The organism is Chloroflexota bacterium (assembly GCA_011322445.1).
GTDB lineage: Bacteria > Chloroflexota > Anaerolineae > Anaerolineales > DRMV01 > DRMV01.
Window position 1 is genome coordinate 1 of sequence record DRMV01000011.1, and the last position, 57,056, is coordinate 57,056.

General features: G+C 63.4%; 51 protein-coding genes and 1 tRNA gene (1 of these 52 running past the window's edge). 33 read left to right on the forward strand and 19 right to left on the reverse strand.

Going from position 1 to position 57,056, the window contains the following annotated elements; all coding sequences use genetic code 11:
• Positions 1-325: 325 nt before the first annotated feature.
• The 5 genes from ENJ54_01845 to ENJ54_01865 are packed head-to-tail and all read left to right on the forward strand — an operon-like array spanning position 326 to position 5,184.
• Positions 326-1,732, forward strand: coding sequence for an NADP-dependent isocitrate dehydrogenase (locus ENJ54_01845; GenBank protein HFC08587.1), 1,407 nt, complete (start codon positions 326-328; stop codon positions 1,730-1,732).
• A 37-nt stretch (positions 1,733-1,769) separates the two neighbouring features.
• Complete coding sequence (gene sdhC / locus ENJ54_01850; GenBank protein ID HFC08588.1) at positions 1,770-2,213, forward strand: succinate dehydrogenase, cytochrome b556 subunit; 444 nt, start codon at positions 1,770-1,772, stop codon at positions 2,211-2,213.
• Between the two features lie 31 nt (positions 2,214-2,244).
• Positions 2,245-2,625: a succinate dehydrogenase gene (locus ENJ54_01855; GenBank protein HFC08589.1), complete on the forward strand. Its 381-nt coding sequence runs from the start codon at positions 2,245-2,247 to the stop codon at positions 2,623-2,625.
• Between the two features lie 33 nt (positions 2,626-2,658).
• Entirely contained in the window at positions 2,659-4,458 is a 1,800-nt protein-coding gene (locus tag ENJ54_01860; GenBank protein ID HFC08590.1) for an FAD-dependent oxidoreductase, read from the forward strand.
• 12 nt (positions 4,459-4,470) lie between these two features.
• Positions 4,471-5,184, forward strand: a complete 714-nt coding sequence (locus ENJ54_01865) for a succinate dehydrogenase iron-sulfur subunit (GenBank protein HFC08591.1) — start codon at positions 4,471-4,473, stop codon at positions 5,182-5,184.
• Positions 5,185-5,284: 100 nt separating this feature from the next.
• On the opposite strand, the gene ENJ54_01870 is transcribed toward ENJ54_01865, so the two are convergent.
• Entirely contained in the window at positions 5,285-7,576 is a 2,292-nt protein-coding gene (locus ENJ54_01870; protein HFC08592.1) for a DNA translocase FtsK, read from the reverse strand.
• Positions 7,577-7,647: 71 nt separating this feature from the next.
• Positions 7,648-8,631, reverse strand: a complete 984-nt coding sequence (locus tag ENJ54_01875; GenBank protein ID HFC08593.1) for a hypothetical protein — start codon at positions 8,629-8,631, stop codon at positions 7,648-7,650.
• Positions 8,632-8,886: 255 nt separating this feature from the next.
• Here ENJ54_01875 and ENJ54_01880 point away from each other — a divergent pair, with 255 nt between their 5' ends.
• The 6 genes from ENJ54_01880 (at position 8,887) to ENJ54_01905 (ending at position 15,402) form a co-directional block, all read left to right on the forward strand.
• Positions 8,887-9,786 (forward strand): SH3 domain-containing protein, encoded by a 900-nt coding sequence (locus ENJ54_01880; protein HFC08594.1) that lies wholly within the window; start codon positions 8,887-8,889, stop codon positions 9,784-9,786.
• A 35-nt stretch (positions 9,787-9,821) separates the two neighbouring features.
• The gene (locus ENJ54_01885) at positions 9,822-10,769 is read left to right on the forward strand and encodes an SH3 domain-containing protein (GenBank protein ID HFC08595.1); all 948 of its coding nucleotides are present in this window, start codon (positions 9,822-9,824) and stop codon (positions 10,767-10,769) included.
• A gap of 198 nt (positions 10,770-10,967) precedes the next feature.
• Complete coding sequence (locus ENJ54_01890) at positions 10,968-12,251, forward strand: hydroxymethylglutaryl-CoA reductase, degradative (protein HFC08596.1); 1,284 nt, start codon at positions 10,968-10,970, stop codon at positions 12,249-12,251.
• 102 nt (positions 12,252-12,353) lie between these two features.
• Positions 12,354-13,412, forward strand: a complete 1,059-nt coding sequence (locus ENJ54_01895) for a hydroxymethylglutaryl-CoA synthase (protein ID HFC08597.1) — start codon at positions 12,354-12,356, stop codon at positions 13,410-13,412.
• 78 nt (positions 13,413-13,490) lie between these two features.
• Positions 13,491-14,648: a thiolase domain-containing protein gene (locus ENJ54_01900; GenBank protein HFC08598.1), complete on the forward strand. Its 1,158-nt coding sequence runs from the start codon at positions 13,491-13,493 to the stop codon at positions 14,646-14,648.
• Positions 14,649-14,991: 343 nt separating this feature from the next.
• Complete coding sequence (locus ENJ54_01905; GenBank protein ID HFC08599.1) at positions 14,992-15,402, forward strand: Zn-ribbon domain-containing OB-fold protein; 411 nt, start codon at positions 14,992-14,994, stop codon at positions 15,400-15,402.
• Between the two features lie 174 nt (positions 15,403-15,576).
• On the opposite strand, the gene ENJ54_01910 is transcribed toward ENJ54_01905, so the two are convergent.
• Positions 15,577-18,237: a CBS domain-containing protein gene (locus tag ENJ54_01910; protein ID HFC08600.1), complete on the reverse strand. Its 2,661-nt coding sequence runs from the start codon at positions 18,235-18,237 to the stop codon at positions 15,577-15,579.
• Positions 18,238-18,413: 176 nt separating this feature from the next.
• Here ENJ54_01910 and ENJ54_01915 point away from each other — a divergent pair, with 176 nt between their 5' ends.
• On the forward strand, positions 18,414-18,677 hold the full coding sequence (locus tag ENJ54_01915; protein ID HFC08601.1) for a UPF0175 family protein: 264 nt from the start codon (positions 18,414-18,416) through the stop codon (positions 18,675-18,677).
• Positions 18,658-19,146, forward strand: coding sequence for a DUF3368 domain-containing protein (locus tag ENJ54_01920; protein HFC08602.1), 489 nt, complete (start codon positions 18,658-18,660; stop codon positions 19,144-19,146). The genes ENJ54_01915 and ENJ54_01920 overlap by 20 nt, the downstream gene beginning before the upstream one ends.
• Positions 19,147-19,151: 5 nt before the next feature.
• On the opposite strand, the gene rimO is transcribed toward ENJ54_01920, so the two are convergent.
• The 8 genes from rimO to ENJ54_01960 all read right to left on the reverse strand — a co-directional run bounded on the left by rimO (position 19,152) and on the right by ENJ54_01960 (position 29,262).
• Positions 19,152-20,489, reverse strand: coding sequence for a 30S ribosomal protein S12 methylthiotransferase RimO (gene rimO, locus ENJ54_01925; protein HFC08603.1), 1,338 nt, complete (start codon positions 20,487-20,489; stop codon positions 19,152-19,154).
• Positions 20,490-20,506: 17 nt separating this feature from the next.
• Entirely contained in the window at positions 20,507-21,769 is a 1,263-nt protein-coding gene (locus ENJ54_01930; protein HFC08604.1) for a DUF4115 domain-containing protein, read from the reverse strand.
• A 51-nt stretch (positions 21,770-21,820) separates the two neighbouring features.
• A complete protein-coding gene (locus tag ENJ54_01935) occupies positions 21,821-22,432 on the reverse strand; it encodes a 50S ribosomal protein L9 (GenBank protein ID HFC08605.1) in 612 nt (203 codons plus the stop codon).
• A gap of 162 nt (positions 22,433-22,594) precedes the next feature.
• Complete coding sequence (menC, locus tag ENJ54_01940) at positions 22,595-23,722, reverse strand: o-succinylbenzoate synthase (protein HFC08606.1); 1,128 nt, start codon at positions 23,720-23,722, stop codon at positions 22,595-22,597.
• 60 nt (positions 23,723-23,782) lie between these two features.
• Positions 23,783-26,341, reverse strand: coding sequence for an NACHT domain-containing protein (locus tag ENJ54_01945; GenBank protein HFC08607.1), 2,559 nt, complete (start codon positions 26,339-26,341; stop codon positions 23,783-23,785).
• Positions 26,338-27,036, reverse strand: a complete 699-nt coding sequence (locus tag ENJ54_01950) for a hypothetical protein (protein ID HFC08608.1) — start codon at positions 27,034-27,036, stop codon at positions 26,338-26,340. The genes ENJ54_01945 and ENJ54_01950 overlap by 4 nt, the downstream gene beginning before the upstream one ends.
• Before the next feature lie 146 nt (positions 27,037-27,182).
• Positions 27,183-28,124, reverse strand: a complete 942-nt coding sequence (locus tag ENJ54_01955; protein ID HFC08609.1) for a radical SAM protein — start codon at positions 28,122-28,124, stop codon at positions 27,183-27,185.
• A 253-nt stretch (positions 28,125-28,377) separates the two neighbouring features.
• Positions 28,378-29,262, reverse strand: a complete 885-nt coding sequence (locus ENJ54_01960; GenBank protein HFC08610.1) for a prenyltransferase — start codon at positions 29,260-29,262, stop codon at positions 28,378-28,380.
• Between the two features lie 176 nt (positions 29,263-29,438).
• On the opposite strand from ENJ54_01960, the gene ENJ54_01965 reads away from it, so the two are divergent.
• A complete protein-coding gene (locus ENJ54_01965; protein HFC08611.1) occupies positions 29,439-29,792 on the forward strand; it encodes a transposase in 354 nt (117 codons plus the stop codon).
• Between the two features lie 23 nt (positions 29,793-29,815).
• The gene (locus ENJ54_01970; protein HFC08612.1) at positions 29,816-30,163 is read left to right on the forward strand and encodes a transposase; all 348 of its coding nucleotides are present in this window, start codon (positions 29,816-29,818) and stop codon (positions 30,161-30,163) included.
• An 83-nt stretch (positions 30,164-30,246) separates the two neighbouring features.
• Here ENJ54_01970 and ENJ54_01975 read toward each other — a convergent pair whose 3' ends face one another.
• From ENJ54_01975 to ENJ54_01990, 4 genes are all read right to left on the reverse strand, one after another.
• The gene (locus tag ENJ54_01975; GenBank protein ID HFC08613.1) at positions 30,247-31,017 is read right to left on the reverse strand and encodes an SDR family oxidoreductase; all 771 of its coding nucleotides are present in this window, start codon (positions 31,015-31,017) and stop codon (positions 30,247-30,249) included.
• Positions 31,010-31,552 (reverse strand): isoprenylcysteine carboxylmethyltransferase family protein, encoded by a 543-nt coding sequence (locus tag ENJ54_01980; GenBank protein HFC08614.1) that lies wholly within the window; start codon positions 31,550-31,552, stop codon positions 31,010-31,012. Before ENJ54_01980 ends, ENJ54_01975 begins: the two co-directional genes overlap by 8 nt.
• A 121-nt stretch (positions 31,553-31,673) precedes the next feature.
• Positions 31,674-32,765, reverse strand: coding sequence for a dihydrofolate reductase (locus tag ENJ54_01985; protein ID HFC08615.1), 1,092 nt, complete (start codon positions 32,763-32,765; stop codon positions 31,674-31,676).
• 152 nt (positions 32,766-32,917) lie between these two features.
• Positions 32,918-33,592 (reverse strand): acylneuraminate cytidylyltransferase family protein, encoded by a 675-nt coding sequence (locus tag ENJ54_01990; GenBank protein HFC08616.1) that lies wholly within the window; start codon positions 33,590-33,592, stop codon positions 32,918-32,920.
• Positions 33,593-33,778: 186 nt separating this feature from the next.
• Between ENJ54_01990 and ENJ54_01995 the strand changes: the two genes are divergently transcribed.
• From ENJ54_01995 to ENJ54_02025, 7 genes are all read left to right on the forward strand, one after another.
• The gene (locus ENJ54_01995) at positions 33,779-34,654 is read left to right on the forward strand and encodes a fumarate hydratase (GenBank protein ID HFC08617.1); all 876 of its coding nucleotides are present in this window, start codon (positions 33,779-33,781) and stop codon (positions 34,652-34,654) included.
• A gap of 134 nt (positions 34,655-34,788) precedes the next feature.
• The gene (locus tag ENJ54_02000; GenBank protein HFC08618.1) at positions 34,789-35,409 is read left to right on the forward strand and encodes a fumarate hydrolyase; all 621 of its coding nucleotides are present in this window, start codon (positions 34,789-34,791) and stop codon (positions 35,407-35,409) included.
• 110 nt (positions 35,410-35,519) lie between these two features.
• Entirely contained in the window at positions 35,520-36,560 is a 1,041-nt protein-coding gene (locus ENJ54_02005) for an L-threonine 3-dehydrogenase (GenBank protein HFC08619.1), read from the forward strand.
• Positions 36,557-37,342, forward strand: a complete 786-nt coding sequence (locus ENJ54_02010) for a hypothetical protein (protein ID HFC08620.1) — start codon at positions 36,557-36,559, stop codon at positions 37,340-37,342. Before ENJ54_02005 ends, ENJ54_02010 begins: the two co-directional genes overlap by 4 nt.
• 19 nt (positions 37,343-37,361) lie before the next feature.
• Entirely contained in the window at positions 37,362-37,721 is a 360-nt protein-coding gene (locus ENJ54_02015) for a holo-ACP synthase (protein HFC08621.1), read from the forward strand.
• 70 nt (positions 37,722-37,791) lie between these two features.
• Positions 37,792-38,253: a hypothetical protein gene (locus ENJ54_02020; GenBank protein HFC08622.1), complete on the forward strand. Its 462-nt coding sequence runs from the start codon at positions 37,792-37,794 to the stop codon at positions 38,251-38,253.
• Positions 38,250-38,507: a hypothetical protein gene (locus ENJ54_02025; protein ID HFC08623.1), complete on the forward strand. Its 258-nt coding sequence runs from the start codon at positions 38,250-38,252 to the stop codon at positions 38,505-38,507. Before ENJ54_02020 ends, ENJ54_02025 begins: the two co-directional genes overlap by 4 nt.
• Positions 38,508-38,547: 40 nt before the next feature.
• On the opposite strand, the gene ENJ54_02030 is transcribed toward ENJ54_02025, so the two are convergent.
• Positions 38,548-39,531, reverse strand: a complete 984-nt coding sequence (locus tag ENJ54_02030) for a sortase (protein ID HFC08624.1) — start codon at positions 39,529-39,531, stop codon at positions 38,548-38,550.
• Positions 39,532-39,775: 244 nt separating this feature from the next.
• Here ENJ54_02030 and ENJ54_02035 point away from each other — a divergent pair.
• Positions 39,776-39,850, forward strand: a tRNA-Lys gene (locus ENJ54_02035).
• A gap of 43 nt (positions 39,851-39,893) precedes the next feature.
• On the opposite strand, the gene ENJ54_02040 is transcribed toward ENJ54_02035, so the two are convergent.
• The 3 genes from ENJ54_02040 to ENJ54_02050 form a co-directional block, all read right to left on the reverse strand.
• Positions 39,894-40,616 (reverse strand): DUF2726 domain-containing protein, encoded by a 723-nt coding sequence (locus ENJ54_02040; protein HFC08625.1) that lies wholly within the window; start codon positions 40,614-40,616, stop codon positions 39,894-39,896.
• A gap of 19 nt (positions 40,617-40,635) precedes the next feature.
• Positions 40,636-43,131, reverse strand: a complete 2,496-nt coding sequence (locus ENJ54_02045; protein HFC08626.1) for a DUF87 domain-containing protein — start codon at positions 43,129-43,131, stop codon at positions 40,636-40,638.
• Between the two features lie 78 nt (positions 43,132-43,209).
• Positions 43,210-44,454: a tetratricopeptide repeat protein gene (locus ENJ54_02050; GenBank protein HFC08627.1), complete on the reverse strand. Its 1,245-nt coding sequence runs from the start codon at positions 44,452-44,454 to the stop codon at positions 43,210-43,212.
• Between the two features lie 51 nt (positions 44,455-44,505).
• Between ENJ54_02050 and miaB the strand changes: the two genes are divergently transcribed.
• The 10 genes from miaB to ENJ54_02100 all read left to right on the forward strand — a co-directional run.
• A complete protein-coding gene (miaB, locus tag ENJ54_02055) occupies positions 44,506-45,861 on the forward strand; it encodes a tRNA (N6-isopentenyl adenosine(37)-C2)-methylthiotransferase MiaB (protein ID HFC08628.1) in 1,356 nt (451 codons plus the stop codon).
• 267 nt (positions 45,862-46,128) lie between these two features.
• Positions 46,129-47,265, forward strand: a complete 1,137-nt coding sequence (locus tag ENJ54_02060; protein HFC08629.1) for a hypothetical protein — start codon at positions 46,129-46,131, stop codon at positions 47,263-47,265.
• Between the two features lie 244 nt (positions 47,266-47,509).
• Entirely contained in the window at positions 47,510-48,196 is a 687-nt protein-coding gene (locus ENJ54_02065; GenBank protein ID HFC08630.1) for a creatininase family protein, read from the forward strand.
• Between the two features lie 30 nt (positions 48,197-48,226).
• Positions 48,227-51,622: a diguanylate cyclase gene (locus ENJ54_02070; protein ID HFC08631.1), complete on the forward strand. Its 3,396-nt coding sequence runs from the start codon at positions 48,227-48,229 to the stop codon at positions 51,620-51,622.
• Positions 51,619-52,005 (forward strand): RidA family protein, encoded by a 387-nt coding sequence (locus ENJ54_02075; protein ID HFC08632.1) that lies wholly within the window; start codon positions 51,619-51,621, stop codon positions 52,003-52,005. The genes ENJ54_02070 and ENJ54_02075 overlap by 4 nt, the downstream gene beginning before the upstream one ends.
• Before the next feature lie 67 nt (positions 52,006-52,072).
• Positions 52,073-52,702, forward strand: a complete 630-nt coding sequence (locus ENJ54_02080) for a response regulator transcription factor (GenBank protein HFC08633.1) — start codon at positions 52,073-52,075, stop codon at positions 52,700-52,702.
• Positions 52,703-54,070, forward strand: coding sequence for a HAMP domain-containing histidine kinase (locus ENJ54_02085; protein ID HFC08634.1), 1,368 nt, complete (start codon positions 52,703-52,705; stop codon positions 54,068-54,070).
• Positions 54,071-54,170: 100 nt separating this feature from the next.
• Positions 54,171-55,184, forward strand: coding sequence for a glycosyltransferase family 2 protein (locus ENJ54_02090; GenBank protein ID HFC08635.1), 1,014 nt, complete (start codon positions 54,171-54,173; stop codon positions 55,182-55,184).
• 66 nt (positions 55,185-55,250) lie between these two features.
• Positions 55,251-56,681, forward strand: a complete 1,431-nt coding sequence (locus ENJ54_02095) for a sugar transferase (protein ID HFC08636.1) — start codon at positions 55,251-55,253, stop codon at positions 56,679-56,681.
• A protein-coding gene (locus tag ENJ54_02100; protein HFC08637.1) for an SDR family oxidoreductase crosses the window boundary here: on the forward strand, positions 56,678-57,056 show its start. The gene runs 560 nt beyond the window's last position; 379 of the gene's 939 nt are visible here — the first part of the coding sequence; the start codon lies at positions 56,678-56,680; its stop codon lies off the right edge, out of view. Before ENJ54_02095 ends, ENJ54_02100 begins: the two co-directional genes overlap by 4 nt.

The following is a 57,056-nucleotide window of genomic DNA, read 5'->3' on the forward strand; positions in this document are numbered from 1 at the left end:
GAAGTTCAGCAACGATGAGGTCTTTGATTTGGGTGATGCGTTCTGTGGTAGACTTCATTTGGGAGTCCTTTGGTGAGAGATAGATGATGCGTTTATCTCTGTTATACCAGAGGACTCCTTTTCTACAACATTTGAGTGCTCCCCTGAAAGGCCAGCGCGGCGGGGGGGCACGCTTTGCTTCGCGTGGCTGCGCCTGCGCGCTGTGGCGCGCAAATCCGGTGACGATTGTCACTCTTTCTAATTAAAGCACGGTGATATAATGGAAACCGTGTGCCGATTCACACGTCCCGACGTGATTCCAAACCAACGCAAGGAGAGGCAAAAAATGGGTTACACGATTATCGAAGTGCCGGAAGGCGGTGCCAAAATCACCAAGCCGGGGGACAAGCTGATTGTTCCCGACAATCCCATCATTCCCTTCATCGAGGGCGACGGTACGGGGCGCGACATCTGGCGCGCCGCGTCGCGCGTGTTCGATGCCGCGGTCGAAAAGGCCTACAAGGGCAAGCGCAAGATCTACTGGATGGAAGTGTATGCCGGTGAAAAGGCGTACCACAAGTTTGGCGAATGGCTGCCGGAAGAGACGATTAAGGCCTTCCGGGAGTTCATCGTGGGCATCAAAGGCCCGTTGACCACGCCTATCGGCGGCGGTATCCGCTCGCTTAACGTTGCCTTGCGTAAGCACCTGGACCTGTATGTGTGCCAGCGTCCGGTGAAATACGTGGATGGTGTGCCTTCCCCGGTGAAGCACCCCGAGTATGTGGATATGGTGATCTTCCGCGAGAACACGGAAGACATTTACACCGGCATCGAGTTCCAGATGGGCACGCCGGAATGGGAAAAGTTCATGAGGATCTTCAAGGAGAACTTCCCTGAAGAGTATGCCAAGATGCGCTTCCCCAACACGGCGGGCATTGGCATCAAGCCGGTCTCCAAGGAAGGCACCGAGCGTCTGGTGCGTGCGGCGATCAAGTGGGCGTTGGCGAATGGCCGCAAGCGCCTCAGCCTGGTGCACAAGGGCAACATCATGAAGTACACGGAAGGCGCTTTCCGCAACTGGGGCTATGCCCTTGCCAAGCGCGAATTCCGCAACGAAATTGTGACCGAGCGCGAATCGTGGATTTTGGGCAACAAGGAAAAGAACCCCAACCTGAGCGACGAAGAAAACGCCCGCATGATTGAACCCGGCTTCGAGATGCTGGCCCCCGACAAGAAACAGGAAGTCATTCAGGAAGTGAAAGATGCCCTGAAACTGTGGCCGACCCACGGCGATGGCAAGTGGAAGAGCAAGCTGCTCATCAAAGACACGATTGCCGACATCGTCTTCCAGCAGACGATTACCCGCGCGCGCGAGTTTGACGTCCTGGCGACGATGAACCTGAACGGCGACTACCTCTCCGATGCCCTGGCTGCCCAAATCGGCGGGATGGGCATTGCGCCGGGCGCGAACATCAACTACGACACCGGCCACGCGATTTTCGAGGCCACCCACGGCACCGCGCCCAAGTATGCCGACCTGGACAAGGTCAACCCCGGCTCGGTCATCCTCTCCGGCGAAATGATGTTCCGCTACATGGGCTGGGACGAGGCCGCTGACCTGATCTGGAAGGGCATCACCGGCGCCGTCAAGGCCAAGACCGTGACCTACGATTTCCACCGCCTGATGGAAGGCGCGACCCTGCTGAAGTGCTCGGAATTTGGTGAAGCCATCGTCCAGCACATGGACGACTGATGCGCGTCGGGCATGGTCGCGAGAGCGGCCATGCCCGATGGATTTTGCCCGCACGATCCTTTTTGTGAGGAGGTCTCGTATGTCCTTCAAAACCACGCGTGAGGGCTACGTCAAGTACCAGGGGTTAGGCAATTGGGCCTTCGTGCTCCATCGTCTGACAGGCTTAGGCGTAATCCTCTTCCTCATTATCCACGTTTCCGATACAGCGTTGGTGTATTTCAAGCCCGAGTGGTATGTCCATGCGGTAGATCTCTACCGTCTGCCCATTTTTGGCCTGGGTGAGATTTTGTTGGTGCTCTCGGTCATCTATCATGGCTTGAATGGGCTGCGGGTGATCTATTTTGATATGGTGAACCCGGAGATGTGGAGCATTGAGGTCAACCGCAAATCGGTGATCTGGACGTGGATCATTACGATGGTGCTGTGGCTCCCGTCGGCCTGGATCATGGCCAGCCATATTCTGGAACACATGGGCGGCTGAGGGCCGTTGGTGTTTTGTGAGGAGGTTTGATATGACCACCCAATCGAAATCGTTAGACATTCCCCAGACCTGGGAATCCTTTTCCTGGAAATGGATGCGCTACTCTGGCATACTGATTTTCATCCTGGTGTGGATCCACGTGCTCATTCAGGATATTTTGGTGGGTGTTTACAAGATCAATATACCTTATGTGGCCGGGCGGTGGAACGGTGGCTTTTGGCGAGTGTACGATTTCCTGATGTTGTTTTTCGCGTTTGCCCACGGCATGAACGGGGTGCGGCAAGTGCTGTACGACTTTATTCATAGTGCCGGCGGCCGTCGAGCGTTGAATTGGATCCTCTTTATCACTTGGGCGGCAGTGACGATTTGGGGCACTATCGCGATTTTCGCATTCACCCCACCTGCCGGCTAAACCGTAGGCCAGCATCCCTTTGAAGGAGTTGGAATGATGAGCGTCAAAACCCATCAGTACGAAGTCGTGATTGTTGGTGCTGGTGGCGCAGGCTTGATGGCAGCCCTTTACGCTTCCCAAAAGGCCTCCACCGCCGTCATCAGCAAGCTCTATCCCACCCGCTCCCACACGGGCGCGGCCCAGGGCGGCATCAGCGCAGCCCTGGGGAACATTGAAGAGGACCGCCCCGAGTGGCACACTTACGATACCGTCAAGGGCAGTGACTACCTGGGCGACCAGGACGCAATCGAATTCATGTGCTTCAAGGCCCCGGAACTGGTCTATGAACTGGAACACATGGGCTTGCCTTTTGACCGCACGCCCGAGGGCCGCATTTTGCAGCGCCCCTTCGGCGGTCACACGAACAACGAAACCGGGAAACCGGTGCGCCGCGCCTGCCACGCCGCCGACCGCACCGGGCACATGATTCTGCAAACCCTTTACCAGCAGTGCATCAAAAACGATGTGACCTTCTTCGATGAGTTCCAGGTGCTGGATCTCATCATGGTCAACGGCAAAGCAGCCGGTGTGGTGGCAATTGAGTTGGCGACCGGCGACTTGCATGTCTTCCACGCCAAGGCCGTGATTATGGCAACTGGTGGTTGGGGCCGTGTGTGGGAAATCACCTCGAATGCTTACGCCTATACCGGCGACGGCGCGGCAATTGTGCTGCGCAAGGGCCTGCCGCTGGAAGACATGGAATTCTTCCAGTTCCACCCCACGGGCATCTACAAACTGGGCATTTTGATTACCGAAGGTGTGCGCGGTGAAGGCGGTGTGCTCATCAACGACAAGGGTGAGCGCTTTATGGAGAAGTACGCGCCCCACGTCAAGGACCTGGCTTCCCGCGATGTCGTCAGCCGCGCCATGTACATCGAAATGAAGGAAGGCCGCGGCATCAACGGCCAGCGCTACCTTTACCTGGATGTCCGCCCCGAGACTGTGAACAAATATGCCAAGATCGATGGGCGCACCAACCCCGATGGTACGCCTTACCAGGTGACGGCCGAGGAAATCCTCCACAAACTGCCCGACATCATCGACTTCTGCAAGACCTACCTGGGTGTAGACCCGGTGAAGGAGCCGATGCCGGTGCAGCCTACGGCGCACTACGCGATGGGCGGCATCCCCACCAACCTCAAGACCGAGGTGCTCGCGGACGAAAAAGGCGCTGTGGTGCCGGGCCTGTATGCGGCGGGCGAAAACGCGTGCGTTTCGGTGCACGGCGCCAACCGCCTGGGCACCAACTCGTTGCTCGACCTGGTGGTGTTTGGTAAGGAAGCCGGCGTCCACGCCGCCGAGTATGCGACCGGCGCCGAATTCGAGCCGTTGCCCGGCGACGCCGCCGACTTCGCTCGCTCTCAACTGGATGCCATCCTCAACAGCAAAGGCAACGAACGCGTCGCCGACATCGCCGCCGAAATGAAGCATGAGATGATGGACAAGGTCGGCGTCTTCCGTACCGAGGAAGGGATGCAGGAGGCGTTGAATAAAATCCGCGAACTCAAAGAGCGTTTTCAGCACATTCACATCGACGATCGCGGCAAGACTTTCAACACCGACCTGCTGACCGCCTGGGAAGTCGGCAACTTGTTGGATATCGCCGAAGTGACTGCGGCCTCGGCGTTGGCCCGCAAGGAAAGCCGCGGCGCACATTCTCGCGATGACTTCCCCAAGCGGGACGACCAAAACTGGCTGAAGCATACGATGGCCTGGCGGCGCGACGGCGAAATCGAACTGCGCTACAAGCCTGTTGTGCTCACCAAGTATGAGCCCAAGGAACGCGTGTACTAAGGAGGCGGCGCGATGCAAGTCACCTTGAAAATCTTACGCTATAACCCCGAAAAAGACGCCCAGCCGCATTACGAGCGCTATACTCTCGATGCGGAGCCGACCGACCGCATTCTGGACGTGCTGGAAAAGATCAAAGCGCACGAAGACGGCACGCTGACCTTCCGCCGCTCCTGCGCCCACGGTATCTGCGGTTCCTGCGCCATGCGCATCAACGGCCGTAACCGGCTGGCCTGCAAGACCTTGCTCCAGACCCTCGACACCAGCAAGGAAATCACCGTTGAGCCGATCCTGGGCCTGCCGCGGGTGAAAGACCTGGTGGTGGACATGACCACCTTCTTCGACAACTACCGCAAGGTCATGCCCTACTTCGTCAACGATGAACCGTTGCCGGAAGACGGTCGTGAGCGGTTGCAGTCGCCTGAGGAGCGGGAACGCTTCGACGACACCACCAAGTGCATCCTCTGCGGTGCCTGCACCACGGCCTGCCCCACTTTCTGGGCCGACAACAGTTACGTTGGGCCTTCGGCGATTGTCAATGCCCACCGCTTCATTTTCGACAGCCGCGACCGCGCGGCCGCCGAGCGGCTCAAGATTTTGGCGGGCGAGAGCGGCGTTTTCCGCTGCCGTACGGCCTTCAACTGCACCGAGGCCTGCCCGCGCGAAATTCAAATCACTAAGGCCATTGCCGAGGTCAAGCGCGCCATCATCACGGGGCGCCTGGACTAAAGGCGTTTCTCGCTAATCAAAACGCCCGCTGGCTTTGCAACCAGCGGGCGTTTTTTGTCGTGTTTTTCGCCGTAAGACCTGGAGGGTTTCTCAAAACCTGTCAGGTCTGATTGTCCGAAGCCTCGTCCTTCGGCGGCAAGATAGGCCGCACGCCGCTGCCGGGGTGGGGTGGCCCCACGATGCCCTCGTCTTCCATCGCATCGACCAGGCGGGCGGCGCGCGTGTAGCCAATGCGCAAGCGCCGTTGGAGCAGCGAGGCCGAGGCTTTGCCTTCCTTCCGCACCAGCGCCACGGCTTGTTCCCACAGGGGGTCTTTGGGCTTTTGAGGTTGTGGCTCCGCTTCCATTTCTTCCCAAATGGGCTTTTGCTTCAGGGGAATGCCCGCGGGCGGCGCGTCCACAATGCCGCCAATGCCCGGCACCCCGGCCGTGCCGAAGTTGCGCCAGTAGTTCACCACCCGCCGAATTTCGTGGTCGGCGACGAACACCCCCTGCAACCGTACTGGCTCGGGGGCGTCGGGGGCCATGAAGAGCATATCGCCCCGCCCTAACAGCCGCTCGGCGCCAGGTTGGTCAAGGATCACGCGGCTATCGACCGTGGAAGCCACGGCGAAGGCAATGCGCGCCGGGAAATTGGCTTTGATCAGCCCGGTGACCACATCCACCGATGGGCGCTGGGTGGCAATGATGACATGGATGCCGGTGGCGCGCGCCAGTTGCGCCAGGCGGGTGAGGGTGCGCTCGGTGGTGTCTGGGGCCAGCATCATCAAATCGGCCAGTTCGTCGATGATGATGACCAGGTAAGGCAGTTTCTCGCCGCCGCTGCGCTCGACTTCCTGATTGTAATCGGCAATATGGCGCTTGCCCGCTTTGGCAAAGAGTTTGTAGCGCCGTTCCATCTCATGCGTCACCCATTGCAGCGCACCCACGACCCGCTCTAAATCGACCACCACAGGGGCCAGCAGGTGCGGAATGCCGTTGTAGCCGCTCAGTTCCACCCGCTTGGGGTCCACCAGCAGCAGGCGCAGGTCGTCGGGCGTGTTGTGTAGCAGCAGACAGGTGATGATGCCGTTCACGCACACCGATTTGCCCGAGCCCGTCGCCCCGGCGATGAGCAGATGGGGCATGGCCGCCAGGTCGGCGGCGACGGCGTGGCCGGCAACATCCTTGCCCAGCGCAAAGCGGAGCGGCGATTTAACCTTGCGGAAGGCGGGGCTTTCGATGACCTGGCGCAGCGTGACGGGCGCGGCTTCCTCATTAGGGACCTCGATGCCCACATAGCCTTTGCCCGGTACGGGGGCTTGAATGCGCACCCGCTTGGCGGAAAGCGCCAGGGCTAAATCGTCGGCCAGCGAGGCGATTTTGGAAACCCGCACTTTCATTGGCCCTTTGCGGCTTTCGACATAGCCGGGTTCGACGCCGTAAAGGGTGACGGTGGGCCCCCGTAGCACTTCCACCACTTTGGCCGGTGCGTTGAACTGGGCCAAAGTTTCTTCAATCAGCCGGGCGCGGGCTTCGGTTTCTTCCTGCTGGTAGGCTTCGGTGGGCGATTCGTCGAGCATTTCAGCAATGTCGGGCAAGACCCACACTGGCTTTTCGACGGCCTGCGCGTTGGCTTCGGCTTCCGGCAAAGGGGCGGCCTCGCCGGCAGGCGCGGGCGGGGAAGAGGGTGACATGGCGGGCGCAGCGAAAGAGGGCGTGGCTGGGGAAGGCCACAGGCGGGCGCGCAGCCGTGCCAGCAGCAGCGCGCTGTGGTGGCGGAGGCGGCGGAAGACCGGCGGCAGCCAGCGGAACAAATCGGCCACAGGGCGATTGAGGGTGAAGGCCAGCCCCAGCACGACGCCGGCCAGCAGCATCACGGCTGCCCCCGCCCGGCCGAGGGTGGTGGTGAGCACCCACAACAACAGCGCACCGACGTAGCCCCCACCTTGCCCCTGCGCGGCCGCGGCGAAAGTGGCGCTGCGGGTGCTTTCCAGCAGCGGCAGGTGCAACACGGCCAGCACAGTGGCATAGAGCAGCATCAAACCGCTGACGCGCTCGGCGTTGAGCGTGGGGAAGCGCGTGCTCCGCCGGAAGATGATGCCCAGCCCCAGGACCAGCAACCACAGCGGGAAGAGCCACAGGCCCCACCCTAAGGCGCGTTGCCAGAAGGCCGCCCAGGGGTGCAATGCCGTCCCCTGGGGCCATACCAGGCTGGCAAGGGTAAGCAGCCCCGCGATTGTCAGCGCGGCGCCGCCCAGGTCGTGTTTGCGTTCCGGGGAAAGGCGGGGCTTGGGCGGCGTGGCGGCAGGCGTCTGCTTTTTTGCGCGTCGTGAGGCTGGCCGCGCGGCTTTGCTGCTTTTTTTGCGCTTGCTGGTTTTAGAAGCAGAACGGGTTTGAGGTTTTCTGGGCATAAGGCGCGAAAGTGGAGCACAAGGTCAGGATAACACGATTATAGCACGGTTGTTCGTGCAACCCGGGGAGGTCAGTGCCATACCCGGAAGGCAGTTTCGGCTTCCCCCGTGATGCCGTCGAAGGTAGCGCGTATGCGCACGGCAATGTGACCGCGATAGGTTGGGACGGGCAGCCACACATTGAGGCAGCCGTCGTTGTCGGTGGTAAAGGCTTGTGGTGTGAAAGGGGCGGTGAGGGGCTCGCCCAACGTGTTGGTGAACTGCAGTTGTACTGTGGCTCCTTCCAGTGGCTGGCCTAACTGGTCGGTGACCCAGACGATGAGGTGAACCTGGTCTCCCGGGTGGGCCAGCACCGGCGTGATGGTTGCCATCACGCGCAGCGTCAGCACGGCGCGACGCAGCGGGGCTTCCCCACCCGCGGGCAAGGGGCGCAGCAGTTGGGGGTCGTGTTCGTTCTGCTGGAAGTACCATTCCCCTAAATTGCTGAGCACCACGCGGCCTTCCCGGGCGTGGTATTCCAGCCGGGCCTCTTCGAAATACTGCACTGGCACGCCGTTTTCCAGCAGCGGGTCACTGACCACCTGCCCCAGCACGGTGCGGTGTTGCTGGTAGAAGCGCAGGAATTCATAGCACACGGGGTGCAGCGCCCCCTCCACGTCGGGGAAGGCTTTGCACCCGGCCCCGTTGAGGAAACTTTGCGACAGCGGTTCGCGATGCAGGCCCTTGCCGGGGTGTTCGTAGAAATACCGCCCCAGGTTGGCAAGGGTGGGCGAGGCGTGGTTGGGGCCTTGTTGGAAGAGCGCCCGTTGGAAATATTGCATGGTTTGGCCTTGCCGTTGGAAGGCCTCGGTGATGGGGTAGCCGAACAGCAGCGCCGCCTCGGGCCAGGCACGGTAGAAGTCGAGGAAATCGCCTTGCACCGTGTGGCCGGTTTGGGGGAAGTAGCGGACGTCTTCCGCGGCAAACAACCGGCTTGCCGAGAGCGACAGGGCAAGCGCGGTGCCGAGGATGAGCAAGAGGAGCAGGCTCCACGTGCGCCGCTGTTTGAGTCGCATGAGGTGATTATAGCATGTTTTCGTGCCAGAAAGTGCGTCGGCGCGCTTCGTATAGCCGTGCTTCTGGGGCGGTGGGAGCGGGGGCGGCGCGAAAAACGGGTAAATGCCTGTATAATGAAAACAGGTGTGTTTGTGTTTCGCCCGCAGGAGGAAGGCTGTCGTGCTGCCCACGGGGCAGCATGAGACGTTGGTGCCAGGGGGCAACGTAACCTGTACAGCCACTGGGGCGCGTTCAAAGCCATGAGGAGGAAGGAAATGCGGTGGTTTCGGGCACAGAAAGGTTGGTTGTTGACCGTAGTGCTCGTTGCAGTTTTAGCATGCAACCTGCCGCAAGGGAATTCGCCGACGGGTGGGCCTGTGGCCTCTCCCCCATCCGGGGGTGGCGCTGGCCTTCAGGAGACGGCAGTTCCCCCCGCGGCACTGACGATGGCCGCGGGCACGGCTATTGCCGCGATGACTCAAACAGCAGCGGCTTTTCTCGCCGCCGCGCCAACGGGAACGCCGACGCCTTCGCCCACGCTCAGCCCCACGCCGACCCTCACCCTCACGCCCACGCCTTCCACTCCGATGATCAGCGTTTCGGTGAACACCAACTGCCGCACCGGCCCCGGCGATACCTATGACCGCGTGGGCGCGTTGCTGGTGGGGGAAACCGCCGAGGTGCTGGCGCGCGACCCGTATGGCCAGTTCTGGTACATTCCCAACCCCGACAGGCCGGGCAGCAAGTGCTGGGTGTGGGGGCAGTACGCCACCGTGACCGGCGATACTTCATCGCTGCCGGTTTTCACCCCGCCGCCGACGCCTACACCCGCGGCGAACTTTGCCATCACTGGCCTGGGACACGTCGTGTGTGGAGGCGCGCATTGGTATGCCCTGCAGGTGAAGAACACCGGCGGCCTCACCTGGGAGAGTTGGAAAGAAGAGGTGGTGGACCTGACCACCAGCGCGGCCGCGACTTACACCGGCGATGGTTTTGCTGCCGCGTTTCGCTGTGTCTCGCTCGTTGTCCCTACACTTCCGGCTGGTCAGACGGCGTATGTGGGCAACTTTGCCAGCACCCCCGGCCACCACGTGCGGATTACCCTTACCCTGTATACCGATACACATCAACGCGGGCAGGCCGTGACCTCTACGGCCGAATACAACCTTCCGTAGCACGGCGGCGCACCTTTGGCGTCAAAGGAGAAACGATGCTTTCAAAACGAGTAAGTGTTGCTCTGTTCGGGTTTGTGCTGGTTGTTCTGATGGCTTGTAGTTTTTCAGTAGGGGCACAACGCCCACCCCAGCAAGCGGCGTCTCAGGTTCCTCCGGTTTTGCTGACCGCGGCGGCTCAAACCGTGATCGCGGCGCAAAACCAGGGAAAGCCTACGGCCTTCCCGCCGGCCGTGTTGACCGCGGCAGCAGGTACCGCGATGGCCGCGCTGACCCAAAACGCGCCTCCTGCGACCTCCGCGGCCTTGCCTCCCACCGAGACGCCGACGCCTTCTCCTACGGCCAGCCCGACCCCCACGGTTGTGCCCACGCCCACGCCTTCCACTCCGATGATCAGCGTTTCGGTGAACACCAACTGCCGCACCGGCCCCGGCGATGCCTATGACCGCGTGGGCGCGTTGCTGGTGGGGGAAACCGCCGAGGTGCTGGCGCGCGACCCCTACGGCCAGTTCTGGTACATTCCCAACCCCGACAGGCCGGGCAGCAAGTGCTGGGTGTGGGGGCAGTACGCCACCGTGACCGGGGAAACGGCTTCCCTGCCGGTCTTCACCCCCCCGCCGACGCCTACGCCTGTGGCGGATTTTGTGATCAAAGGTATCACGGTTAAAGATTGCAGTGGCGCTGACGCTTTCTTCATTGAGATATCCAATACTGGTGACGTGCCATGGCAGAGTTTTTCCATGCAACTCAAAAACCTGACCACCTCAGCCAACGGTGGCGCTTCGGGCGATGTCTTCAGCAGCACGCGGGGCACGTGCAGCCTGGTGTACGACCTGAGTTCCATCCCGCCGGGCGGCGGCGCTTATATCGCTTATAATGGCGGCATCGGCGACCACACCCAGCGGATCCGCTTTACGGTCACCCTTTACGCCGAGGATGGGCAGCAGGGTGCGTCCCTTACGCGGGTCATCGAATACCGTCCCTGAAGAAGCGCGACCCTTCCGCAGGGGCTGCGGATGAACGCGAGCATTAACGCCGAGGCGCCAGTTTCCTCAATCCCCCAATCCCCCAATCCCCTAATCCCCTTAACTCCTCACCCTCCCTATTTTTGAGAGTTTTTGAAAGCCCCTTGGCCGTATCATCGCCCCGCCAAGGGGCTTTTTGCGCCCCTGCGAGGTGAAACCATGAACCCGACTTCCCGCATCCCTGGCTTTTACAACCTGCCTCTGGAAGCCCGCCGCGAGCGCATTGCCGCGATGGGGCTGCTTTCCCCGGAAGAATTTGCCGCCTTAGTGGGCGAACCCGGCCTCACCGCCGCCCAGGCCGACCCGATGATCGAGAACGTCGTCGGCACGTTTGCCCTGCCCCTGGGCGTCGCGCTCAACTTCGTGGTCAACGGCCGCGAGGTGCTGGTGCCTATGGCCATCGAAGAGCCTTCGGTGGTGGCTGCGGCTTCCTACATGGCTAAACTGGCGCGGAAAGGCGGCGGCTTTACCGCCCACACCAGCGCGCCGGAAATGATCGGGCAAATCCAGATTCTGGACGTGGCCGACCCCCACGAAGCGCGGCTGAAAATTCTGGAAGCCCGCGGCGAAATTCTGGAAACCGCTACCGCTATCGACCCGGTGCTTCAGCGCCTGGGCGGCGGCGCGCGCGACCTGGAAGTCCGCATCCTCAACCACCCTGCCTTGGGCGACTTCCTGGTGGTGCATCTGATTTACGACGTGCGCGACGCGATGGGCGCCAACGCGGTCAACACCGCCTGCGAGCGCCTTGCCCCCCGCCTGGAAGCCCTCACCGGTGGGCGGGTGCACCTGCGCATCCTTTCCAACCTGGCCGACCGTCGCATTGCCCGCGCCCGCTGCACCGTGCCGGTGGAAGCCCTGGCCTTCGACGGTTTCCGCGGCGAGGAGGTGCGCGACGGCATCATCGCGGCCTGGGCTTTTGCCGCCGCCGACCCCTACCGTGCCGCAACCCACAACAAGGGCATCATGAACGGCATTGACCCGGTGGTGATTGCCACGGGCAACGATTGGCGCGCGGTGGAAGCCGGCGCGCACGCCTATGCCGCCCGCAGTGGGCGCTACACTTCCCTGAGCACGTGGGGGAAGGACGCCGACGGCAACCTGGTGGGCACGCTGGAACTGCCCTTAGCCGTGGGCATTGTGGGCGGCGCGACCCGGGTGCATCCCGCCGCGCAGGCCGCGCTCAAACTGATGGGCGTGCAGACCGCGGCGCAGTTGGCTGAAATCATCGCCGCGGTGGGGTTGGCGCAGAACCTCGGCGCGCTGCGGGCGTTGGCGACCGAAGGCATCCAGCGCGGGCATATGACCCTGCATGCCCGGCAGGTCGCCATTGCCGCGGGCGCGGAGGGTGAGGAAATCGCCGAAGTCGCCCGCCGCCTGGCCGAGAGCGGCGAAGTGCGCATTGACCGAGCGCAGGAGATTCTGGCGCAAATGCGGAAGTAACCACAGAGGCCACAGAGAAATACAAGAAAACACAGAAAAAAATTCTGTGTTTTCTGTGAAAAATCTGTGCCTTCTGTGGTTTCCTAAGTGATGGAGGAAACGATGACCGAATTGCTACGCCCGGAACGCCCCGTGGGCATCGTGGGCTACGGGGCTTACATCCCCCGCTACCGGCTGCCCGCCCACGAAATTGCCCGCATCTGGACGGAAGGCAAGGGCGGCCTGCCCATCCGCGAGAAGGCCGTGCCCGGCCCCGATGAAGACACCGTAACCATCGCCACTGAAGCGGCGCGCAACGCCCTCGCACGGGCGCAAATCGACCCCGCCGACCTGCGCGCGGTGTGGGTGGGTTCCGAATCCCACCCCTACGCGGTCAAGCCCACCGGCACCATCGTGGCCGAGGCCCTGGGCGCGACGCCCTACACCCAGGCGGGCGACTGGGAATTCGCCTGCAAGGCGGGTACCGAGGCCATGGTGGCTGCCTTCGGGCTGGTGGGTTCCCGCATGGCCGACTACGCCCTGGCCATCGGCGCGGATACCGCCCAGGGGCGCCCCGGCGACGCCTTAGAATACACCGCCGCGGCGGGCGGCGCGGCTTTCGTCGTCGGCCCCGCGGAAAACAGCCTCGCGGTGCTGGAAGCCACCCTTTCCTTCGTCACCGACACCCCTGACTTCTGGCGCCGCGCCCACCAGCACTACCCCGAACACGGCGTGCGCTTCACCGGCGAACCGGCCTACTTCCACCACATCGGCAACGCGGCCCGCGCCTTCATGGAAGCCACCGGCACCACCGCCGCGGACTATGCCTACGCGGTCTTCCACCAGCCCAACGCCAAATTCCCCCAGCGCATCGCCAAATCGCTGGGGTTCACGCCCGAACAAACCGAAGTCGGCCTGCTCTCGCCGGTCATCGGCAACACCTACTCCGGCGCGGCCATCGTGGGGCTGACCGCGATTCTGGATGTGGCCCAGCCCGGCGACCGCATCCTGATGGTGTCCTTCGGCTCGGGGGCGGGTTCCGACGCAATGGCCTTTACCGTCACTGATGCCATTCTGGAACGCCGCCATCTGGCTTCGGCCACCCAGGATTACATCCGCCGCCGCACCGAAATCGACTACGCCACCTACACCCGCTGGCGCGGCAAACTGATTCTCAAATAAAAACCGCAGATTTCACAGATTACGCAGAAAAATCTGTGCAATCTGCGTTATCTGCGGTTTGGTGAACCTGGAGGCAATATGAGCGAAATTGTGATTGCCGGTATCGGCATGACCCCGGTAGGAGAACATTGGGCGACTTCCCTGCGCGAACTGGCGCTGGAAGCCATCGAAAAAGCCCTGCACGAGGCCGAGGGCCTGCGCCCGCAAGCCGTGTTCGTTGCCAACATGCACGCGCCGGTGCTTTCCCGACAGGCCAACATCGGCCCGTTGGTGGCCGATTTTGCCGGTTTCCGCGGGGTGGAAGCCGCCACGATTGAGGCCGGCGGTGCTTCGGGTGGCATGGCGCTGCGCGCCGCGTACCTTGCCGTGGCTTCCGGCGAGGTGGATGTAGCCCTCGCGGTGGGCGTGGAAAAGGCCACCGATCGGGTGGGTGCCAGCGTGGAAAGCGCGGCCGCCACGGTGCTCGACGCGGACTACGAAGCCGAGCAGGGCGTGACGCCTGCGGTGCAGGCTGCGCTCATCATGCAGCACTACATGCAGGAAACCGGCGCACCCCGTGAAGCCTTTGCCGCCTTCCCGCTGCTGGCGCACCAGAACGCGGTGGGCAATCCCTACGCCATGTATCGCAAGGCGGTGAAGGAATCGGTGTACCATCGGGTGACGATGGTCAGCGACCCCCTCAACCTGTTCGACGCCGCACCTCTCGCCGACGGCGCGGCTGCGGTGCTGGTGGCCCGGCGGGATGTGCTGCCCCCCAAGACCGCTCGGCCTTTGGTGAAAATTGCCGGTTTCGGCATTGCCAACGATACCCTGGCCTGGCACGACCGGGACGACCTGCTCGACTTCGCCGCGGTGCGCCGCTCGGTGGAAACCGCCTGTCAGCGCGCCGGCTGCGCCCCCGCTGATGTGGACTTTTTCGAACTCTACGACGCCTTTTCGGTGTACGTGCCCCTGATTCTGGAAGCCGCCGGCTTCGCCCCCCGCGGCGAAGGCTGGAAACTGGGCCAGGGCGATGCCCTCACTTTAGATGGCAGCCTGCCGATTTTGACCATGGGCGGCCTGAAAGCCCGCGGCAACCCTGGTGGTGCGACTGGCCTTTATCAAATCGCCGAAGCCGTGCTGCAACTCCGCGGCCAAGCCGGTGACAACCAGATCCCTCGCGCCCGCCGCGCGTTGGTGCAATCCCTCAGCGGCCCGGCTTCCCTGGCCGTGACCGCTGTGCTGGAAGCGGTTTAGTGGAACCGCGGAGCACGCAGATTACGCATTTTTCGTAATTACCTACCCAGAAGCGTCGCGGTTAGCCTTGGGCCTGTAAATGCTCACCCGGAGAACAGCAAGGACACGGAGAGCACCTCCCTTTGCAAGCGCTTTTTGGAGTGCGGTGCCTTGGCGCCGCTTTGGAAAGCGGCGACTCGTCGCCGCACTCCAAAGAAACACTGCCCACAGAGGCGTTTTGCTACCACGTAGGTAATTACCATTTTTCTGCGCAATCTGTGAAATCTGCGGTTTTGAGAGGTTATGAGAGTTTGGCAGGCACACAATAAGGCTGCCCGAACCCCCGAAAGCAGGAGAGTGTGCGATGGAAATCTCACGCCATTGGCGATTACGCAAGCAGCGCTACGCTCTGGAGGGCGAGGTTTGCCCCCACTGCGGCGCAAAACTGTTCCCCCCGCGGGATGTGTGCCCCCACTGCGGCCTGGAAGCCAAGCAGACTTACACCTTCGTCGGCACCGGCACCGTGGTTTCGTGGACGACCGTGCGCCAACCCCCTGAAGCCTTTGCCGAGCAGGCGCCGTATGTGGTTGCCCTCATCCAACTCGACGAAGGCCCCAAACTCACCGCCCAACTCACCGACCTGGGCGACGTGGAGCCTTACCCGGGAATGCCGGTGGAAATGGTAACCCGCAAATTGCGTAACGACCGGGAAGAACGGGGGTTAATCATCTACGGATACAAGTTCCGCCCTGTGTTGGCGCGCGCCGTGGCGTAAAAAACCTCCATCCATCCAGCGGTTGCCTCCTCGGAAACCCGTTTACACGGCGCTTTCGCCCCCCGCCCCGAAAAGGGGCGGGGCTTTTTTAACCGCCGAGGCGCGAAGAGTAACGCCAAGCGCTAAGGTTTGCAGAGCCCCGGTGCAAAGAGGGGGCGTCAAGGCGTCAAGATGTTATTCAGAGGTTGTCTTCCTGGCAAGTAAAGACGCAAGCAGGCGGGCTTCTTCTTCGGGCGTGTGGACTTCGCCGTCCAGCCAGGCGGCGCGCAGGGCGCGCAGGATGCGCTTGTAGCGCGGGCCGGGAGGCACGCCGCGAGCGCGCAGGGCGTGGCCGTCGGTGTGCGGGCGGATGTGCCGCCACTGCCCGGCGTAGGCGCGTAACACCTTTTGCAGGTCGGCGCTTTCTGCCGCCAGGTAGAGGGCGTACACGGCGGCCAGGGGATGCTCTTCCAGCAGGAAGGTGGCCTGGCTGGGGCGGCCGCGCAGGAGGCCGTCGGCGCGGGCAGCGAGCGCGGCTGCACTTTGCACCACTTCGCGCAGCGCCCGCGGGAAGCCCAGCCGCGCCGCGAGATCGGCCAGGTGTGTGGGAGCAATGGCGTCTGTGCCCATCAGCCAGAGGGCATAGGCCAAGGCTCGCTTCAGTGGAATGCCGCGCAGCCGCGACGGCAGGTCGTCCCACGGCGGCGGGGGTGGCCAGGGGGCTTCCTGGAGGTGAGCGAGGCGCTTTTCGGCAGCGGGCGTCCACCGCAGGCCAGGGTAGATGGCTTCCAGCAGGCCGAGTTGGTCGGCGCGCGCCAGCATGGCCGCCGCGCGTGGCTCGTCCAGCATCGCGTCCAGTTCGTGGCGATTGCGGTCGCCGGAGATTTTGGCGAGCAGGTCGCGGGCATCGTGGAGCAGTTGCAGCGTGCGCGGCTCGATGTGGAAGCCGAAACGCTGCTCGAAGCGCACAGCACGCAGCATACGCGTGGGGTCGTCGACGAAAGAGAGGGAGTGCAGCACGCGGATGATGCCCCGCTGCAGGTCGTCTAAGCCGCCCCAGTAATCGTGCAGTTCGCCGTAGTGCCGCCCGTCCAGCCGGAGGGCAAGGGTGTTGATGGTGAAATCCCGCCGGTGGAGGTCGAGTTTGATGCTGCCGTGGGCCACGGTGGGGAGGGCGGTAGGGCGGGCGTAGAATTCGGTGCGGGCGCTCACCAGGTCGATGCTCGCGGGCAGGTCGGCGGGGTCAAGTTGGGCGTGCGGGCTCAGGGAAGCCAGGGCTGCGGTCAGGGTTTCCCGAATGGGGGCGAGGTGCCATTTGGCGGTGCCGAATTTGCGGTGGGCGGTCACGCGGCCGCCGTACCTGCGGCGCAGGGCGTGGGCGAGGGCAATGGCGTTGCCTTCCACCACGAGGTCGAAATCCAGGCTGGGGCGTTCCAGCAGTAAATCGCGCACGAAGCCGCCGACGATGTAGAGCGCCTGGTGCTGCGCTTCGGCTTCGGCGGCGATGGCTTTGATGAGGGCCAGGCGGGCGGGCGGCAGGGCGCTTTCCAGGCGGGCGGCCAGGTTGTGCAGGCCGGGACGGCGGGGGCGCGGCGCGAGGGTCTTGATGAGGTCGGTACGGGTGACGATGCCGATGATTTCGCCGTCTTCGTCCACCACGGGAATCTGCCCCCAGCCGGTGTCGGTCATGCGTTGTTGCAGGTGGACGACCGAATCTTGCGGGCGGACGGTAACCTCCCCGGCTTCCATGACCCGCCCGACGGGCAGGTGCAGGCCGTGGCCGAGGGCGCGGTCGACGGCGCGGCGGGTAAGCAGGCCGACGACGCGGCCGTTTTCCACCACCGGGTAGCCTTCGTAACCAAAGGTGCGCATCAGGCGGTCGGCTTCTTCAATGGGTGTGTCGGGGGAAAGTACCTGCGGGCGGCGGGACATGATGTCGCCCACGGTGAGGGGCGGGCGCACATGGCGGGGGATGATTTCCCACAGCTGGGCGCGGACGTCTTCCACAGTGGCGCCTTTGACCAGGGCCGCCGCGGCGCGGCGATGCCCCCCGCCGCCAAAGTGCGCCACGATGGCGGGCAGGTCGATGCGGTCGCCGCTGGCGCGGGCCACCATCTGTACCCCTGCTGCCACGCTGACGAGCACGAAAAGCGCATCGGGTTCCAGGGTTTCGTAGAGTTTGTGGGCTAAGGGCGAGATGGCGTCGGTCAGGCCTTCGACTTCGGCGTGGGCCACCGCGATGGCCGCCTCGTGGATGTTGCGGATTTCGGCATTGGCGAGCAGGATGTCGTAGACCACCTGCTGCTGGGGGGTGAGGGGCGGGTTGAGAAATTCGTGCGCCAGGCGCAGCGAAGCGCCCTGTTCCAGCAGGTAGGCCGCGGCGCGCACATCGCGCGGGGTGGTTTCCTCGTAACTCAGGCTGCCGGTGTCTTCGTAGATGCCGAGCAGCAGCAGGGTGGCCTGGATGGGTGTGAGGTGGGGGTGGCGCTCCTGGAGGGCTTCCAGCAGCAGAGTGGTAGTGGCGCCGATCGGCTCGGTGTGGACGCGCCAGTGGTCGGGGAGGTCGGGGCGGCGGGGATGATGGTCGATGACCTGCACTGGCGTTTTTGGGGAAAGCCCGCGCACGGAAGGCAGGGTTTGCGTGTCGACCAGGGTGATGTGCTCGATGGGGTCGCGAGGCAGGTCGTGCCAGGGGGTGAGGGGAAGGTCGGCGCCGTAGAGGGTGAGGAAGCCGCGCACGTTGCGGTTGACGCGCACGGGCAGCGCTGCGATGGCGCGCTCATCCAGCAGGCGGGCGGCCAGCAGGGAGGCGATGGCGTCGAAATCGGCTTGTTCGTGGGTCAGAATCAGGCGCATAGGTCGGATTGTCAGGGGAGGTGTCCTGCCTGAAACGGCGAGGATAGATTGATGGAAGTGCGCCTGGGCAACTTTGGCGCGCTGTTGCTTTCATTATACGGCATGGGAGGAAGGCTTATGCTATACTCTAAATGTCGGGACCGCAAAAAGCGAAATGGTTTGAGGAGGAGCGTGAGATGGGCACGCGCAGAGTGCTTTTAGATATTCCTGAAAAGGTGCTGTTGGCGGAAAAGATGGATGCCGAGGCTTTCGCGCGCGAATTGCGCATGTTGGCGGCGGTCAAGTTATATGAGATGGGGCGCTTGTCTTCGGGGCGTGCTGCCGAATTGGCCGGGGTGCCGCGAGTGGAATTTCTGTTGAGCCTCAATCGGTATCAAGTGTTCCCTTTGCAGGCGGAATTGGAAGCATTGGAGGCCGCGGGTGAGGAAAGCTATCAGTAATACCTCGCCGTTGCTTTACCTTTACCGCATTGGGGTGATAGAGTGGCTGGGGGCATTGTTCGAGGAAGTCTGGGTTCCCGATGCTGTCATCGCGGAATTGGAAGAAGGGCGGCGGCGGGGGTATGACGTCCCGCGGCTGGGTGGTTATTCATGGGTGAAGCGGGTCAACCCTGAGCATCTGCCTGCCGAATGGTTTGCCCTGGATTTAGGGAAAGGGGAGTTGGCTGCTATGGCGTTGGGGTTGGCAAATCCAGAACGGGTGATTCTTTTGGACGATCTGTTAGCTCGTCGGGTGGCCGAGGCGGCGGGGTTGCAGGTGTGGGGGACTTTGCGGGTCTTGTTGGAGGGGAAAAAGGCTGGCCTGGCACCGCTGTTGGCGCCTTACGTGGATCGGTTGGCCGAGGCGGGGATGTGGTTGTCGGCGGATATTCGGCAACGAATTTTGAGGCTGGCGGGGGAAGATGCCTGAAGAGCTTACCGCCCGCGTGCTGGAACGCCGACCAAATCGTAAGCCATTGCCCCCGTGACGCGGACGGGCACCAGTTGCCCTACGGGTAGATCGCTTTCCACCAGCACCAGCCCGTCGATTTCGGGGGCGTCGCGGTAGGTGCGCCCGATGGCAAGGCCGGTTTCTGTATCGTGACCTTCCACCAGCACGTCCAGCACTTTGCCCACCAGGGCCTGGTTGCGTTCCAGCGAAATGGCTTGCTGGGTTGCCATCAGCCGCTCCCAGCGTTCCTGCTTGACTTCCGGCGGGATGGGGTCGCCCAACGGTTCGCTGGGGGTGCCGGGTTCGAAAGAAAACTGGAACGCACCTACATGGTCGAAGCGGATTTCTTCCACGAAATCCAGCAAAGCCTGGAATTCGGCTTCGGTTTCGCCGGGGTAGCCCACGATGAAAGTGGTGCGGAGGGCCACTTCGGGCATGGCGCGGCGCACTTTTTCCAGCGTGCGGTGTACCCAATCCAGGTTGGCGGGGCGCTGCATTCGCCGCAGGGTCGCCGGGTGGGCGTGCTGCAGGGGCATATCCAGGTAAGGGACGATCTGCGGGCGCGTGGCCATGACCTCGATCAGGTGGTCGGTGACATAGCCGGGGAAAGCGTACATCACGCGGATCCACGGAATGTCGGGCACGGCCGCGGTGAGGGCTTCCAGCAGGGAAGCCAGGCCGTCGCGTTCGCCGCGGTCGTGGCCGTAGTCGGTGGTGTCTTGGGCGATGAGGATGATTTCCTGCACACCGGCTTCCTGCAGGGCGCGCGCCTCGGCGAGGATGGCTTCCTGGGGGCGGGAGACTAAGGTGCCTTTGATGAGTGGGATGGCGCAGAAGGCGCACTTGCGGCGGCAGCCGTCGGCAATTTTGAGGTAGGCGCTGCCGCCCTGGCGGGTGACGCGCAGCACGCCACGCTCGTCGCGCCCCACAGTGGGGGCTTCCGGCAGGTGGTAAAGGGGCGTCGGGTGCGGGCCTTCCCGCAGGCGGCGGACGACGTCCACGATGTCCATCCAGCGGCGGGTGCCGAGGATGGCGTCCACGCCGGGCACTTCGCGAGCGACTTCTTCGCCGTAACGCTGCGTCAGGCAGCCCGCGGCAATCAGGAACTGCCCGGGGCGCTTTTGTGTGGCGAATTCGTGTAGCACTTCCAGCGATTCGGCGCGAGAAGCCGCGATGAAGCCGCACGTGTTGACGATGAGGACATCGGCTTCGGCGGGGTTGTCGGTGGGGGTGTAGCCGTCGCGGCGCAGCAGTTGCGCCATGGAATCGGAATCGACGGTGTTTTTGGAACAGCCGAGGGAAGCAATGAGGAAAGTGGGCATGGGGGAGGATAGGAGGGTTAGGGGAGTGGCTGGGCTGTGGCGGTCGGCGAGGGGGTGATGGTCGGTGTGGGTGTGATGGTGGGCGTGGGTGTGATGGTCGGCGTGGGCGAGACGGTTGGGGTGGGTGTCTGCACGCCGGTGATGGTGAAGATGCGGTCCACCACCTGGCCGAAGCGCCCCAACAGCCCCAGGTTTTGCTGGTTGTAAAAAGCCTGCAAAGCCGCACCGTCGCCTGTGAGCACTTCAAGGCGGTTTTGAGCGCGGTAGTTGTACGATGCCCCTGGCACCACAATGCCCTGGAAAACGGTTTCGCCATCGGCGACCACTTTCACCCAGGCACGATGCTGGGCTACAAGATAGACTTGGATGGGGGCGTTGCTTTGGGGTGCAGCAGTGGCAGGGGTGGGGGTTGCCTCGGCAACGGTGCCCAGGCCGCCCGCGGGCGCGGTAGGCGTGGGGGTGGGGCGCGGCAGGGTGGGCGTCAGCGTGGGCGTGGGGAAGAGGATGTCGGCCACTTGCGGCGGGGTGGGGCGAGGCTTTTGGGCGCGTTGCAGCGTCATCACCTGCCAGGCTCCAAAGCCAATGAGGGCGATGGAAAACAGCGCCGCGGCCCATACCAAAAATCGGTCGGCCAGGAAGCCGCGCACGGTGCGCAGCCAAGGCCAATCGGCGCGTACGGTGCGGCGCTGAGGCTGTTGGCGCTGGCGGTGGCGGGCTTGCAAAGCTTCGGCAAAGCGCAGCAAGAGCGGGTCGGGGTCCAGTTGCAGGAAACGGGCATAGTGCAGCAACATGCCGCGGCCCTGCACGGGCGAAGGCAGGTCGTCGAGGCGGCCGTCTTCAATGGCGGCCAGGTAGTGCTGTTTGACGTGGGTGTAGCGCTCGGCCTCTTCGAGCCGCAGCCCCAACCGCTCGCGCTGCTTGCGGAAGGTTGCCCCAATTTCGGCGAAGATGGGCTGCGCCGGGTCGGTATCGGTGGGGGAAGGTGGTGGGCTCGCTGGCGGGGGTGTGGTTTGGCTGGAAGTTGGCGTCGCCGTGGATTGTGGCGGGGCTGTTCCCCCGTTGTCGGCGGCTTCCAGCAAGGCCGCGGTGTCCAGCCCCAGGTAATCGGCATACAAGCGCAGGAAGCCGCGCCCCTGCGCGCGCGAAGGCAACGCATCCCAGCGTTCCTCTTCCAGGGCTTGCAGGTAGTGCGGCTTGATGTGTAGCGCCGCGGCGGCCTGGTCGAGCGTCAGGCCACGCGCCAGGCGCGCTTTGCGCAAGGTCGTACCAACAGGGGACATGGGGGTGGCAAAAACCGGCCTGGGAGCAGGCCGGTTGAAGGGGGCGGGGAGTTACTCGGCGGGGGCAGCCTCGGCAGGCTGTTCGGCTTCGGGGGCTTCGGCAGCCCCTTCGGTCTCGGCAGCCTCGGCGGCTTCGGCAGCGGCTTCTGCCTCGGCTTCGGCAGCCGCCTGGGCTGCAGCCATTTCGCCCACGGCCGGCGGCGTTTCGCCTTCCCGATAGACGATGACCGTCACCTCGGGTACCAGGTCAATCGTCAGCCGGATGGGCACCGTGTATTCGCCCAGGAAGCGAATGGGCTGAATATCGACCTGGCGCTTGAGGATTTGCTGTTCTTTGGGAAGGTCGAGTTTTTCGTTCAGCGCGTCGGCGATGCGTTGGGCATTGACCGAACCATAGAGTTTGCCCTGCTGGCTGGCCTTGACCGCGAAGTAGAGCACGGTTTCGCCGAGTTGTTCAGCCAGGCCGCTGTATTCCTTGTTGAGCGCCTTGCGGTGCTTTTCGGCTTCGGCGCGGATGCGGTCGGCCATCTTCAGCGCGGCGGGCGTGGCAGGGATCGCCAGCCCCTGGGGGATAAGGTAGTTGCGGCCGTAGCCGTTGGCGACTTTCTTCACCTCGCCGGCCCGGCCTAACTTGTAAACATCTTTGAGCAGTAACACCTTCATGGCTTCAAGCCCTTTCTAAGTGGGATCCGCCGTAGCGGGCTTTGGCGAAGGGTACCACGCCAAAGCGGGTGCGATTGTATCAAAAAGGAAGGAAGGCGTCAACGGCGGGTCGAAAGTGAAACGCGCTCAAGCGCCGTGGGGTGCAGGGCTTTGCTGAGGCCATTACGCCGGTGGCGTGAGCCGGGTGCTGCGCAGGGTGTGGGCCGCAAGGGCGGCGCGATCGACGGTAATGCCCAGGCCGGGGCTGTTGGGCACGGCGATGGTGCCATCGGTGTTGAGGGTGAAGCGTTCGCGGGTGATGTCGCGGGCGTAGTAGCGGTCGGTGGCCGAAATGTCGCCCGGCAGGGTAAAGTTGGGCAGGGAAGCCAGAGCGAGGTTGGCCGCGCGGCCAATGCCGGTTTCCAACATGCCACCGCACCACACTGGCACGCCCTGCGCCTGCGCCAGGTTGTGGATGGCGACCGCATTCACCAGGCCGCCGACCCGCCCCTGTTTGATGTTGATCACCCGCGCGGCGTCCATTTCCAGCGCCTGGTGGGCGTGGCGGGGAGTGACGATGGATTCATCCAGGCAAATCGGCGTGCGAAATGCGGCCTGCAGTTTGTGGTGGTCCCACAGGTCGTCTTCGGCAAGCGGCTGCTCGATGAGCAGCAGGTTGAAGTCGTCCAGCGGTTTCAGGGCGCGGGCGGTTTCGAGGGTATAGGCGCTGTTGGCGTCAACCTGGAGGGGCACGTCGGGGAAAGCACGGCGCACGGCGGCCACCTCGCCGACATCGCGGCCGGGCTTGATTTTGATTTTGATGCGGCGGTAGCCCAGGGCGAGGAAGTCGCCGACGCGCTGCACCAGGGCCTCGGTGGAAGGTTGCAGGCCGATGGAAACGCCCACGGGCACGCGTTCCCGCACGCCGCCCAGCAGCGCCTGCAGCGAGCGGCCGGTGCGCTGGCCGTGCAGGTCCCAGAGCGCCATTTCCAAACCGGCTTTTGCCATCGGGTGGCCGCGCACGGCGCGCACCCGCCGCTGGAAGGCTGCGGCCGGGGCTTCGTCGTCGAGCGGGCCTTGAAGCGCCGCGGGGCCGAGGAATTCCTGCAAGATGTGCCACGCGGTGCCGGTGGTTTCGTAGGCGTAGCCCGGATCGCGGTCGGCGGGGCATTCTCCCCAGCCGATGTGCCCGGCTTCGTCTTCGGCTTCGACGATGATGCATTCCCGGTGGGTGATGCGGCCAAAGGAGGTTTCAAAGGGGTGTTGCAGGGGCATCCGGACGCGGTAAAGGGTCAGGCGGGTAAGTTGCATGGCAATCTCTCCAAAGGGTTGAGTTGTGGTTGGTGTTCCCCCAGGGTGTGCGGCCAGAATTTAGGAAAAGCCGTATTGGCTCGGGGGCGGCAGTTGTACGCCCGCGATGGCAAGTTGCCAGATGGCGTGGAAGGCGGCGTCGCGCAACGGGCCGGGGCGGTCGTAGAGGATGTCGTAGATTTCCCGCCCCCACTCTTCGCCGGGGAAGTAGGGGACGCGTGCCAGGGCGGCTTCCTGCTGTTCGGGGGTGCCTTCTTCCACCACGCGGTGCAGCAGGCTGAGGGCCGGTTGGCCAGGCCCCACGCCCATGCCACGCTCGGCGGCAAAGGCCAGCAACCACGGCTCTTCGTGCAGCGGGCGCAGTGGCCGCGGCATGAAGGGGGAGGGGGCTTTGGCCTGCTCCAGCACGGCAGCAGCCGTGTCGCGCACCACCCATTGGCTGTCTTTGACCTGCATTTCTTCCAGGGTTTCGCGCGCCCAGGCTTCAGGCACCCGGGCGAGGCCATACACCGCGGCGCGGCGGAGGCGGAGGTCGTCTTTGTGCCCTGCGGCATCCCGCAGGGTGGGGTAGCCTTCCTCGGGATGGTTGGCGAGGGCTTCGGCGGCGATGCGGCGCTGGGTGTCGTCGCCATCCAGCAGCAGGGCGGCCACGGTTTCCAGGGCTTCAGGGGTGTTGACGGCCACCAGCGCCAGCGCGGCTGCTCGTTGCACCGCGCGGCTGGGGTCGTGCAGCAATCCGGCCAGGGCATTCACGCTTTTGGCGTCCCGCACAGCGCCCGCCCCCAGCGCCCCCAACCAGCGGACGGTGAGGTCGTGGTGCCCCATCAATTTGCGGAAGAGCACCCCCAGCCCTTTTTCGCCTGAGCGGGCAAGGGCGTTGACGGCGCGAGCGCGCAGCACGAGAGCCAGGGATGTGTCGGTGAGCAGCGCGGCCAGGTAACGCAGCACTTCGGCGCGCCAGGCGCTGGTACCGCCATAGGCTAAGGCGCGTCCGGCGGCCAGGGCGTGGGCGTGGGTCACAACGTCGGCTTTTTCCAGCAGGCCGGTCGCGACGGCGCTTCCCCCGCCGGTCGCGGCCAGGAACCCGAGGGCGTCGGTGCGGCCTTCCCACCAATCGCTTTGCAGCAGGTGAATGGCCCCGCCTTCGGCAGCCAGCGCCCGCCCGGCCAGGTAGCCGCGCAGCGTGGGGTGCAGGAAGCCCACCCGGTCGCCGCGGTAGGCCACCAGCACGCCGCTTTCCAGCAGTTGGGGCAGCAGGCGGCGCACTTTGGGCTTTCGCCTGTGGGCAGGGGCCTGCGCGGCCACGGTTTCGGCTGCTTCGTCTTCGGCCTCGTCTTCCGCTTCGGCAGTTTCGGGCTCTTCCGGCAGTTCGGCCAGGGCGCGGGTGCGTTTTCCGGCCGCTTTGGCAGGCACGCTGTCGCCTTCGCTGAGGGTGAGCTGGAGCGCTAACGCTTCCAGCGCCGGCAGGCTGCGCTCGTCTTCCGGCAGGGTGCGCCGCAGGAAGGCTAAGATGGCGTCGCCAAGGCTCGCGCCCAGCGCATCGCCTGCATAGGCTGCCCAGGCTTTCAGGGTGAGTTCCAAGGGATGGTAGGCGGGTGCAAAAGGCAGCAACCACCGGTTGAGCAGCCGCGGGTCGGGCGTGTCAGGGGGCGGGGTGTCTTCGGGGGCGGCGGCTTCCAGTTGCGGGGCAATGAGCGCCTGCCAGGCTTCCCCCCAGCGCTTCAGAAAGGCCGCGGCTTCCTGCGCCGACCACGGGGCTAAAGTCACGGGCTGCAACCCCACCGCCTGCAGGCCATCGTCGTATTCCGGTGAAGCGGCGGCCACCACGCGGATGCGCTTCTGGGCGTGCAGCAGGCGCTTCAGGAAGGCGGCTACGGCGGGCTGGCGGGTGGGTGCCATTTCGTCAGCGCCATCCAGAAGCAAGAGCACCATCCCGCGCGTGAGGGCCCGGTTGAGTTGGGTGCGGAAGCCCTTGTCCATTTTGGGGGGCAGGCCACGGGATGCGGCTTCGGTGAGGACTTCGGTGGGGTCGGCGTCGTCGGGCAGGGGCAGGGGCAAGTCGGCGACGTGCACCAGCACGGGGAAGGCGTTTTGCAGCGCGCCGAGGCGTTGGTCGCGCCGGGCGGCCAGCAGCGCGAGGTAGGCTAAAGCTGTGGATTTGCCTGTGCCGTAACGTCCCAGCAAAAGCAGATACGCCCCGCCCTGCAGGGCGTCTTCCAGCGGCAGGGCGGGGTAGCGGTAGAGGGCAGCCAGTTCAGGGAAGTCGGGGGTGTAGGGCACGGCCACCGCGGCAATGTCGTCGGGGCGGTATTCCCCTTCGGGCACGTAGGCCGGCAGGGGGGCGATGACTTTTGGGGGAATGAGGATGCGTTCCAGGGGGAAGAGGGACGCGGCGAGATGCTGCCCTTGCAGGTGTTGCTCAAGCCAGCGCAGCCAGCGGGAGGCCAGCCGTTCCAGACGAGCACTTTCGCGCTCGGCGCGACGGGCAGCGCGGCGTTGTTGCCAGCCCTGAAGCAAGGGGTGCAGGCGGGTCAGCGCGTACCAGAAAAGGCTGCCCGCCAGCACGCCGGTCCAGAACCAGAAGGGCGAGAAGTCGGGAAGGCGAAAGAAGCGGCTCATGGGATGTAAAGGATGCGCTTGCAGGTGCGGCAGAAGGCCAGTGTGTCAGGGCTGCGGGCGGCGCGCAACAGGTCGGGGGTGAGGGGCGCGCCGCAGGCATCGCAGGCGCCCTCGGTGACCGTGGCAACGGCTAACCCACCGCGGCTTTGGCGCAGGCGTTCGTAAGTGTTCAGCGCGTCACCGGGGAGGGTGGTGGTGAGGTGTTGGCGGCGCTGGTCCAGCGTGGCCAGGCGTTGGCGGTGGGTGGCGAGGTCGCCGTTCCAGCGGGCTTCTTGTTGCAGACGTTCCTCTTGCAGGGCGTTGAGGCGCGTTTCAGCAGCGCGAAAGGCGTTTTCGGCTTCCTCCGCTGCCAGCATGGCTTCCAGTTGTGCGTCTTCTTTCACGGCCAGCAGGCGCTTGAGGGCTTCGGCCTCTCGCTGGAGGTCTTGCAATTCCTTCGGGTTGCGGACCTGCCCACCGTAGAGGGTTTGCTCGGTGCGGCGAATTTTCTGGCGCACGCTTTCGGCTTCCGCCTCTGCGGCGCGAAGGGCCTGGCGGGCGCGCTCTAAAGTGACTTTGGCCGCCGCAACGGCCTGCCCGGCGGCTTCGATGGCGCTGCGGTCGGCCAGACGGGCCTCGAGGGCGCGGATTTCGGCCTGCAACCGATCGCGGCCGGTGTCGATTTCCTGCAGTTGGTGGAGTTGGAAGGCCAGCATATGGGGATTATAGAAGCGATTGGCCGGAAACGCAAGCGCGAGTGCGCTGAAGTCGGCACGGGGGCTGAAATATTGGGCGCGCGGGGGCCTGTTGCGTTCCATCGGGGTTTTGTAGTGCCAGGGTGCGCCTGAGGGGCGCGCAGGGGTTACGCATAGCGCGCCTGCGCCAGACTCCAGAAACGGGTGCCGTAGCGCTCCAGTACCTGCACCTGCCCGCTGGCCTGGAGCGCCTGCAAGGTTTCCTGCACGGCGTCATCGCCCCAGCGGGCCAGGGCGGCTTTGAGTTCGCTTTCCCGCATGGGGTGGCGCGCCAGCACGGCCAGCACCGCGGCCTGGGGGTCGTCGTAGCCGGAAAAATCAAAGGCGCCCCGCGCAGGGTGAACAATTTCGGCGACCTGCCTCAAAATGGCCTCGGCGCGCATCAGCCCTTCGGCGTCGGGCGGCTGCACCCACGGCTCGGCGGGCGGGCGCTCGGGCAGGGTGAGGTGCACCTTGTCGGGGCGAATGCGGGCAATCTGGGCGGCCAGCGCACGCAGGGCCTCCTCGGTGTCGTTCAGGCCGCGGATGAGCATCACCTCCAGCCAATAGCGGCCGCGATACATGGCGCGGAAATCCACCAGGCCCTGCACATAGGTTTCGAAATCGGGTTCCGGCCAGGGGCGGTTGAGGCGGCGGTAGAGGTCAGGGGTGCCCGCGTCGAGGGTGGGCAGCACGGCGTCCGCGGTGGCCAGTTCGGCGCGCACTTCAGGGAGGTAGAGCAGCGAACCGTTGGTGATGACCGCCACCGGGATCTCGGTCATGGCCTTGACCCGCCGGATCATCCAGCCTAAGCGGCTGTGCAGGGTGGTTTCCCCGCTGCCCACAAAGGTCACCCAGTCAATGCGGCCCTGGTAGTGCGCCAGCCGCTCGGCCAGTTCGGCGATGACGGCCTCCGCGGGCACGTATTCCCGCCGCTCGGCCATCAGAGGCACACTGCGCCCCAACTGGCAATACACGCAGTTCCAGTTGCACGTTTTGGGCACCACCGGGTCGATGCCCAGCGATTGCCCCAAACGGCGGGAAGGCACGGGACCGAAGACGTGTTGCATGGGGAAATCTCCTTGGGCCGTCGAATAGTCGGGCAGTCAGGTAGTCGAGTCGTCAGGTCGTGGGGAATGCGGGATTCGGGATGCGTTACCCTGGAAAAAACACAGAAAACTGCTTTGTGTTCTTTGCTTTCTCTGCATCTCTGCGTTAACCAAGCATAGGCGCGGAGTGCGGCGCGCGCCAGTAACAACCCTCACCTGCGAAGAAAAAAGCCCCGGCAATACCGAGGCTTGGGGCAACAAACGGGAAAGCGGCTCACGCCAGCCAGAGGCCGACGGCCATGAGCACCGGCGTGAGCAGGTTGATGAGCACATTGTTGCCCAGGGCAGGCATCAGGTTGGGCAGGTCGTCCGCGTGGCGGAGCGCCTTTTGCGCCGTGGGCACGGCCAAAACCAGCGTCAGCAGGCCCAGCAGGCTCCACGCGGGCAGGTAGCCCAGCGCCACGGCCACCACCGGGCTGAGGTAAGCCAGCGCGAGGAAGGCCACATAGATCTTGGCCGCCGCAGGCCGCCCCAACACGATGGGGTAGTTCCTGCGCCCTACGCTGCGGTCGGCCTCCACATCGGGGAACTGGTTGAGCAGCAGCAGGTCGTTGACCAAAAAGAAAGGCGTCAGGGAAGCCCAAAACGCGGCCCAGTGATAGCCGCCGGTGAGGACGTAATCGGTGCCCATCACCATGAACGTGCCGAAGCCCAGGCCGGGGGCAATCAGGCTGGCGAGGGGGCTTTTGGTCACCCACACGGTGTAGAGGTACACCAGCGCGACGCCGGCCACGCCCAGGGGCAGCAGTCCCCAGCCGCGCACGGCGAGGAAGTAGATACCGATGGCCGCGGTGACGGCTAAGGTGAACAGGCCCCAAAGCAGCGCCTTGCGGGCTTCGGCGGGGTTGGCGGGCAGGGTGCCGCTGCCGCCGCTGAAGGGCGTGCGCTGGGTGCGGGTGTCTAAACCACTGCGGAAGTCGTAGTATTCGTTGAGGGCGTTCACGCTGATATGGGCGGCCAATGCGCCAATCAGCGCGAGCACGAAGTAGAGCCAGTTCACATGGCCGGTTTCCCAATAGGCCGTGCCCAAACCGAGCACGACGCAGGCGGGGGTAAGCAGCAGGAAAGGCAGGCGGGAAACGCCGAGGTAGGTTTTCATGGGGGCCTCCGGGGATAGGGGATGGGGGGATGTAGGGGGTGCGGGATGAGGCAATGGGGCAATTGAGGCAACTGAGGGATTGAGGCAGCTGGGACCGCCCCTCACCCCCCCTCTGACCCGTCCTGAATATAGTTTACACTGACAACAGGTAAACTCACCAAAAAAGGACGGCATATATGGGTACGACCAAAATCAAACGTTACAGTGAAAGTTTCAAGCGCCAGGTTGTACGCGAGTACGAAGAAGGCGCAAACGCCCATTACCTGAAGCAGAAGTATGGGATTGGCGGCTCGACCACCATCAAGCACTGGGTGCAAAAGTACGGCAAAGAGGGCTTCCGCACCGAGCAAGTGCTCATCTGCTCACCAGAAGACCAGCCCACCTTTCAGCAAATGGAGCAACGCATCAAGGAACTCGAAGGGGCGCTCGTCGAGGCGGTGCTGGATGTCAGGATGTTTGAAGCCATCGTGGACGCGGCGAGTAAGCACTTCAACACGCATCTAAAAAAAGCCTTCGGCAACAGGTCATAGCCTGGGTCACAGGGCAATATGGCGTGCCGATTTACCAGGCCTGCCAATGGTTTGGGGTCACGCCTCAGGCCTATTACCAGGCCCAGAAGCGAGGTCTGCGGAAGGAAGCCGAAGCCCAACTGATTCTCGCCTTGGTGCGAGAGATACGGAAACGCCACCCTCGCATGGGCGCTGTAGGCAACGCCTACGACAATGCTCTGGCGGAACGGGTGAACGGCATCCTCAAGACCGAGTATCTTCTGGGCAGTTTGTTTCCAAGCAGAAGCCAGGCCATTGAAACCGTGGCGCAAGCCGTGCATCTTTACAACTTTGAACGACCTCACCTCTCCTTGGGGTACGCTACCCCAGCCCATATATTCGGGTCACTTTGATAGGGAGAGGGGAAGGTTTTGTGTAAACGTATTTCAGGACTTGACCCACAAATCCTAAATCGCAAATCGCAATTCGCAATTTATCACTCCGTGCTCAGCCTCGCCGTCGCGCCGCCGTCTACCACCAGCGGCTGGCCGGTCATGAACGAAGACTGGCTGCCATCGGCGAGGAAGTATACCGCGGCTGCGATTTCCGCGGGCTGGCCGATGCGGCCGTTGACCGTGCGGCGGGCGAGTTCGGCAAGTTGGGCTTCCACTGCGCCGCCGTGCAGGTGCCCGCGCGCCAGCCCCGCCCGCAGCATGGGCGTATCCACCGCGCCGGGGAGCAGGGCGTTGACACGAATGCCGTAGGGCGCCCATTCAATGGCCATCGCGCGGGTAAGCGCGAGCAGGCCGCCCTTGCTGGCCGCGTAGGCGGCAATGTTCGCCGAGGTCGCCACGGCGTGCACCGAGGAAACGTTCACCACTGCGGCACCCTCGCCCGCTTCGGCTGCCGCCCGCAGCAGCGGGAAAAATGCCTTGCTCACCAAAAAAGCCGCCCGCAGGTTGACCGCGTGCACCGCATCCCACTCAGCGAGGGTGGTTTCCAGCAGAGGCTTGGCAACCTGCAGCGCGGCGTTGTTGACCAGCGCATGCAGTTTCGGGAAAGCGGCGCGCACTTCGCCAGCGGCGGCTTCCACCGCGCCGGGGTCGGCAAGGTCTACCCGGGCAAAAATGCCGCCCGCGGGGAAGTCTGCAGGCGCGGGGGCTTTATCCCAGCCAATCACCCGCCAGCCTTCGGCGGCAAAGCGCGCTGCAATAGCGCGGCCAATCCCACCCGCTGCGCCGGTAATCAGCACCACCCGCTCAGCCATGCCTCCCCCTCAGCGGCAGCCAGCGCGGCACGCGGCGCTTGTATTCCCGATACTCGTCGCCAAAGCGGGCTTCCAGTTCGCGCTCTTCCACCAGCACCACATAGGCATGCACCAGCAGCGCGCCCAAAGCCACCAGCAAAAGCATCGCCACCGACCCAACCACCAGCGCCAGACCGGTGTAAATGGTCAGGGTGCCCATGTACATGGCGTTGCGCGTGTAGGCAAAGGGGCCTTCCTGCACCAGGTGCTGCGTGGGCACCAGCGGCGAAGGCGAGCCTTCCCCTTGCGTGTGCTGGTAGTAGATAACCCACAAATCCAGCAGGAAGCCCACCAGCATCAGCACAGCGCCCAACCACAAGGGCCAGCCGAAGGGCGGCAGGGTGGGCAGGTGGCCCCAAATGGTGAGCCAGCCGCTGAACCAAAGGAGGAAAGCAGGCACAATCATCCAGAACAGAATGCCGCTTCCGAGTAAAGCCAGCCAGCGCTGGGCGCGGCCGTGCGGTTTTTGGGCGCGACGAAGCAGGAAATCTTTCATCGTCTATCTCCTTGAATGAGGGAGAGGGAACCACAGATTACACAGATTAGGACAGAAAACACAGAAAAAGTTTCCCTCTGTGTTTTTCTCCAATCGGTGAAAATCTGTGTCAATCGGTGGATTACACCTGGGCGCGCCACTCACCTAAATCATCATGGGGAATGCCCAGCCCCTTCAGCAAATTGCGGATGCTGTTCCAGTGCACGCGTTCCCAGGCGGTGGGGCTGGAATTGGCATTGTGGGGTGCGAGGAGGACGTTGTCCATGCGCTTGAGGGGGCTGTCGGCGGGCAGCGGCTCCACCTCGAACACATCCAGCGCCGCACCGCGAATTTGGCCGCTTTGCAGGGCTTCGATGAGCGCGGCTTCGTCCACCACCGGGCCGCGGGCGGTGTTGATGAGCACCGCGGTGGGCTTTATCAGGGCTAAGGTCTCGCGGTTGATGAGGTGGTAACTGGTGGGGTTGAGGTCGCAGTTCAGGCTGACGAAATCGGCTTCCCGCAGCAGGCGCTCTAAGGGCACCATTTCCACGCCGTATTCGGTGAGGAAGACGTGGTCAACTTCCACGATGTCATTGCCCAGCAGGCGCATCCCGAAAGCGCGGGCGCGGCGCAGCACGGCCTTGCCCACATCGCCCACGCCGATGACGCCCAGGGTGGCTTCGCTGAGGGCAAAGCCGTTGATTTTCTCCCAGCGGCCAGCCTTCATGTGCGCGTCCATCCACGGGATGTTGCGGGCAAAGGCCAACATATAGCCGAGCACGCTATCGGCCACGGGGGTGGTGAAGGCGTTGGGGGTACGCCCCACCATGATGCCGAGTTTGTCGGCGGTGGCCTTATCGATGGAATCGATGCCGGTGCCCCATTTGGAAATCACCTTGAGGCGGGGGGCGCAGGCTTCCAGCACGCGGGCGGTGTAGCGGTCATCGCCGCAAATCGTGCCATCGAACTGCCCGGCATAGCGCAACAGGTCTTCTTCTTCCATGCGCTCGTGGACTTCGGGCACAATCACTTCCAGCCCATAGTGCTCGAACACTAGGCGGAAGCGGTCAACAAAGGGAATCATGTAGGGGGCGGTGAGAAGGATGGTGGGCATGGGAGGCTCCAGAGAATAATGAATCACGAATTGCAAATGATGGAAATCCACCGATGGCGCCGATGGACACCGATACAGGGATGCCCTGATGTTGTGATGCCCTGATGCCCAGTCTGGCATACGGCATCAGGGTGCCGCTTTCCAAAGCGGCAATTCGGCCTGAGCGGAAGCGCCCTCAGGCGCTAAAGTCGAAGGCCAGGCCGCCGCGCGCCCAAAAACGTTTTTTCTTAGCGCATCTGGCGAAACGGCCCGCCGACCAAACGACCACCCGACTACCCGACCCGCCTCCGCATCAGGAACTCGGCGATCTCGAAATCCAGTTCTTCGTCAATATCCCACGCTTCATCGGCGGGAATTTCGAAGAGGTAAGGCCGCTCGCCGATGCGGTTGCGGCGGGCTTCCAGCAGGCGGCGGGTGAAAATATAGATGCAGGAATTTTCCTCGTAGATGGGCGGCAAATCCTGCGTGCGGAGCAAAATGGCGGGGTTGTGGTTGACCGGGCGGGCTAAGGCATCCCAAAGGCGGGTTTGCAGGCGGGTGACGCCGAAGAGGGAATCGTAAGCCGGGGTGTTGGCGAGAAAAGTTTGCACTGCCTGCCGCACGGTTTCCGCCCGCAGCAAGGGGTTGGTGCTGTGGGTTTGCAGGTAAAAGTCGGCTTCCACCTGCGCAGTATCGTGCAGCAGCACCTCGTTCATCGGAATGCGGCCATCGCACAGGTGTTCGGGGCGTTCCAGCACCTGCACCTGAGGGTAGGCTTTCTGCAAGCCTTCCATGATGGTGGGGCTGTCGGTATCCACCACCACCTGAGCGATTTCGGGCACCGCCAGCAGGGTTTCCACAATCCAGGCATAGAGGGGCTTCCCGGCAAACTGGCGGTAATTTTTACCGGGCACCCGCTCGGAATGGTGCCGCATGGGTACAAGCGCAACGATACGAGGGCGAGACATGCCACACTCCAGAAACGAAATCGTGCCCGGCCCGCACCGGGATGCACGGTGTGATAATATCATAAAGTCGCTCGCGGCTCAAAGTGTGTCAAGTATCACTTTCCACCCCGCGGCTTCCTGCCTACAATAGAAGGTGTCAAACTCTCGGACATCCCTGGCTACTCCGTAGCCCTGAAGGAGGCTCACATGCAACCAGATCTGACACAAGAAATTCTGGAACTCGTCCGCCTGACGGCCACCAGCCTGCCCGAAGATGTGGAACGCGCCATCGCCGCAGCCCATGAAAAAGAGGAACCCGGCTCGGTTGCCAAAAGCGTGCTGGACACCATCTTGAAAAACGTCCAGATCGCACGTGAACATTCTACCCCCATCTGCCAGGATACCGGCACCCCGATTTTCTACGTGGACATGCCCGCGGGATGGAGCACCCGGGAAATGCGCCGTCAAATCGAAGCCGCGGTGGCAGAAGCCACCAAACGGGTATATTTGCGCCCCAACGCGGTGAATTCCCTGACCGGCAAGAACACCGGCAACAACATCGGCGATGAATATTTCCCCACCATCCATTTTCACGAGGTGGACGGTGACACCGTGACCATCCGCCTGATGCTGAAGGGCGGCGGCTCCGAGAACGTCTCCACGCAATACAAACTGCCCGATACGCGCCTGCACGCGGGCCGCGACCTGGAAGGCGTTTACAAAGTGGTCATGGATGCTGTTTACAAAGCCCAGGGCAAAGGCTGCGCGCCCGGCTTCCTGGGCGTGGGCATCGGCGGCGATCGCGGCTCTTCGTTCTACGCCGCCAAAGAAGCCCTCTGGCGCACCCTCGATGAGCCCAACCCTGACCCCGACCTGGACGCCCTGGAAAAGCGCATCACCGAAGACGCCAACAAACTTGGCATCGGCCCGATGGGCCTGGGCGGCAAAACCACGGTCATGGCCACCCGCATCAAAGCCATCCACCGTCTGCCGGCGTGCTACTTCGTCTCCATCGCCTACATGTGCTGGGCCTATCGCCGCCACACGCTGATTTACAAGAACGGCAAAGCGGAATACAAATGAAGTCCACAGATTACCCAGATTAGCACAGAAAGAAGCCCTGAGAGAATGCTTCCAACCAATCTGTGTAAATCGCTGAAATCTGTGGATTCCTCCCGAAAATCGCATTCCCTTTTACAGTACAGAGGAAGGTTGCCATGCGCAAAATCACAATTCCGATTGACGATGAAACCATCCGCAGCCTGAAGGCTGGTGATGCCGTACTGCTTTCTGGTGTGATGATGACCGGTCGCGATGCCGTGCACAAGTGGATGATCGACACCTTCATCCGCAAGACGCGCGAGCCTCAGGGCGACGACCTGGAAGTGTACGAAGCCATCAAGAAAATCCTCAACGGCGGCGTTCTCTACCACTGCGGGCCCGTGGTGGCTGGTATCGACACCGGCGACTACAAATTCGTCGCCGCAGGCCCCACCACCAGCATTCGCGAAGAGCCTTACGAAGCCGAAGTTATCAAGCATTTCAACATCAAAGGCGTGATGGGCAAAGGCGGCATGGGGCCCAAAACCCTGCAAGCCTGCCAGGAAGCCCCCGCGGTTTATTTCCACGCGGTGGGCGGTGCGGCTTCCCTCATCGCCCAGAGCGTGCAAAAAGTGCTCGGCGTGTACAAACTGGAATTCGGCGTACCCGAAGCCATGTGGGTCATCGAGGTCAAAGACTTCCCCGCCATTGTCACAATGGACAGCCACGGCAACAGCCTGCACGAAACCGTTGAGGCTGCCGCGGCTGAAAAGTTCAAAGCCTTGCTCGGCGTTTAGCTGTCCCCTCTTCCCTCCCCAAACCGCGGGTTCCCAGCCCGCGGTTTGTTTTTGCCAGTGCTATAATGGCCTCAGCACGATTCTCTACTTCTTCCTGTCAGGAGAGCCGTATGCCCGAAATGATGAAAGCGGTGATCAAAGCCGAGGCCGCCCCCGGCCTGACGCTCACCGAGCGCCCCATTCCCACCATTGGGCCCCACGATGTCCTCGTCAAGGTCAAGGCTGCTTCCATTTGCGGCACCGACCTGCACATCTACCACTGGGACCCGTGGGCCGCTGACCGCATTCACCCCCCGGTGATTACCGGCCACGAAGTTTGCGGCGAAATCGTGGAAACCGGCAGCGAGGTCAGCCATGTCAAGGTTGGCGATTTCGTTTCGCTGGAATCCCACGTCGTTTGCGGCCACTGCCGCTTCTGCCTGACCGGCAACGGCCATCTGTGCGAAAACACCCAACTCATCGGTGTAGACCGCGACGGCGGCTTTGCCGAATACATCGCCATTCCCGCGCAGAATGCCTGGCCCAACCCACCCGACCTGCCGCTGGAAATCGCCGTCCTGATGGAAAACTTCGGCAACGCGGTGCATACCGCCTTTGCCGCCGACGTGCGCGCCAAGAAAGTGCTTGTCACCGGCTGCGGCCCCGTGGGGCTGATGACCATCGCGGTGGCCAAAGCCATCGGGGCGCGCTCGGTGTTCGCCACCGACATCAGCGATTACCGCCTCGACTTCGCCCGCCGCATGGGCGCCGACTACACCTTCAACGTCAAGAACGAAGACATGGTGGCCGAAATTATGGAAATCACCCACGGCGAAGGCGTCGATGTGTGGCTGGAAATGTCGGGTGCGGAAAGCGCCATTGACCAGGGCTTCAGAGTGCTCAAACCCGGCGGCGAAGTGGCCGCCCTCGGGGTGGCCGGGCGCCCCATCCACCTCGATTGGGACCACCACATCGTCTTCAAAGGCGTGACCCTGCACGGCATCACGGGCCGCCGCCTGTGGGAAACCTGGTACCAGGCGCGCGGGCTGGTGTTTTCCGGCGCGGTGGACCTCAGCCAGATGGTCACCCACCGCTTCCGCCTGGAAGACTACGAGCAGGCCTTTGCCACAATGGAATCCGGCCAATCGGGGAAGGTGATGCTGCTGCCATGAAATGGCTCAAGCGCCTGGCGGTATTGGGGACGGTAGCCGGAGTGCTGATAGGCTGTGGGCCCCTTCCGGCCACGGCGCTCCCCCCAGCCACCGCTACCCCCACGGCGACGCCCACCCCCACGGCCACGCCGGTGTGGTTTCCCCCCACGGCTACACCCACACCCTTGCCGCCCACCTCCATTCCCACCCCAACGCCCGCGTTAGCCGCGGGAGCCGGCGCGCCCTTGCTGTCAGCGCCCTTTAGCAGCGGGGCGGGCTGGTTCTCGCCCACTGGCTACGCGGGCCGCTTTGGCGTGGCCGACGGGGTGCTTTCCCTCAGCACCACCCACCCTCGCGCCACCATGCTCGTCCTGGCGCGCAACCTTCAGGCGTTCAACCTCTACCTCTCCGTCACCGCCGAACCCCAGGTATGCCGCGGCAACGACGCTTACGGCGTGGTCGTGCGGGCTTCGGCCAACGGCGGGCGCTATTACCGCCTCGGGCTGACCTGCACCGGCCAGGCCTTCGTCGAAACCGTCGAAGGCGGGCTGCCGGTGCCGCGCGTTACCCCAGAACCCGGCGGCGTGCCGGCAGGCGCACCGTTACAGACCACGCTCAGCGTGCGGGCCGCGGGCCAAACGCTCAATTTTGCCGTCAACGGGCAGGTGCTTTTCACCGTGCGCGACGACCTCCCCCCTTATGGCCGTGAACTCATCGGCTTCTTCGCCCGCGCTGCCAGCACGGAAGGCATGATCGTGACCTTCCGCGACCTGACCGTGCGCCCTGTGTTGCCGCCGCCATAGGCTGTGGTATCATCACCGCATGTTATGCACCGGCATCGATGTCGTTGAAATTCCCCGCTTCAAGCAGGCCCTCGCCCGCCACGGCGAGCGGCTGATGGCGCGGCTTTTCACCCCGCGCGAGCAGGCCGAGTGCCGCGGGCGGGTGCCTTCCCTGGCCGCGCGCTTTGCTGCTAAAGAAGCCGCCGCCAAAGCCCTTGGCACTGGCATCGGCGCCGTCCGCTGGACCGATCTCGAAGTGCTTACCGATGCCCGCGGGGCTCCTTACTTGCACCTGCACGGGGAAGCCCAACGCCAGGCCGAGAGGTTAGGCATCACATCGTGGGCAGTAAGCCTCAGCCACTCTCGCGGCTGCGCGGTGGCCGTGGTGGTAGGCATGTGACCGTTGAAGGCAAAGCGCGTTAGGGTTACAATAGAGCCATGCAAACATCCTGCTGGATAGGAACGCTGTAATGGCACAAAAACGCTGGCCGTGGGAAGCCCAAGGCGTGGTGGTTGCCCGCAAAGAAGCCCAGGCACGCCGCGGCCATCAGGCAAATCGGTGGCTGACCATCTTCCTGCCGCTACTGGTGGCCGGGGTGCTGCTCGCGGCGGTGGCCGTATGGGCCATTGCAGGGGCAGGCCCAGCCACAGTAAGCCGGGCTGCTGATGCGGTCATCATCGGAATGACGCTCATTTGCATGGCTGCTGCGCTTCCGCTTTTGGTGTTGCTGGTAGGGCTGGTGGTGCTCACCGCGCGCGCCCGAGGGCGCCTTCCCGAAGTGACCGTGTGGACCCTACACACACTGCGGACGGTGCGGCAAACGCTCGTCCAGGTGAGCGACCGAACAGCCTCGCCCTTCATTCGCTGGCAGGCCGCGCGCGCAGCCTGGCAGGCAGGATGGCACGCCCTACGCAAAGGAGGCCGTGGATGAACTCGCCGACACCAATGGCAACCCCCGAAACAACCCTACCCGTCGTGCAGGAACCGCAACAAGGCAAGATGATTCTGCTTGGCGCGTTGGTAGGGGCAATGGCCGGGGCCGCGCTGGCCTATGCTTACAGCCGCCGGGGTGGGGCGCGGAAAGTTCGCCTCTCGGCATCCAGCGCCTTCAAAGCGGGCATGCTGCTGCTGGGCACAGCGCGCCAACTGGTCGCGCTGTTAGAAGAGGCGGAAGAAGAAGAGTAGCCCTCCGCAGCCAGACCGCAGCAGAGGGACGCGCCCACGTTTAGCCTTCGCTCCGCAGCACACCGCGCACGATAATGCGTTTGTTGTCAACCATGTAGGGGTAGCAGGAAACCAGCGTCACCGTGGGACGTTGGGTTGGGGCCAGCCATTGGACGTCCGTGGGTTCCACAATGTGTTTTTCGGTGACGATGTAAGTGTAGGCCTTATCACGGGCATAAACAATAATCTCATCCCCCGGTTTGAGACGATTGAGGTCGCGAAACACCTCGCCGTAAATATCATTGTGCCCGGAAAGCACCATATTGCCGCGCTGGCCGGGGTTCGCGCTGCCAATGTGATGCCCCACGCCTTTCTTGAGTTGTTCCCAACCATCGCCTTCCACCACCGGCGCGTCAACGCCCAGCGCCGGAATGCGGATGCGCACGGGTTGGGCAGGGCCAGGGGTGGGCAGCGGCACTGCAGCCAGCGATTGCACCAGCGGGCGCAGGTGTTCGGGAATCTCAGCCTCGTTGAACTGTGCGCCGCCGGGTGCGGTGGGCGGTGTGTGACCGGCAGGAAGCACCACCGCCATCACCAACGGCGTGGGCGTGAGCGTGGGTTGCTGTAAAGCCCCCGCCACCTCACGATTGAGTTGTTGCACCACGCTAACGCCGTTGAGCAGCACGAGGACCAGGCCGATGACCGCCAGCACTTCCACGCCCAGCAAAATTCGGTCAAGCCAGCGCCGGCGCGGGGGCACAGCAGCCGCGCTCTCACTTTCTTCCGCGGAGACGGCAGCCGAGCGCAGGTTTTCCAGCGCGGCATTGTCATCAGGCGCGAGCACAACCGCACGCCCGCTGCGCCGAAAGCGCTCCAGCCGGCTTTGGCGTTCGGCGCGGCGCTTTTCGATCAACAGGCGCTGAAGTTCTTCAACCGAGAGGTCTTCAGGACAACGGCGGCAACCCATAGGGAGATTATACCGCAGCCCGGTTAAAGCAGAATCGGGGCACCGCCTCGTTCCCCCTGGTGCCGCCGATTCCGCCATCGCAGGTCCCCTGCTTCCTGCAGCTGGTACGCTGGGTTGTGATTGTTACGCCCATAGTGTAACGAAAGACCCTTGCCAAAAGTTTGCCATTTGGGCAATTTCGGCGGGGAGAACGTAAAAAGTTCGTTAATATTCCCTTAACGGCAAGTTGAGAAAACCTTGCACGCGGCGCACATCCGTCAACAAAACGCGCCGGGCATTTCGTTGACGTCTGATTTTGGGCGTGATAAAATTGCACCTGCATGGGCGCGTAGCGCAACGGTAGAGCAGTGGCCTTTTAAGCCATTGGTTGCAGGTTCGAATCCTGTCGCGCCCACCAAAACAGCCCCCGTTTGGGGGCTGTTTGCTTTTTGAGCACGAGTTCATCGTTTCCGGGAGCGAGGAACAGGTCTAACTTCCCGACATTTGGGAAAATTGGGACAGCCGTAAAATTGTTTCCCCTTGTGAGGGCCCTGACGGACGGTTCGCAAAACCATCGGCACGTGGCATTTTGGGCATAAAGGCACGCCATCAGCCGTAAATTCTTCGTCGGGAACCGGTTGTCGGGCTGCAGGCGAAGGCAAGGGTTGTTCTCGCAGAGGCAAGTGCGGGGAAAGGCGAGCAATGATACTTTGTGAACTGTAGCCTTTTCGCACAGGGAAACGTACCAATGGCAGCCCGGCGGCCTGGAAGGCTTCATCGACAAACACGTCGCGCGCTTGCCTGTCAGGGCGCTGGTGACTGGCGTCATCCAGTTCGATACCAACCAATGGGCGCATCGTGCGGCTGTGAAGGATGAGGAAATCCACATGCCTTTGAGCGATTTTGTTAAAGTATGAGAAATACATTTTGTTTGAGCGTCCACCGGGCACGAAGGAAATATCGGCCAGACGTACTTTAGCCATCACCGTAAAGCGCTCATCGAGAACCTGTGTGAGTACTTTGTAGAAGGAATGCTCCGCGGGAGATACAAAATCATCTCGTAGTTTGTAAGGTAGCGTATCTTCTTCAAAGATTTCTTCCTTTAGAGCAACGGGATGACTCGCCGGCGCAGATTTTAGAAAAGGCAGCAACACACTCAGGCAGCCAGAAGATTTTTCACTCATTGTAGCCTCTCTGATGGATTTACCCCGCAAACGCGGGAATTTCTTCTTCTCCCTGCGGCGTTTCCACCACATAGTGCGGCACCCACGCCACGCCAAAGAGTTCCACCAGCACATCTTTCTTGTACGGCCGCACGGGGATTTCTTCTACCTCCTCCACCACATCGGCCCACTTGCGGCGGACGTCTTCCAGTGCGGCTTCCTTTTCCTTCTCCAACTCAGCAATCTGTTGCTTGTAATCGGCGATCGCGGCTTCCGATTCCTCAATGTCGGCTTTGGCTTTTTCGGTGAGGCGATGTTTGGTGAGCGAGGTGCTCATCCGCCGCCGCCGCCCCATGAACAGGCTCAGGACGTTTTCGGCATGGGTGCCGAGTTCTTCCATCTTGCGCTGCTGATATTCTTCCTCGTCCTCGGCCAGTTCCCGCTCTTCACGCGCCAGCCGCTCTTTCAGGCGCTCGATCTTGCGGTCGTATTTGGCCGCGATTTTGTCCAGTTCGGCCTGCATTTTTTCGCGGGCGGCTTCGGTGCACATCCGCCGGAAGTCGGCCTGGGAAACCTCCGGCCCGGCGTACACTTTCAGGGCTTCGTTGGCACGGATGGTCACTTCGGTTTCCCGATAGACGAAGTCGGCAAAGTCGCGGCGCAGGGCTTTCAGGGCCTTGGCGTCGGTCAGGGGGGCTTCCAGGGGCAGGAACGCGGCGTTGGGCAGCGGGGCGCGGTCGAAGCGGCGGTCGTCGACGGGGTGCTCCAGCAGGAAATCTTCCCAGCGCACCACGCCAGAACGCGCAATCTCGTGCACGAGGGCGGTGCGGGCAATTTCGGAATTCAAGCGATACTTGCGCTGGGTGAGCCGCACCCGCGCCTGCGCCAGCAGCACCGGGCGGTAACGCACGCCGCGGGCCTGGGCGTCGGGGGGAAGGTGGGCGCCCGCGGCCTGGATGGCTTCCGAAAGGGTGAGGTTCTGGGGCAGGAAGTATTCCGCCACGCCGCGGGGCACCGCGGGGCGGGTCGTCGTGCCCGTTTTAGGGGAAGCCGCCGTGGGCGGGGCAGCGGGCTTTTGGGCCGCGGCAGGTGTTTGGGGCGCGGCGGGGGCGGCTTCCTGCACCGGGGCGGCCTCGGCGCCCGCCAAGCGGTTGAGCGCCGGAATCTGGGCGCGAGTGAGGGGGCCGGGCAGGTAGTTCATCGCCCAGCGGGTGTGGAAGACCACCGGCTCGCTTTCGTGCACATTGTGCAGCAGGAAAACCCGCTTCCGCAGGCTGGAAATCAGGCGGTCGTAGGTTTGCCGGTCCACGCCGGGGGAAGCCCCCTGCAGCCCGTCGAGCAGGCGCTGCTTGTCGCGGTCGGTTTGCAGTTTGCCAATCGCCCACGTGCCCATGTTGGAAAGCGCCTTGTAGTCCACATCCACCGGATTTTGGGTAACCAGCACCAGCCCAAGGCCGAAGGCGCGCGCCTGCTTGAGCATCCGCAGCATGGGCTGTTTGGAAGGCGGGTTGGCGGTGGGCGGCAGGTAGCCGTAGATTTCGTCGAAGTAGAGGATGGCGCGCAGCGCGTCGGAGCCGGGCTGGGTGCGCATCCAGGTTTCCACCGCCGCGAAGAGCAGGGTGACGAAGAACATGCGCTCCTGGTCGCTGAGGTGGGCGAGGTAGAACACGCTGTGCCGCGGCTTGCCGTCGGGGGCGAAGAGCAGGCTGGGGATGTCTAAGGGCTGGCCGGTGAGCCAGGTCTGGAAAGTGGGCGCGGCCAGGATGTTGTTGAGCAGCATGGCCAGTTCGGCGCGTTCCTGCGCGGGGAAGAAGGTTTCCAGGTCGAACACGCCGAGTTTCTCGAAGGGCGGGTTCTGGGTTTGCAAAATCAGTTCGGCTAAGGTCAGGTCTTTGCCCTGCTGCCAGGCGCGCTGGAAGATGTTGCTCAGCAAGATGTGTTCGCGCGAGCGCACCGGGTCGACGTCGTCCATCCCCACCAGGCCGAGCAGCGCGGTGACGGTGCCCTGGATTTTTTCCAGCAGCAGTTCGCGGTTGCCTTCCCAGGGGATGTCGGGGGCTTTGAGGGAGGCCAGGATGGAAATGGGGATGCCCGCGTCGGAGCCGGGGGTGTAGACGGCGAAGTGGGCGGCCTCGGTGAGGGCGCGGATGCGGTCGGGGCCGATGCCCCACTTGGCGAGGCCGTTGCGCCACAGGTCGGCGGTGGCCTGGGCAACCTCGGCCACGGATTTGCCCGCGCGGCGGGCTTCGTCGGGGTTGATCCACGGCGCGAAGTCTTCGGGCCGCAGTTCGGGGAAGTGCAGCAGCGCGTTGGTGATGTCGCCTTTGGGGTCGATCAGCAGCGCGGGGATGCCCTGCAGGGCGGCCTCTTCCAGCAGGTCAATGCACAGGCCAGTTTTGCCGCTGCCGGTCATACCGACGACAAACGCGTGGGTGGTCAGGTCGTCGGGGTCGTAGAGCACCGGCTGGTCGGTGACTTTGCCTGCTTTCAGGTCGTAGAGGTTGCCTAAGTAAAACTTGCCGTGGGTATCGAGCATAATTTCCTCCAAATGAAACCGCAGATTTCACAGATTACGCAGAAAAAATCTGTGTCATCTGCGTAATCTGCGGTTCTTTTACGGCCGCGCGCCCAAGAATTTTAGCGCGTATTTGGCGTCTTCGTAGTGCGGGTTGGCTTCCAGCGCGGCGCGAAATTCATCGATGGCTTCCCGTTTTTTGCCTAAGCGGTAGAGTGCCCAGCCGCGCCAGAGATGGGCTTCCTCGGAATTGGGCGTGATTTGGAGCGCGTAGTCGGTCAGCGAGAGCAGGTCGTCGAAGCGGGCGGTGTGGAAATAGGCAATGAAGGGGCCAAACTGATAGCGCAGGAAACGCTGGGGCAGGCCGATTTTGAGGGCTTTGTCGTAAGCCATCGCAGCCTCGCCGTAGCGTTCAAAGTAAAGCAGGTTGGTGCCCAGGTTGAACCACGCGTAGGCATCGTTGGGGTTTTCTTGTGTGGCCTGCTGCATGGCTTTGAGTGCCTTGCGGCGGTTGACGTCGGTGTTCCAGTCCTCGCCGAGCAGCGCCTTGACCGCATCGGTACGGGTGTTGGGGAAGACAAGGATATAGACGAAGTTGAAGGCTTCCCAATTACTGCGCAGGGTGGCGTAAGGCACGCGGCGGTTGGGGCCGCGGAACGAATCCTGGGTGATGAATTCCTGTGCGCTATCGTCGTAACCGGTGATGAGCAGGTAATGCGCTGCCCAGCGGTCGTCGTTGGGCCAGTATTGCTCTTCGAACATCATGCTTTCTTCAATCATCACCGGCATCCCGGAAGCCAGGAAGCGCTTCAGGGTTTCCAGATTGCCGCCCACGCGGTAAATTGCGCTGAAGCCCTTGATGCGGTTGTTCACAAACCCCGCCAGTTCTTCCACATTCACATTGCGGTCGCCGCGCTTGGGCTTGACCACCCGCGAAATGTCATACTGGTCGCCATCCCACCCCCACCAGCGCAGGTAGAGGGCCAGGGTGGTGGGGCCGCAGTTGTTCCAGTCCTGCGATTCCCACTTGGGGGGCTTGAGGAGCACCTGCGGCGGCAGCGGCGTGGGGGAAGGCGTGGGCGTGGCCGTGGGGCCGGGGGTGGGCGTTGGCGCAGGGGAAGGCACCAGGGTGGGCGTGGCCGTCGCCGGATTCCCGGCAGGCGTCACCGGCCTGGGTGTGGGCGGCTGCGCCGCCACCGGATGCAGCCGCATGCGCAGCGTGGTTTCCAGGGCATCCACCCGCCAGGCAAGGCGGCGGTTGATTGGAGGCAGAAAGTACAGACCAACCAGCACAAGCAGGGCGCTGAGCACCCCCAGCAGGTAGGCTCGAATGGGGGTTTTCATGGCTTTATGGTATCCTTAATGGACAGATTTTACCACCTTTGGAAAAGGAACATGCGCTATTACATTTGGACCATTGGCTGTCAGATGAACGTTGCCGACTCCCACCGCGTGGCCTCGGCGCTGGAAAAACTGGGCTATCGGGAAGCCGCCAGTGCGGAGGAAGCCGACGTGGTGGTGCTCAACACCTGTGCGGTGCGCCAAAGTGCAGAAGACAAGGCTTACGGGCGGCTGATGTCGCTCAAATCGCTGAAACGCAAACGCCCCCACATGGTCATCAACATGATGGGCTGCGTGGTCGGTCTCAAGGGGCACGACCGACTGAAACAGCGCTTCCCCTTCGTGGATGTGTTCTCGCCGCCTTCCGACCCCGGCCCGCTGCTTTCGCTGCTTGCGCAACGCGAGCACAAGCAAATGGAAGAAGCCGAAACCGCCCGCCGCTTCGCGCTGCAGGATGGTGACCTGGTGCTGCCGCGTTCCCTGCGGGGACGGCTGGTGAGCGAACACGTGCCCGTGGTGCTGGGTTGCTCCCACGCCTGCACCTACTGCGTGATTCCCTACCGCCGCGGCGTGGAACGCAGCCGCCCGCCCGAAGTCATTTTGGCCGAGGTGCGCTCGCTGGCTGCCCAGGGCGTGAAGGAGGTCACCCTGTTGGGGCAAATCGTCGACCGCTACGGCAAAGACCTGGAAGGCGTGAACCTGGCGTGGCTGCTGCGCCGCGTGCACGAAGTGGAAGGCATCGAGCGCATCCGCTTTTTGACCTCGCATCCGCTGTGGATGACCGACGAATTGCTGGAAGCCGTGGCCGAACTGCCGAAGGTGATGCCGCACATTGAGGTGCCGGTGCAGGCAGGCGACGACGAAGTGCTTGCCAACATGCGCCGCGGCTACACCGCCGAAGACTACCGCCGCCTGGTGGAAAAAATCCGCGCCACCATCCCCGGCGTGGCGATTGCCACCGACGTGATCGTGGGCTTCCCGGGCGAAACCGCCGGGCAATTCCAGCGCACCTACGACCTGCTGGCTGAGTTGAAACTGGATGTAGTGCACCTGGCACGCTATTCCGAGCGGCCGGGCACGGTGGCGGCGCGCAAAATGCGCGACGACGTGCCCGAAGAAGAGAAAATGCGCCGCTTCCGCCTCATCGAAGAACTGCAGGAAGGCATCAGCGCGGAAATCAACCGCCGCTATTTGGGCGAAAAGGTGCCGGTGCTGTTCGAAGAAAAAGTCAAAGGCCGCTGGCGCGGCCGCACGCCCACCAACAAACTGGTCTTCGTGGATAGCGAAGACGACCTGCGGGGACGCGTCGAAGACGTGCTGATTACCTGGACAGGGCCGTGGTCGCTGCTGGGGCGGCTGGCCGAAGAAGTCGCGCGGCCCGCGGCGGCGTCTGCGGCTTTGAGAAAATAGGCCGCGGATAGCGCGGATTGTGGGGGGGTGCACACGGATTTTTAGGGCGCCAAGGCCGCCAAGATAACGCCAAGAGCGCCAAGGATGTTAAACGCAAAGGCGCGGAGGAAGCAAAGAACGCAAAGGGAACATCCCCAAATACTCCAACACCCCAATCCCCCCGTGCCTCTGTGGGTGTTTTTCTGCTAAACCTGTGAGGTGCGTTGTGGGGCGGGACGCCATCCCGCCCTACGGGGCAGCAAAGAAATTTAGAGGAGGGAGGGGCCAATGAAAACCTGGCAAAGGGTGTTCGCACTGCTGGCACTCGCGGTTGCGGGGGCTGCATGTGGCGGCGCTCCCGCTTCGCCCACGCCGACGGCTGCTCGCTTCCCCACGGCGACGCTTGTCCCGCCCACAGCAACCGTGGCCCCCACCCGCACACCGCAGCCATCGCCGATGCCTTCGTCCACGCCGGTGGCTTTGGGCGAGCCTTACACCCACCCCGCCGGCCTTTTCACCACACGCCCGCCCCTTGGCTGGGAAGTGGCCGACGAAGAGGACGCGTGGACTTCTTTCACGCCCTCCGAGGGCGGCGAATGGACTTTTTTCACGATCACCGCCCTCAACACGGCTGTGCCACTGCCCGAGGAAAGCCTGCAGCGCTTGGTGGCAGGCTACCTGCAAACGTACGCTGTGGAAGTCGAACCTGTGGAAACGAAGACGGGGGAACATACCGTTTATGTGCATCAACACTGGAAAACGGACGAAGGAGTCATGGATTACCGTTTGCTTGCACGGCAAGACGGCGCGGCGGCGCTGCTCATTGAGTTGAGCGTGCCCATCGAGGAGGCTTCCCAGGCCAGGGCCTGGTGGGGAGCGCTGGTGCCGCAGGTATCCGGTAACCGCAGCCTCATTGAAGATAAGCCGCCCTACAATGCCTTGCGGGCTTTCTCGTGTTACGACGATTTCTGTTCGCTCGATGCACCGGTAGGCTGGTATCGCACGGTGACAAAGCACGACATGGCAGTAGCCTACCGCCTGGAATCCCCCGACGGGCGGGCTTTCATCGAGACCGTGGTGGATGAGACCGGCGCCGACCTTTCATCACAGGCGGCTCGCAAAGCCGCGTGGCGGCTGGTGCGCCAGTTCGATGCCGACGATGCGCAGGAACTCCCCGGCAGGGCTGCCGGAAGCCAGTTTTTCGGTGAGGCTGAGGCCGATGAGGAAGCTAACGGTGATGGCGGGGACTTTGCGTGGGCTTCCCAACGCTTAGGGATGGAAGGGAAAACCCACTACGATGTTTGTCAGGGGCAAACGTTGGTGCTGCTGAATTTTGTCGCCACGGATGACGCCCGGACGGCCTACGAGAACATCTGGGATACCGCCCTGGGTTCCTACGAAATCCCCTGGTGGGAGCAGCCGTAAAGCATACGCTGGCGCGCCGGGAAAGCCCACCACAGACACCATGCTATCTATGCAAACGCCCTTTCCTTCAAACCGCCCGCCGATGGCCGAATGGCAAACGAGCAGGCCAAAGTGGCGGGAAGGGCGAAGCCACACCTCTGCAATTGCAGGCACCTGCTGCCTTTTGTCAGCCAACGAGGTGAAGGGGTAAGGGGAAAGCGTAAGGGTATAATTGAGACAACATTATGGCTGTAAGGAGGCCACCGTGCGTTTTGACGACCTGAACTGGATGGACATAGAACACTACCTCGAGCACGATGACCGCTTGATGGTGGTGTTGGGCGCTTGTGAACAACACGCCTATTTGAGCCTGACCACCGATGTCAAAGTGCCCCTGGCGCTGGCCGACGCCGCCAGCCGTCGCACGGGGGTGCTGGTTGCCCCGCCCCTCAACTTCGGCGCGTCGCCCTATTTTCTCGCCTACCCCGGCACCATCAGCCTGCGCCTCAGCACCCTGCTGGATGTGGTAGAAGACATGGTGCGCTCGGTGCACGGCTACGGCTTTCGCCGCCTGCTCTTCCTCAACGGCCACGGGGGGAACATTCCAGTACGGGGGCGCCTTTACGAACTGGCTTCCCAACTGCCCGACCTGCGCATCGCATGGTACGACTGGTGGCTTTCCGACACCGTCAAGCGAGTGGCCGAAAAGCATGGCCTGCAACCCGCCCATGCCAACTGGCTGGAAGCCTTCCCCTTCACCATCGTAGGCGAGATGCCGGAAGAATACAAAGCGCCGCCCAAAGTGCCGGGTTTGCTCGGCGCGCAGGAAGCCCGCAAAGTGTATGGCGACGGCTCGTTTGGCGGGCCGTATCGCGCTCCTGAAGCCGTGATGGATGAGTTGTTTCGCGAGGCGTTAGAAGACGTGCTCAACCTGTTGCAATTTGATGCGTAAGGTGAGCGGCGTAAGCCGCTCGGGTGCCCCATGGCGTCGGTGCTTCCGCTCGACGAATTGACGCGTGTCTTGACCCGAAGCGCGGGGGAGGAAATCTTACAACGGGTGCTGCAACGCGGCGCGCCCGTGGCGGTCCTTTTCGTTGACATTGACCATTTCAAAAGCATCAACGACGCCTTTGGGCACGAAGTGGGCGACCACGCCTTGCAATTCGTGGCCGAGCGCCTGCGAGCAGTGGTCGGCCAACAGGGGCACGTCGCCCGCTATGGCGGCGACGAGTTCTTCATCGTCCTGCCCCAAGCCGATGAGATCATGGGGCGCACCATCGGCGAGCAACTGCTGGAAGACCTGGGCGGGCGGGTCGTTTCGCCGGCCTACCCTTTGCATTTGCGGCTGAGCATCGGCATGGCATTGGGGCCGCGCGACGGCACCACCCCTGCCGTCCTGCTGCGCACCGCCGACCGGCGGCACTACTTCGCTAAACATGCCGGGGGGCACTGCCTGGTAGCCACCGACCGGCGGGCTACGGGAGAACTAGTAGCCGTGCCGCGCCGCCCCATTGGGCAACGTCAGCAATTGGCCTTGCTCTACACCCGCCTGGAAGAACTATTGCACCATAGCAGTGGCGTCATTCGAGTGCAAGCGCCGCCCTATGGCGGGGCAGACAACTTCCTTCGCATTGCCCAAGACATCAGCCGCCTGCAAGGCTACCTCGTTGTCCCCGTCGAGGCCACACCCCCTCGCCATTTACGCTACCTCGGCGCGCTCAGCCACGCCGTGGCCCACGCCCTCAGCCAGCAAGGGGAAAGCATCCCACCGCTGGAAACCCCCGCCCAGCTCTTGCGCGCCCTGAAGCACCTGCTGCAGGTCGCCCAACCAGCCAAAGGGCTGCTGTTGACCATCACCAACGCCGCCTGGCTGGATGAAGCCAGTGTGCAGGTAGTCCAGCACCTCTTGCGTCTGCCAGAAGGCTTTGAACACGTCGGTCTGGTCTATGCTGCGGTAGGAAACGCCCAAACGCGCTTCCGGGCGCCCATGTATGCCAACATCACCCTGCCGCCGCTCGACCGACACGAAGTCAAAGCCTGGATCCGGCACGCTCTGCGGTGGGAACCTCCTGAAGTGCTGGCGCGCTGGGTTTGGGAGCAAACAGAAGGGCTACCCGAAAAAATCCACCAAACACTGGCTGCGCTGGTGCACCGCGGCTACCTGCAGCCACAGCCGGAAGGCTGGCGCTGGCAACTGCCCACCGACTGGGATCCCCCCACACCCAACCACGCCGATCCTGCCCAAATCGGGGTGCCTTCTGACCTGCCTCTGCTGTTCGGGCGCAATCGCGAACTCTGGACCCTGCAAGAAGCCGTCAAAAAATTCCCCCTGGTGACGGTAAGCGGCGCGGGGGGCGTCGGCAAAAGCCGCTTGCTGCAACAACTGGCGCTGGAAAGCCACAAGCACTTTCCGGATGGCGTGCGCTACATCGCGCTGGAAGGCGTAAGCGGCGACCGCCTGGCCGCTGCCCTGGCGCGCGGCTTACGGATTCCCCTGCAAATGCGCGGCGAGATCTTCCCGCAAATTACCCAGCACCTCCAAAGCCGCCGCATGTTGCTGGTGCTGGACGGGGTAGCCGCTGCACCAGAAGCCACCATGCTGCTGAGCCGTTTAGCCAATGCCGTGCCCCAAAACCGGATGGTGGTGGGTACCCTGTGGCAATTGCACCTGCCCACCGAGCACGTCATCCGCCTGGCAGGGCTGGAAACGAGCGAAGAAGAGGGAACTTCGCCAGCCGCGCATCTCTTCTTCCACATCGCGCGCCGCAGCGGCGGGGGGCAGCATTGCGGCGAAGGGCGCGGGCGTGAAGAAGTCGAAGAAATTTGCCGCTGGGCTGAAGGCTCGCCCATGGCCGTGCGCATTCTGGCCTCATGGTGCAACACCCTCACGCCCGCGCAAATTCTGGAATCGCTAAGCCATGTCAAAACCCGCACCAACCCCCTGGAAGCCGCGCTGGATGCCTTTTGGGGGGCGCTCTCGCCCGATGAGCGCCGTCGTTTGGCGCTGTTAGCCTTGTTTGAAGGGGCCTTCCCCCTGGCCGCCGCGCGCGAAGTGGCCGACGCCTCGCTTTTCTTCCTTGACGCGTTGGCCGCCAAAACCTATCTTTCCCGGCGCGGAGGGGGGCGGTTTTACCTGCACCCCCTTTTGCAGCAATATGCCCGTGTGCGCCTGCAGGCTTTCCCCGACGACGTGACTCGCGCCCAGCGGCAACACGCCTTCTGGTATCTGCAACGCCTGCCCGAAACCGCCGGAGCCCACACCGAAGCCGAGCGCTGGGGCTTCCTGGCTTCCGAAGACGACATCCCCGACATCACCAAAGCCTGGCGTTGGGCACTTCACCACCGGGAAGCCGCGCTGCTGGCAGAGGCTGCCCCGTGGGTGTTCCCCTCCCTGGGGGAACTGAACCAGTTTGCCGAAACCTTCGCGCTGGTGGATGAAAGCGTGGCCCACCTGCGGCGGTGGGAAACGCGACAACGCGACCGGGATTACTTCCGGCTTCGGGCCTACCTCGAGGTGGTGCGGGCCGAGTTCTATTACCACTTCGGCGACTACCAAGAAGCGTTGCACATCCTCCGGCGAGTCTACCGGCGGCAATTCCCCTCCCTCCCGCCGCTGCACCAGGCCCACGTGACCTCCGTTCTGGGGCGCGTCCACAGCGCCCTGGGCGACTACGCCGCGGCGGTATCCTTCATGGAACACGCCTATCAGGTTTACCAGCAAGAAGACATCGCCCCGCTGCTGCTTTCGCTGCTCAACGCCATTGGCGTCGCGGCCTACGGTCAGGGCGACCTGACCGCAGCCGAGCATTTCTTTGGGAAGGCGCTGGCGCTCAGCCGAGAGCAAAAGAAGCCTCGCGCGGTGGCGGCGCTGCTCAACAATTTGGGCAACATCGCCTGGCAACGCGGCCGCCACGAGCAGGCCGAACAAATGCTCCACGAAGCACTGCGCCTGCTAAAAGGGGAAGACCCACCCAGCCTGAAAGCCTCGGTGCTGGACAGCGTCGCGCGGGTGGAAAGCGCACAAGGGGCTTACCAGCGGGCCCTCAACCACCTCAACGAAGCCATCTCGCTTTCCCGACGCATCAGCGCCTGGCCGAACGCGCTGGTTGCCATGAGCACCGTCGCCCAGGTGTGGGCAGAAATCGGGCACGCCAAAGAGGCGGCCGATTTGCTCGCCACCATTACCCGCTGCCAGGAACTGCCCCATTACGACTATGCCCAGGTGCAAGCAATCATGCAGCGCCTGCCGGAAGGCAACCCCTTGGCGCTTTCCGACGTCGACGCATTGACCCAGTATGTGCTCCACCAAAACCGCTTGTGGGGCATGGAATTGAGCCATGCCCCACAAGCAGATCCTTCTCCAGGAGGTTCACCATGAAAAAGCAAATCATCACCACCGACAAAGCGCCCAAGGCCATTGGGCCATATTCCGCCGCGGTGCGCGTTGGCGACTTCGTGTACACCGCCGGGCAAATTGGCATCGACCCGGCGACAGGCGAAGTGGTCTCCGGCGGCATCGAAGCCGAAACGCGCCAGGCGTTGACCAACCTCAAGCACATTCTGGAAGCCGCAGGGGCCTCGCTGGATAGCGTGGTCAAAACCACGGTCTTCCTGCGCGATATCAACGACTTCGCCCGCATGAACGCCGTTTACGCCGAATTCTTCACCGCCAACCCGCCGGCGCGCTCGGCGGTGCAGGCTGCCGCGCTGCCCAAAGGCGTCGCGGTGGAAATCGAAGCCGTGGCCTTCGTGGAGGGCTGAATTGTCCACCGACCGCCCGCTCGTGCTTGTGGTGGATGACGAACCGCACATCGTCCAGCTCACCCGCATGTATCTGGAGCGGGAAGGCTATCGTGTGCACAGCGTGGGCGATGGCGAGGCTGCCCTGGCCGCGGTGGCTTCCCTGCACCCCGAGGCCATTGTGCTCGACATCATGCTGCCCAAACTGGACGGGCTGGAAGTCGTCCGCCGGCTGCGCGCCGACGAGGACCCAGTGCCCATCATCATGCTTACCGCCCGCGACGACGATTACGACAAAATCCTTGGACTGGAACTCGGCGCGGACGACTACCTGACCAAACCCTTCAACCCACGGGAACTGGTCGCGCGGGTCAAGGCGCTGCTGCGCCGGCAGGAACGCTTTGCCGCGCAGGCGGCGGCGCAGCCCAGGCCCGTGCGCCTTGGCAACACCGAAATTGACCCTGCGGCGCGAGAAGTGCGGGTTGCCGGTCGCGAAGTGCCCTTGCGCGCCCAGGAATTTGAACTGCTGTGGGTCTTCGTGCAGCACCGCGGCATGGTGCTCAGCCGCGAGCAGTTGCTGCGGCTGGCCTGGGGCTACGACTACGTCGGCCAAACGCGCACGGTGGATGTGCACATCGCCCAGTTGCGCAAGAAACTGGGCGAAAGTGACCTCAAGATCGAAACCGTAACCGGCGTGGGCTACAAACTGGCGGTGTAAATGCTTCATTCCCTACGGGCACGTTTGCTGTTGACCTACCTTGCCATCATTGCCGTGGTGCTGGGGGTCGTTGCGGCAGCCCTGGCAGTGCTGATTATCCGCAACCCGGCCATCTACCGGCGGGTGTACACCCGCCAGGCGCTGGCCCTGCAAATTGCGCGGCGGCGGCTGGAATCTGGCCCCGTGGAAGAGCCTGCGCTGGCCTGGCGCGAAGCCGTCCGCATCGCCGAAGTGTTGCAGGCACGCGCGTTGGTGCTTTCCCCCGACGGGCAGGTGTGGCGCGACACTGCCCCCACCGCGCCGGCGTTGCACTTCCCACCGCTCACAGGCAAAGACGTTCAGCACGGGCGGGTGCGCGCTGCCGATGGCAGCCCGTGGGCTTATTCCGCCCTGCGGGTGCGCAACGGCTGGTGGCTGGTTATCGCCGAGCCTCTGCCCCGCCCCCTCGAAATGCTCTGGCGCAACCGCCAGGACTGGCTGGTGCCGCTCGCCGAAGCCGCCGTGCTCGCCCTTTTGCTGGCATTAGTGCTGGCCTGGTGGCTCAGCCGCTGGGTGGCGCGCCCCCTCCGCCGCACTGCCAAAGCCGCGCGCGCCCTGGCCGAAGGGCATTATCAGCCAGTACCTGAAGAAGGCCCCCAGGAAGCCCGCCTGCTGGCACGCACTTTCAACGAAATGGCGCGCCGCGTGGAGGCTTCCCAACGCTCACAGCGCGAATTTGTCGCCAATGTTTCGCACGAACTGAAAACCCCCATCACTTCCATCCAGGGTTTTGCCCAGGCCATCGTTGATGGCACCGCCGATGACCCCGAAAGCGTGCGCACCGCCGCCCAGGTCATTACCGAGGAAGCCGGGCGAATGCACCGCCTGGTGCTGGCCTTGCTCGACCTCGCGCGCCTGGATGCCGGAACAGCCGACCTGCGCCGCGAAGCCGTGGCGTTGCGGCCTTTGCTGGAAAACCTGTGCCTCCACTTCCGGCCGCAGGCCGAAACAGCGGGCGTGCGCCTCACCCTGGAAGCCCCTGACGGCCTGAGCGTGACCGGCGACAGCGACCGTCTGGCGCAGGTCTTCACCAATTTGCTGGACAACGCCCTCAAGCACACCCCGCGCGGCGGCGAAGTGCGCGTCCAGGCACGCCGCACGGCCGATGGCGTGGAAGTCAGCGTCAGCGACACCGGCGAGGGCATTTCCCCCGAGGTGCAAGAGCGCATTTTCGAGCGTTTCTACCGCGGCGACAAAGCCCGCAGCGGCGGCAGCGCCGGTTTGGGGCTGGCCATTGCCCGCGAAATCGTGCGTGCCCACGGCGGCGACATCACCGTACAGAGCACCCCTGGCAAAGGCAGCACCTTTGTGGTAAAACTGCGGCTATAGTCGCCATAGTCGCATGGTCTGATAGTCGGTTAGTCGCGCCTGCCTGACTATCCGACTATCAGACGATCAGACCACCCGACGCTCTGACACCCTCTCCCCCATGCCTACCGTTTCCGTCATCGTCCCGTGTTACAATGAGCAGCCCACCATCGGCCTGCTGCTGGACGCCCTCTACGCCCAGACCTACCCGCGCGAAGCGCTGGAAGTCATCATCGCCGACGGGCTTTCCACCGACGGCACTCGCGCGGCCATCGCCGCGTGGCAGGCTGCGCACCCCGACCTGGCCGTGCGGGTGGTTGACAACCCCGACCGCATCATCCCCGCGGCGCTCAACCGGGCGCTGGCCGTCGCGCGAGGCAAAATCATCGTGCGCCTCGACGCCCATTCGGTGCCCGCACCCGATTACATCGCCCGCAGCGTGGCCGCGCTGGAAGCCGGCAAAGGCGACAACGTGGGCGGCGTGTGGGAAATCTGCCCCGGTGGAGAAGGCTGGCTGGCCGAGTGCATCGCGGCCGCGGCCGCGCACCCGCTGGGCGTCGGCGACGCCCGCTACCGCTACGCCTCCACCGCCGCCGCGGTCGATACCGTGCCCTTTGGCGCTTTCTACCGCCGCCTGATCGAGCGCATCGGCGGGTTCGACGAGAGCCTGCTGACCAACGAAGATTACGAGTTCAACACGCGCGTGCGCGAATCGGGCGGCACGGTATGGCTCGACCCCAGCATCCGCTCAGCCTACTTTGCCCGCCCCACCTTGCGGGCGCTGGCGCGACAATACTGGCGCTACGGCTACTGGAAGGTGCAAATGCTGCGGCGCTACCCCCACACCCTCCGATGGCGGCAGGCATTGCCGCCGCTCTTCGTGTTGGTGCTGGGGGTGTTGGCCATCGCGGCCACGGTCTGGTGGCCGGCGCGGGTGCTGTTGGGCTTCCAACTCGGCGGATACGCGCTGGCGCTGCTGGGCGCGGGGTTGCACTTGGCCGTGCGGCGACGCAAACCGGCCTGCGTAGTGGGCGCGCCGCTGGCTATGGCAACCATGCACCTGGCCTGGGGCGCGGGCTTCCTGTCGGGCATCGTGTCTCCGCCGCGGGCCGCGAACACACTTTCCCAGCGATAACACCGCCGCATTCCCAATCGCCGCGTTTTCGGGCCTTCCCCCCGCCGAAGACGCACCGAGAGAACCATGCCGCCTGTGCAATCGACGCCCAAAACTTCCCCCTTTCGCTTGCGCCCGGCTGAACGGCGCACCCTGCTGCTCGCCGGTGATGTGGCCGCCGTGCTGCTCGCCTGGGCGACAGCAGTTTACTTCTGGTGGGTAGGCGACCGGCTGGTGTTCGGCTTCCCCGGCCGGGCCTACATTGCCGATTTGCCCCTTTGGTTCCACCTGCTGCCGCTGTTCTGGTTGCTGCTGCTGGTGGAACTTTACACCCCCCACAAAGCCAGCCGCTGGCGGGAAACCGTGCGCGGTGTGGTCATGGCCGCGCTGGCCGGGGGGGTGATTTATCTGGTGGTGTATTTCACCTCGCCGCCGCTGTCGCTGCCGCGTAAAGGGGTGGCCGTCTTCTTCATCGCCGCCACGGTCTACACGCTCATCTGGCGCTATTTCTACATCCGCGTTTTCAACGCGCCGCGCTTCATGCGCCGGGTGCTGGTGGTGGGCGCAGGGAAAGCCGGGCGGGCGATCTTGCAGGCCATCCACAGCATCGAGCCGCCGCCTTTCAAGGTGGTGGGCGTGCTCGATGACGACCCCCAAAAATGGGGCAACACCTTCGAAAGCGAGCCCGTGCTGGGCGGCAGCGAGCAGTTGCTGGAAATCGTGCAACGCGAAGCGGTTTCCGACATCATTGTCGCCATCAGCGGCGAGATGCACGGGCGCATGTTCCAGGCCATTTTGGACGCGCAAGAGCGTGGGGTTGAAATTGCCACCATGGCTGCCGTCTACGAGGAATTGCTGGAACGGGTGCCCATCAAGCACCTCGACGCCGACTGGCTCATCCGCTCTTTCGTGGACGAGGCGCGCGTGAGCGCTTTCTACCTGATGGGCAAACGAGCCATCGACATCCTCGGCGGGCTGGTGGGTGTGACGCTGCTGGCGGTGCTCTTCCCGTGGATTGCGTTGGCCATCGTACTGGAAAGCGGCTTCCCGATTTTCTTCAAGCAAGTGCGTTCCGGGCGAGGGGGGCGGCCTTTCACCATGCTCAAGTTTCGGAGTATGCGCCCCGTACCTCCGGGGGAAGACGAGGGCAAATGGGCTGACGACGACGCCCACCGCATCACGGCGCTGGGGCGCTTCTTGCGAAAGACCCACCTGGATGAATTTCCCCAGTTCATCAATGTGCTCACTGGCGATATGAGTGTGGTCGGCCCTCGCCCCGAACAACCAGCCCTCATCGCCGACCTGGAGAAGAAAATCCCCTTTTATCGCGCCCGCCTGCTTGTCAAGCCCGGTGTGACCGGTTGGGCGCAGGTCAATTATGGCTATGTGGCCTCGGTGCAAGATACCGAAATCAAACTGGAATACGACCTCTACTACATCAAGCACCGTAGCCTGCTCTTCGATGTGATTATCATCTTGCGGACGTTAGGCACGATTTTCGGAGGGAAGGGGCGATGAGCCTCGCCCTGGTCACAGGCGGTGCGGGGTTCATCGGCTCGCACATTGTGCGGGCCTTGCTGGCCGAGGGCTGGCAGGTGCGCGTGCTCGACGATTTTTCCAGCGGCAAGCGCGAAAACCTGGCCGGGCTGACGCCCGCGCGGCTGGAAGTGCAGGAAGGCGACCTGCGCGACCCGTTAGCCCTGCGCGCCGCGCTACGCGGGGTGGTGGTGGTGTTCCACGAAGCCGCTTTCGTCTCGGTGCCCGCCTCGATGGAAGACCCGCTCACCTGCCACGAAATCAACGATGTCGGCACGGCGCGCTTGCTGGAAGCCGCGCGGCAGGCCGGCGTCGCGCGGGTCGTGCTGGCTTCCAGCGCCGCGGTGTACGGCGACA

Excerpts from the sequence above, each read along its gene's own strand:
- ENJ54_02085 (HFC08634.1), top strand. The coding sequence starts at position 52,703 with ATGCTTCATTCCCTACGGGCACGTTTGCTGTTGACCTACCTTGCCATC.
- ENJ54_01880 (HFC08594.1), top strand. The coding sequence starts at position 8,887 with ATGCGGTGGTTTCGGGCACAGAAAGGTTGGTTGTTGACCGTAGTGCTC.
- ENJ54_01885 (HFC08595.1), top strand. The coding sequence starts at position 9,822 with ATGCTTTCAAAACGAGTAAGTGTTGCTCTGTTCGGGTTTGTGCTGGTT.
- ENJ54_02030 (HFC08624.1), bottom strand. The coding sequence starts at position 39,531 with ATGGCGGAATCGGCGGCACCAGGGGGAACGAGGCGGTGCCCCGATTCT.
- ENJ54_02080 (HFC08633.1), top strand. The coding sequence starts at position 52,073 with ATGTATCTGGAGCGGGAAGGCTATCGTGTGCACAGCGTGGGCGATGGC.
- ENJ54_02040 (HFC08625.1), bottom strand. The coding sequence starts at position 40,616 with ATGAGTGAAAAATCTTCTGGCTGCCTGAGTGTGTTGCTGCCTTTTCTA.
- ENJ54_02015 (HFC08621.1), top strand. The coding sequence starts at position 37,362 with ATGTTATGCACCGGCATCGATGTCGTTGAAATTCCCCGCTTCAAGCAG.
- ENJ54_01960 (HFC08610.1), bottom strand. The coding sequence starts at position 29,262 with ATGAAAACCTACCTCGGCGTTTCCCGCCTGCCTTTCCTGCTGCTTACC.
- ENJ54_01870 (HFC08592.1), bottom strand. The coding sequence starts at position 7,576 with ATGCCCAGAAAACCTCAAACCCGTTCTGCTTCTAAAACCAGCAAGCGC.
- ENJ54_02090 (HFC08635.1), top strand. The coding sequence starts at position 54,171 with ATGCCTACCGTTTCCGTCATCGTCCCGTGTTACAATGAGCAGCCCACC.
- ENJ54_01915 (HFC08601.1), top strand. The coding sequence starts at position 18,414 with ATGGGCACGCGCAGAGTGCTTTTAGATATTCCTGAAAAGGTGCTGTTG.
- ENJ54_01910 (HFC08600.1), bottom strand. The coding sequence starts at position 18,237 with ATGCGCCTGATTCTGACCCACGAACAAGCCGATTTCGACGCCATCGCC.
- ENJ54_01895 (HFC08597.1), top strand. The coding sequence starts at position 12,354 with ATGACCGAATTGCTACGCCCGGAACGCCCCGTGGGCATCGTGGGCTAC.
- ENJ54_01990 (HFC08616.1), bottom strand. The coding sequence starts at position 33,592 with ATGTCTCGCCCTCGTATCGTTGCGCTTGTACCCATGCGGCACCATTCC.
- ENJ54_01955 (HFC08609.1), bottom strand. The coding sequence starts at position 28,124 with ATGCAACACGTCTTCGGTCCCGTGCCTTCCCGCCGTTTGGGGCAATCG.
- ENJ54_01905 (HFC08599.1), top strand. The coding sequence starts at position 14,992 with ATGGAAATCTCACGCCATTGGCGATTACGCAAGCAGCGCTACGCTCTG.
- ENJ54_02070 (HFC08631.1), top strand. The coding sequence starts at position 48,227 with ATGGCGTCGGTGCTTCCGCTCGACGAATTGACGCGTGTCTTGACCCGA.
- ENJ54_01935 (HFC08605.1), bottom strand. The coding sequence starts at position 22,432 with ATGAAGGTGTTACTGCTCAAAGATGTTTACAAGTTAGGCCGGGCCGGC.
- ENJ54_01975 (HFC08613.1), bottom strand. The coding sequence starts at position 31,017 with ATGGCTGAGCGGGTGGTGCTGATTACCGGCGCAGCGGGTGGGATTGGC.
- ENJ54_01860 (HFC08590.1), top strand. The coding sequence starts at position 2,659 with ATGATGAGCGTCAAAACCCATCAGTACGAAGTCGTGATTGTTGGTGCT.
- ENJ54_01930 (HFC08604.1), bottom strand. The coding sequence starts at position 21,769 with ATGTCCCCTGTTGGTACGACCTTGCGCAAAGCGCGCCTGGCGCGTGGC.
- ENJ54_02045 (HFC08626.1), bottom strand. The coding sequence starts at position 43,131 with ATGCTCGATACCCACGGCAAGTTTTACTTAGGCAACCTCTACGACCTG.
- miaB (HFC08628.1), top strand. The coding sequence starts at position 44,506 with ATGCGCTATTACATTTGGACCATTGGCTGTCAGATGAACGTTGCCGAC.
- ENJ54_02000 (HFC08618.1), top strand. The coding sequence starts at position 34,789 with ATGCGCAAAATCACAATTCCGATTGACGATGAAACCATCCGCAGCCTG.
- ENJ54_02020 (HFC08622.1), top strand. The coding sequence starts at position 37,792 with ATGGCACAAAAACGCTGGCCGTGGGAAGCCCAAGGCGTGGTGGTTGCC.
- ENJ54_02025 (HFC08623.1), top strand. The coding sequence starts at position 38,250 with ATGAACTCGCCGACACCAATGGCAACCCCCGAAACAACCCTACCCGTC.
- ENJ54_01855 (HFC08589.1), top strand. The coding sequence starts at position 2,245 with ATGACCACCCAATCGAAATCGTTAGACATTCCCCAGACCTGGGAATCC.
- ENJ54_01845 (HFC08587.1), top strand. The coding sequence starts at position 326 with ATGGGTTACACGATTATCGAAGTGCCGGAAGGCGGTGCCAAAATCACC.
- ENJ54_02095 (HFC08636.1), top strand. The coding sequence starts at position 55,251 with ATGCCGCCTGTGCAATCGACGCCCAAAACTTCCCCCTTTCGCTTGCGC.
- sdhC (HFC08588.1), top strand. The coding sequence starts at position 1,770 with ATGGATTTTGCCCGCACGATCCTTTTTGTGAGGAGGTCTCGTATGTCC.
- ENJ54_01900 (HFC08598.1), top strand. The coding sequence starts at position 13,491 with ATGAGCGAAATTGTGATTGCCGGTATCGGCATGACCCCGGTAGGAGAA.
- ENJ54_01875 (HFC08593.1), bottom strand. The coding sequence starts at position 8,631 with ATGCGACTCAAACAGCGGCGCACGTGGAGCCTGCTCCTCTTGCTCATC.
- ENJ54_01890 (HFC08596.1), top strand. The coding sequence starts at position 10,968 with ATGAACCCGACTTCCCGCATCCCTGGCTTTTACAACCTGCCTCTGGAA.
- ENJ54_01865 (HFC08591.1), top strand. The coding sequence starts at position 4,471 with ATGCAAGTCACCTTGAAAATCTTACGCTATAACCCCGAAAAAGACGCC.
- ENJ54_01965 (HFC08611.1), top strand. The coding sequence starts at position 29,439 with ATGGGTACGACCAAAATCAAACGTTACAGTGAAAGTTTCAAGCGCCAG.
- ENJ54_02075 (HFC08632.1), top strand. The coding sequence starts at position 51,619 with ATGAAAAAGCAAATCATCACCACCGACAAAGCGCCCAAGGCCATTGGG.
- ENJ54_01995 (HFC08617.1), top strand. The coding sequence starts at position 33,779 with ATGCAACCAGATCTGACACAAGAAATTCTGGAACTCGTCCGCCTGACG.
- ENJ54_01950 (HFC08608.1), bottom strand. The coding sequence starts at position 27,036 with ATGCTGGCCTTCCAACTCCACCAACTGCAGGAAATCGACACCGGCCGC.
- ENJ54_02010 (HFC08620.1), top strand. The coding sequence starts at position 36,557 with ATGAAATGGCTCAAGCGCCTGGCGGTATTGGGGACGGTAGCCGGAGTG.
- ENJ54_02060 (HFC08629.1), top strand. The coding sequence starts at position 46,129 with ATGAAAACCTGGCAAAGGGTGTTCGCACTGCTGGCACTCGCGGTTGCG.
- rimO (HFC08603.1), bottom strand. The coding sequence starts at position 20,489 with ATGCCCACTTTCCTCATTGCTTCCCTCGGCTGTTCCAAAAACACCGTC.
- ENJ54_01985 (HFC08615.1), bottom strand. The coding sequence starts at position 32,765 with ATGCCAGACTGGGCATCAGGGCATCACAACATCAGGGCATCCCTGTAT.
- ENJ54_02050 (HFC08627.1), bottom strand. The coding sequence starts at position 44,454 with ATGAAAACCCCCATTCGAGCCTACCTGCTGGGGGTGCTCAGCGCCCTG.
- ENJ54_02005 (HFC08619.1), top strand. The coding sequence starts at position 35,520 with ATGCCCGAAATGATGAAAGCGGTGATCAAAGCCGAGGCCGCCCCCGGC.
- ENJ54_01980 (HFC08614.1), bottom strand. The coding sequence starts at position 31,552 with ATGAAAGATTTCCTGCTTCGTCGCGCCCAAAAACCGCACGGCCGCGCC.
- menC (HFC08606.1), bottom strand. The coding sequence starts at position 23,722 with ATGCAACTTACCCGCCTGACCCTTTACCGCGTCCGGATGCCCCTGCAA.
- ENJ54_01945 (HFC08607.1), bottom strand. The coding sequence starts at position 26,341 with ATGAGCCGCTTCTTTCGCCTTCCCGACTTCTCGCCCTTCTGGTTCTGG.